Origin of the sequence: Paenibacillus lupini, from assembly GCF_011761355.1 — a bacterium.
In the GTDB taxonomy this organism is placed as follows: domain Bacteria; phylum Bacillota; class Bacilli; order Paenibacillales; family Paenibacillaceae; genus Pristimantibacillus; species Pristimantibacillus lupini.
Window position 1 is genome coordinate 230,685 of the sequence record NZ_JAASRW010000003.1, and the last position, 57,671, is coordinate 288,355.

Annotated in this window: 51 protein-coding genes and 1 pseudogene (2 of these 52 cut by a window edge); 45 read left to right on the forward strand and 7 right to left on the reverse strand. The window is 44.7% G+C overall.

The features are described from left to right. Window positions 1-933 carry the end of a glycoside hydrolase family 36 protein gene (locus FHS17_RS10645; RefSeq protein WP_208420324.1) on the forward strand. 1,167 nt of this gene lie to the left of the window's left edge, so the window shows 933 of its 2,100 coding nt (coding positions 1,168-2,100); the start codon falls outside the window, past its left edge; its stop codon occupies window positions 931-933. Between the two features lie 545 nt (window positions 934-1,478). Further along, entirely contained in the window at window positions 1,479-2,150 is a 672-nt protein-coding gene (locus FHS17_RS10650; protein WP_167278392.1) for a PDDEXK family nuclease, read from the forward strand. A 1,014-nt stretch (window positions 2,151-3,164) separates the two neighbouring features. Here FHS17_RS10650 and ytxJ read toward each other — a convergent pair. Continuing rightward, window positions 3,165-3,506, reverse strand: coding sequence for a bacillithiol system redox-active protein YtxJ (gene ytxJ, locus FHS17_RS10655; RefSeq protein ID WP_167278393.1), 342 nt, complete (start codon window positions 3,504-3,506; stop codon window positions 3,165-3,167). Between the two features lie 194 nt (window positions 3,507-3,700). On the opposite strand from ytxJ, the gene FHS17_RS10660 reads away from it, so the two are divergent. The 24 genes from FHS17_RS10660 to FHS17_RS10775 all read left to right on the forward strand — a co-directional run bounded on the left by FHS17_RS10660 (window position 3,701) and on the right by FHS17_RS10775 (window position 30,358). Beyond that, a complete protein-coding gene (locus FHS17_RS10660) occupies window positions 3,701-4,807 on the forward strand; it encodes an ABC transporter ATP-binding protein (RefSeq protein WP_167278394.1) in 1,107 nt (368 codons plus the stop codon). Beyond that, window positions 4,797-5,624, forward strand: coding sequence for an ABC transporter permease (locus tag FHS17_RS10665; protein ID WP_167278395.1), 828 nt, complete (start codon window positions 4,797-4,799; stop codon window positions 5,622-5,624). The genes FHS17_RS10660 and FHS17_RS10665 overlap by 11 nt, the downstream gene beginning before the upstream one ends. Then, window positions 5,602-6,405, forward strand: a complete 804-nt coding sequence (locus FHS17_RS10670; protein WP_167278396.1) for an ABC transporter permease — start codon at window positions 5,602-5,604, stop codon at window positions 6,403-6,405. The genes FHS17_RS10665 and FHS17_RS10670 overlap by 23 nt, the downstream gene beginning before the upstream one ends. Beyond that, a complete protein-coding gene (locus FHS17_RS10675) occupies window positions 6,402-7,472 on the forward strand; it encodes an ABC transporter substrate-binding protein (RefSeq protein WP_167278397.1) in 1,071 nt (356 codons plus the stop codon). Before FHS17_RS10670 ends, FHS17_RS10675 begins: the two co-directional genes overlap by 4 nt. Before the next feature lie 527 nt (window positions 7,473-7,999). After that, entirely contained in the window at window positions 8,000-10,168 is a 2,169-nt protein-coding gene (locus FHS17_RS10680; RefSeq protein ID WP_167278398.1) for an S-layer homology domain-containing protein, read from the forward strand. A 167-nt stretch (window positions 10,169-10,335) separates the two neighbouring features. Further along, window positions 10,336-11,106 carry a Wzz/FepE/Etk N-terminal domain-containing protein gene (locus tag FHS17_RS10685; RefSeq protein WP_167278399.1) on the forward strand — a complete coding sequence of 257 codons (771 nt, stop codon included), beginning with the start codon at window positions 10,336-10,338 and terminating at the stop codon, window positions 11,104-11,106. Continuing rightward, the gene (locus FHS17_RS10690; protein ID WP_167278400.1) at window positions 11,087-11,779 is read left to right on the forward strand and encodes a CpsD/CapB family tyrosine-protein kinase; all 693 of its coding nucleotides are present in this window, start codon (window positions 11,087-11,089) and stop codon (window positions 11,777-11,779) included. Before FHS17_RS10685 ends, FHS17_RS10690 begins: the two co-directional genes overlap by 20 nt. Before the next feature lie 273 nt (window positions 11,780-12,052). Beyond that, the gene (gene galU, locus FHS17_RS10695; protein ID WP_167278401.1) at window positions 12,053-12,940 is read left to right on the forward strand and encodes a UTP--glucose-1-phosphate uridylyltransferase GalU; all 888 of its coding nucleotides are present in this window, start codon (window positions 12,053-12,055) and stop codon (window positions 12,938-12,940) included. Window positions 12,941-12,958: 18 nt separating this feature from the next. Further along, window positions 12,959-13,660, forward strand: a complete 702-nt coding sequence (locus FHS17_RS10700; protein WP_208420325.1) for a sugar transferase — start codon at window positions 12,959-12,961, stop codon at window positions 13,658-13,660. Between the two features lie 20 nt (window positions 13,661-13,680). Then, on the forward strand, window positions 13,681-14,619 hold the full coding sequence (gene fcl / locus FHS17_RS10705) for a GDP-L-fucose synthase (RefSeq protein ID WP_167278402.1): 939 nt from the start codon (window positions 13,681-13,683) through the stop codon (window positions 14,617-14,619). 32 nt (window positions 14,620-14,651) lie between these two features. Continuing rightward, on the forward strand, window positions 14,652-15,746 hold the full coding sequence (gene gmd, locus FHS17_RS10710) for a GDP-mannose 4,6-dehydratase (RefSeq protein WP_167278403.1): 1,095 nt from the start codon (window positions 14,652-14,654) through the stop codon (window positions 15,744-15,746). A gap of 3 nt (window positions 15,747-15,749) precedes the next feature. Then, entirely contained in the window at window positions 15,750-17,015 is a 1,266-nt protein-coding gene (locus tag FHS17_RS10715) for a glycosyltransferase family 4 protein (RefSeq protein ID WP_167278404.1), read from the forward strand. Between the two features lie 12 nt (window positions 17,016-17,027). Beyond that, on the forward strand, window positions 17,028-18,245 hold the full coding sequence (locus FHS17_RS10720) for a glycosyltransferase (RefSeq protein ID WP_167278405.1): 1,218 nt from the start codon (window positions 17,028-17,030) through the stop codon (window positions 18,243-18,245). Then, window positions 18,238-19,185: a glycosyltransferase gene (locus FHS17_RS10725; RefSeq protein WP_167278406.1), complete on the forward strand. Its 948-nt coding sequence runs from the start codon at window positions 18,238-18,240 to the stop codon at window positions 19,183-19,185. Before FHS17_RS10720 ends, FHS17_RS10725 begins: the two co-directional genes overlap by 8 nt. A gap of 2 nt (window positions 19,186-19,187) precedes the next feature. After that, complete coding sequence (locus FHS17_RS10730; protein ID WP_167278407.1) at window positions 19,188-20,255, forward strand: EpsG family protein; 1,068 nt, start codon at window positions 19,188-19,190, stop codon at window positions 20,253-20,255. Between the two features lie 80 nt (window positions 20,256-20,335). After that, window positions 20,336-20,914 (forward strand): acyltransferase, encoded by a 579-nt coding sequence (locus FHS17_RS10735; RefSeq protein ID WP_167278408.1) that lies wholly within the window; start codon window positions 20,336-20,338, stop codon window positions 20,912-20,914. Window positions 20,915-21,002: 88 nt separating this feature from the next. Next, a complete protein-coding gene (locus tag FHS17_RS10740) occupies window positions 21,003-22,022 on the forward strand; it encodes a glycosyltransferase family 2 protein (protein ID WP_167278409.1) in 1,020 nt (339 codons plus the stop codon). Window positions 22,023-22,027: 5 nt separating this feature from the next. After that, complete coding sequence (locus FHS17_RS10745) at window positions 22,028-23,002, forward strand: phosphoribosyltransferase (RefSeq protein ID WP_167278410.1); 975 nt, start codon at window positions 22,028-22,030, stop codon at window positions 23,000-23,002. Between the two features lie 31 nt (window positions 23,003-23,033). Next, a complete protein-coding gene (locus FHS17_RS10750) occupies window positions 23,034-24,497 on the forward strand; it encodes a lipopolysaccharide biosynthesis protein (protein ID WP_167278411.1) in 1,464 nt (487 codons plus the stop codon). A 63-nt stretch (window positions 24,498-24,560) separates the two neighbouring features. Then, on the forward strand, window positions 24,561-25,937 hold the full coding sequence (locus tag FHS17_RS10755; RefSeq protein ID WP_167278412.1) for a sugar phosphate nucleotidyltransferase: 1,377 nt from the start codon (window positions 24,561-24,563) through the stop codon (window positions 25,935-25,937). Next, the gene (locus FHS17_RS10760; RefSeq protein WP_167278413.1) at window positions 25,937-27,025 is read left to right on the forward strand and encodes a hypothetical protein; all 1,089 of its coding nucleotides are present in this window, start codon (window positions 25,937-25,939) and stop codon (window positions 27,023-27,025) included. The genes FHS17_RS10755 and FHS17_RS10760 overlap by 1 nt, the downstream gene beginning before the upstream one ends. A 2-nt stretch (window positions 27,026-27,027) precedes the next feature. After that, complete coding sequence (locus FHS17_RS10765) at window positions 27,028-28,365, forward strand: UDP-glucose dehydrogenase family protein (protein WP_167278414.1); 1,338 nt, start codon at window positions 27,028-27,030, stop codon at window positions 28,363-28,365. Window positions 28,366-28,393: 28 nt separating this feature from the next. Next, entirely contained in the window at window positions 28,394-29,185 is a 792-nt protein-coding gene (locus tag FHS17_RS10770) for a hypothetical protein (RefSeq protein WP_167278415.1), read from the forward strand. Window positions 29,186-29,416: 231 nt separating this feature from the next. Further along, the gene (locus FHS17_RS10775; protein ID WP_167278416.1) at window positions 29,417-30,358 is read left to right on the forward strand and encodes a copper amine oxidase N-terminal domain-containing protein; all 942 of its coding nucleotides are present in this window, start codon (window positions 29,417-29,419) and stop codon (window positions 30,356-30,358) included. A 73-nt stretch (window positions 30,359-30,431) separates the two neighbouring features. Here FHS17_RS10775 and FHS17_RS30865 read toward each other — a convergent pair whose 3' ends face one another. Further along, complete coding sequence (locus FHS17_RS30865) at window positions 30,432-30,563, reverse strand: hypothetical protein (RefSeq protein ID WP_279590349.1); 132 nt, start codon at window positions 30,561-30,563, stop codon at window positions 30,432-30,434. 231 nt (window positions 30,564-30,794) lie between these two features. On the opposite strand from FHS17_RS30865, the gene FHS17_RS10780 reads away from it, so the two are divergent. Together FHS17_RS10780 and FHS17_RS10785 are read left to right on the forward strand one after the other, a co-directional pair. Next, a complete protein-coding gene (locus FHS17_RS10780) occupies window positions 30,795-31,334 on the forward strand; it encodes a VanZ family protein (RefSeq protein WP_167278417.1) in 540 nt (179 codons plus the stop codon). Between the two features lie 101 nt (window positions 31,335-31,435). Then, the gene (locus FHS17_RS10785; RefSeq protein WP_167278418.1) at window positions 31,436-32,881 is read left to right on the forward strand and encodes a nicotinate phosphoribosyltransferase; all 1,446 of its coding nucleotides are present in this window, start codon (window positions 31,436-31,438) and stop codon (window positions 32,879-32,881) included. Between the two features lie 30 nt (window positions 32,882-32,911). Here the strand turns inward: FHS17_RS10785 and FHS17_RS10790 are convergent, their stop codons facing one another. Further along, entirely contained in the window at window positions 32,912-33,793 is an 882-nt protein-coding gene (locus FHS17_RS10790; protein ID WP_167278419.1) for an AraC family transcriptional regulator, read from the reverse strand. Window positions 33,794-33,976: 183 nt separating this feature from the next. Here FHS17_RS10790 and FHS17_RS10795 point away from each other — a divergent pair, with 183 nt between their 5' ends. After that, window positions 33,977-35,371 carry an MATE family efflux transporter gene (locus FHS17_RS10795; RefSeq protein WP_167278420.1) on the forward strand — a complete coding sequence of 465 codons (1,395 nt, stop codon included), beginning with the start codon at window positions 33,977-33,979 and terminating at the stop codon, window positions 35,369-35,371. Between the two features lie 28 nt (window positions 35,372-35,399). Continuing rightward, entirely contained in the window at window positions 35,400-35,888 is a 489-nt protein-coding gene (gene infC, locus FHS17_RS10800) for a translation initiation factor IF-3 (RefSeq protein WP_208420326.1), read from the forward strand. Between the two features lie 466 nt (window positions 35,889-36,354). Here the strand turns inward: infC and FHS17_RS10805 are convergent, their stop codons facing one another. Together FHS17_RS10805 and FHS17_RS10810 are read right to left on the reverse strand one after the other, a co-directional pair. After that, window positions 36,355-36,627, reverse strand: coding sequence for an HU family DNA-binding protein (locus FHS17_RS10805; protein ID WP_091188432.1), 273 nt, complete (start codon window positions 36,625-36,627; stop codon window positions 36,355-36,357). 113 nt (window positions 36,628-36,740) lie between these two features. Beyond that, window positions 36,741-36,944: a cold-shock protein gene (locus FHS17_RS10810; RefSeq protein WP_091188431.1), complete on the reverse strand. Its 204-nt coding sequence runs from the start codon at window positions 36,942-36,944 to the stop codon at window positions 36,741-36,743. Window positions 36,945-37,113: 169 nt separating this feature from the next. Here FHS17_RS10810 and FHS17_RS10815 point away from each other — a divergent pair, with 169 nt between their 5' ends. From FHS17_RS10815 to FHS17_RS10860, 10 genes are all read left to right on the forward strand, one after another. Continuing rightward, window positions 37,114-38,031 carry a tyrosine-type recombinase/integrase gene (locus tag FHS17_RS10815; RefSeq protein ID WP_167278421.1) on the forward strand — a complete coding sequence of 306 codons (918 nt, stop codon included), beginning with the start codon at window positions 37,114-37,116 and terminating at the stop codon, window positions 38,029-38,031. 105 nt (window positions 38,032-38,136) lie between these two features. After that, window positions 38,137-39,855, forward strand: coding sequence for an ABC transporter ATP-binding protein (locus FHS17_RS10820; protein WP_167278422.1), 1,719 nt, complete (start codon window positions 38,137-38,139; stop codon window positions 39,853-39,855). 176 nt (window positions 39,856-40,031) lie between these two features. Next, window positions 40,032-41,777 (forward strand): cache domain-containing sensor histidine kinase, encoded by a 1,746-nt coding sequence (locus tag FHS17_RS10825; RefSeq protein ID WP_167278423.1) that lies wholly within the window; start codon window positions 40,032-40,034, stop codon window positions 41,775-41,777. Continuing rightward, entirely contained in the window at window positions 41,774-43,141 is a 1,368-nt protein-coding gene (locus FHS17_RS10830) for a response regulator (protein ID WP_167278424.1), read from the forward strand. Before FHS17_RS10825 ends, FHS17_RS10830 begins: the two co-directional genes overlap by 4 nt. Window positions 43,142-43,325: 184 nt before the next feature. Next, window positions 43,326-44,960, forward strand: a complete 1,635-nt coding sequence (locus FHS17_RS10835; RefSeq protein WP_167278425.1) for an extracellular solute-binding protein — start codon at window positions 43,326-43,328, stop codon at window positions 44,958-44,960. Between the two features lie 91 nt (window positions 44,961-45,051). Continuing rightward, window positions 45,052-45,942 carry an ABC transporter permease gene (locus FHS17_RS10840; RefSeq protein WP_243865297.1) on the forward strand — a complete coding sequence of 297 codons (891 nt, stop codon included), beginning with the start codon at window positions 45,052-45,054 and terminating at the stop codon, window positions 45,940-45,942. Window positions 45,943-45,993: 51 nt separating this feature from the next. After that, window positions 45,994-46,872, forward strand: coding sequence for a carbohydrate ABC transporter permease (locus tag FHS17_RS10845; RefSeq protein WP_091188424.1), 879 nt, complete (start codon window positions 45,994-45,996; stop codon window positions 46,870-46,872). A 24-nt stretch (window positions 46,873-46,896) separates the two neighbouring features. After that, entirely contained in the window at window positions 46,897-47,769 is an 873-nt protein-coding gene (locus tag FHS17_RS10850; protein WP_167278426.1) for a family 43 glycosylhydrolase, read from the forward strand. A 199-nt stretch (window positions 47,770-47,968) separates the two neighbouring features. Then, window positions 47,969-48,427 carry a cupin domain-containing protein gene (locus FHS17_RS10855; RefSeq protein WP_167278909.1) on the forward strand — a complete coding sequence of 153 codons (459 nt, stop codon included), beginning with the start codon at window positions 47,969-47,971 and terminating at the stop codon, window positions 48,425-48,427. After that, a complete protein-coding gene (locus FHS17_RS10860) occupies window positions 48,427-49,620 on the forward strand; it encodes an MFS transporter (protein ID WP_167278427.1) in 1,194 nt (397 codons plus the stop codon). The genes FHS17_RS10855 and FHS17_RS10860 overlap by 1 nt, the downstream gene beginning before the upstream one ends. Before the next feature lie 485 nt (window positions 49,621-50,105). Here FHS17_RS10860 and FHS17_RS10865 read toward each other — a convergent pair whose 3' ends face one another. After that, on the reverse strand, window positions 50,106-51,908 hold the full coding sequence (locus FHS17_RS10865; protein WP_167278428.1) for a 5'-nucleotidase C-terminal domain-containing protein: 1,803 nt from the start codon (window positions 51,906-51,908) through the stop codon (window positions 50,106-50,108). Window positions 51,909-52,249: 341 nt separating this feature from the next. Here FHS17_RS10865 and FHS17_RS10870 point away from each other — a divergent pair. The 3 genes and pseudogenes from FHS17_RS10870 (at window position 52,250) to FHS17_RS10880 (ending at window position 55,547) form a co-directional block, all read left to right on the forward strand. Then, window positions 52,250-53,211, forward strand: a pseudogene (locus FHS17_RS10870) (sugar-binding transcriptional regulator). Between the two features lie 37 nt (window positions 53,212-53,248). Beyond that, complete coding sequence (gene deoC, locus FHS17_RS10875) at window positions 53,249-53,938, forward strand: deoxyribose-phosphate aldolase (protein WP_167278429.1); 690 nt, start codon at window positions 53,249-53,251, stop codon at window positions 53,936-53,938. Between the two features lie 208 nt (window positions 53,939-54,146). Beyond that, on the forward strand, window positions 54,147-55,547 hold the full coding sequence (locus tag FHS17_RS10880; RefSeq protein WP_167278430.1) for a SulP family inorganic anion transporter: 1,401 nt from the start codon (window positions 54,147-54,149) through the stop codon (window positions 55,545-55,547). A gap of 67 nt (window positions 55,548-55,614) precedes the next feature. Here FHS17_RS10880 and FHS17_RS10885 read toward each other — a convergent pair whose 3' ends face one another. After that, a complete protein-coding gene (locus FHS17_RS10885) occupies window positions 55,615-56,316 on the reverse strand; it encodes a DUF7002 family protein (protein ID WP_167278431.1) in 702 nt (233 codons plus the stop codon). Between the two features lie 274 nt (window positions 56,317-56,590). Between FHS17_RS10885 and FHS17_RS10890 the strand changes: the two genes are divergently transcribed. Beyond that, window positions 56,591-57,298, forward strand: coding sequence for a GntR family transcriptional regulator (locus FHS17_RS10890; RefSeq protein WP_167278432.1), 708 nt, complete (start codon window positions 56,591-56,593; stop codon window positions 57,296-57,298). A 38-nt stretch (window positions 57,299-57,336) separates the two neighbouring features. Continuing rightward, on the forward strand, window positions 57,337-57,671 hold the 5' end (the start) of the coding sequence (locus FHS17_RS10895; RefSeq protein ID WP_167278433.1) for a glycerophosphodiester phosphodiesterase family protein. 652 nt of this gene lie beyond the right edge of the window; 335 of the gene's 987 nt are visible here — the first part of the coding sequence; its start codon is at window positions 57,337-57,339; its stop codon lies beyond the right edge, outside the window.

Genomic DNA, 57,671 nt, shown 5'->3' on the forward strand with positions numbered 1-57,671 from the left:
GAAGTGATGGGCATCAACTCACCGAAGCTGGCGGAGACCGATGACAGCTGGTTCTTTATGCGTCATGGGAAGCGGGTTAAAGATCGCAGCCGTTATCAGCTGGATTACCGTAACCCTAAGGTTATCGCGCATGCGGATGAAGTCATTCGCCGACTTGTCGAGGACTATGGCGTTGGTTACATCAAGATGGACTACAACATAAATGCAGGGATTGGCACCGAGACGGATGCAGACAGCATGGGTGATGGCCTGCTGCAGCATAACCGTGCTTATCTTGCTTGGCTCGACGGCGTGTTCGCTCGTTATCCGGAGCTGGTCATCGAAAACTGCTCAAGCGGCGGTATGCGCATGGACTATGCAATGCTGAGCCGTTACAGCATTCAGTCTACAAGTGACCAAGAGGATTACATCAAATACGCTGCAATTGCAGCTGGTTCGCCTGCCGTGCTGACACCAGAGCAAGCTGCTGTATGGTCCTATCCGCTTCGCGAAGGCGATGACGAGGAAGTCATCTTTAACATGGTTAATGCTCTGCTGCTTCGTGTTCACCAGTCCGGCCACCTAGCGGAGTTGAGTCCGCGCCGCCGCGAGCTGGTGAAAGAGGCGCTTGATTATTACAAAACGATCCGCGGCGACATCCGCGAAGCGCTGCCAGTCTGGCCGCTTGGCCTGCCGGCCCACGGCGACGACTGGATCAGCCTCGGCCTGCGCCGCGGCGACAAGCTCTATCTCGCCATATGGCGCATCGACGGCGAGTCGCCCGATCTTGCACTGCCGCTGCCGGAACTCGGCGGCAAGGTTGTATCCGTGCGCTGCGCTTACCCTGCAGCAGCAACCGATAGCAGCTGCAGCTGGGACACATCCGCAGGCGAGCTTCGCGTCACGCTGCCAAACTTGCGCACCGCGCGGCTGTTTGAGCTGACGGTTGGCTAGACGCCAACTGTAGTAAAGTAGGCCACGGGTTATCCCGGTGGCCTTTTGCTCGTTTCGCCGCGCACCTACGTTGCAAATGGAGAAGCAGATTGGAGCGTACGAGCCTAGTAATTAGCTAGTTGAAGTACCGCCGTGTGCCTACGTTGAAGATGGAGCAGCGGGTTGGAGAGTGTAATCCCAGTAATTAGTTGTTTCAAGTACCACGGCACGCCTACATTGGATTTCATACAGCAAAATTGATGCGCCGCGCCTAGTAACTGAAGCAACATTGGATATCATCCAGCAGAAACAGCGCATTGGGGCGGTAGAAGTTCATTCCCGCGAAAGTTACTGTATAAAATCCAACTTAGCCCACAGTAAGCAGTGATCATGGAATTTAGGTTGGATGAAATCCAACTTGTAGATAGATACTTCATCGGCTAATGATGAGAATATCTATTACGTCTAACTAAATTATGGTAAACTACTTCCAGACGAAGAACGTCCGAAGCCATTTGCATATGGCCTTGGGCGTTCTTTTTTTATTTTAAAGGAGGATTACTTAAATGGTTGGCTTTGAAGAGGCGCATAAACGATTTATAGAGAAGCATACGGAGTTACGTACAGGGGAGAGGAGAGGGCGGCTCGTTAGAGGCCATAATCATGCAGAAAAGCTGTTGCTGCAGAACATCTGGTGGCCGGTGTTTGGTAATCTCGAGCACCTGCATCCTGAATATGAAATCTATGACTGGAACCGCAAATCGCAGTTTCTCGACTTTGCCTTCCTGCCTCCGTATGGCCAATTTGGCATAGAGGTAGATGGTTTTCAGAGCCATGTGAAAGATATGGACCGCGAGAGGTTCAGTTATTCTCTCAACAGAGATACCTTCCTTACTGGGCTAGGTTGGACGATGATTCATTTTTCTTACGATGATGTGCTGAACCGTTCAGATATATGCAAAATGCTGCTTCAGAATGTGATCAGTCCCCGTATCATTCGAGGTGATGTTCCTAATTATTCGCTCCTTCTTCCTGAAAAAGAAGTACTGCGATACGCCTATCGGCTTGGTCGCTGGATCCGGCCAAAGGATGTAATTGATCATCTTCAAATAGATTTTCGGACTGCCCGTAAACAACTCCAGTCTTTAACGAACAAAGGAATGTTAAAGCCTGTCGAGAGAGGAGCTTCTATTCGCTATTATCAATTAACCGAGCGTGCTTTAGAGAACCTCTTGTAATCTTCAGTCGATTATTCACCCTACTACAGACTGGATTTCGTACAACGTAATGATGCCCCACACCAAGGTAACAAAAGCTACATTGGATATCATCCAGCAGAATGAGCTCATATAGGCGAGGGCAACTCGAATTGGCGAAAGCTACTGTATAGAATCCAACATAGCTCGCAGCAGTCTGCGATACTCCGCCTTAAGTTGGATGAAATCCAACATAGGGAGAATGGTGGGATAATAGTTGGATGAGATCCACCGCATGGTGGTTGAGGTGACTAATATTCAGGTAATAGAGGTTAGTAGGGTATATCTGCCCGCCGCAGATTGGATTTCGTACAACGTAATGATGCGCCACGCCAAGATAACAAAAGCTACATTGGATATCATACAGCAAAATGAGTTCATATAGGCGAGAGTAGCTCGATTTGGCGAAAGTTACTGTATAGAATCCAACGTAGCTTGCAACAGCTTGTGATGCGCCAACTAAAGTTGGATGAAATCCAACATAGGGAGAATGGTGGGATCCTAGTTGAGTGAAATCCACCGTGTGGTGGTTAAGGTGACTAATATTCAGGTAATAGAGGTTAGTAGGGGATATCTGCCCGCCGCAGATTGGATTTCGTACAACGTAATGATGCGCCACGCCAAGGTAACAAAAGCTACATTGGATATCATCCAGCAGAATCAGCTCATATAGGCGAAAGAAGCTCGAATTGGCGAAAGTTACTGTACAGAATCCAACATAGCTCGCAGCAGTCTGCGATACGCCGCCTTAAGTTGGATGAAATCCAACATAGGGTGTAAGTCGGAGCTTGGTTGGACGAAATCCAACGTAGGGTGAGCGGTGGACAGCGGTGAACAGTGGATATCTTAGTTGTATAGAATCCAACATAAGGGGCAGTCCATCAGGCCAAGTAGTCCAATTTAGCCTCATTAGAGGTAATTCCAACAACTGGGGCATACTAGTTGCACATAAATAAAAAATCGGCAAGCACATGTGCTTGCCGATCATACCAAAAGTTAGTCCAACACTGCTGCAATATGCTCTTTCGTGATGGACCAGTGGGAAGCGGACCATACTTTTGCTTTCTTGTCGATCATCATGATTTGCGGCGATTCATGTTTAACCGCTGTGTCATCTGCAATCTGCAGCGACACTGGGCGGGATTCGATAACTTTAACGAGTACATAATCAGCATCTTCACGCGGGCTGCCGTTCAAGTATTCATTGAACTCGCGGTACGCGTTTGCGCTTACTGGACAAGTTGTGCTGTGCTTGAAAATTACGACAGGACGCTCGCTCGAAGCTTCAAAAACCTCGTTCCAGCTGTCCATGGAATCAATCTCACGATATTGTGCCATTGGTAGGTACACTCCTTTTTATGGTAAATAAGATTTTGAAAGATACAAACTTATTCTTGTATTATATCCCCGGAAGCTCAAAAAGTCATGCGCGTATACGGATCCATCCTGTATAATCAATTGCTGATAGCAAACGTTAGGTAACTAAATCATTGACTATGTTTACCTCCGGGTAGTGAAGGGGTGCTGCAAATATGTCGGATCAAACGATCATCCGATTCGAGCAAGTGACGAAGCAATATGACGACCAGACGACGGTCCTCGCCGAAGTCAGCTTCGAGATTGAAAAGGGCAAGTTTTACACGCTGCTTGGCCCTTCGGGCTGCGGCAAAACAACGATCCTACGGCTGATCGCCGGGTTTATCGAACCATCCAAGGGTCAGATTTATTTTAACGGCAAGGTCATTAACCGCATTCCGCCGAATGAGCGCCAAGTGAACACGGTGTTCCAAGACTACGCGCTCTTCCCGCATCTGAATGTGTTCGAGAATGTGGCCTTTGGCCTCCGCATCAAGAAGCTCAAGAACACAGCCGTTACGGCAAAAGTAAAAGAAGCACTCCGCTTCGTCAACTTGGAAGGCTACGAGACACGTAATATTAGCGAAATGTCCGGCGGTCAGCGCCAGCGTGTGGCGATCGCACGGGCGATCGTCAACGAGCCGGAAGTGATCCTGCTGGACGAGCCGCTCTCCGCGCTGGACCTGAAGCTCCGCACCGAGATGCAATATGAACTCAGAGAACTGCAGCGCCGTCTTGGCATTACCTTTATCTTCGTTACCCATGACCAGGAAGAAGCACTTGCGATGTCCGATGAGATTTTCGTCCTGAACCAAGGCAAGATCGAGCAAAGCGGCACGCCTAACGATATTTACGATGAGCCGATTAACCGGTTCGTGGCTGATTTTATCGGGGAATCCAACATTGTCGCTGGTCGTATGAAGCAGGACTTCGAGGTTGAATTCGCGGGACGTACGTTCGAGTGCGTCGACCAAGGCCTTAATCCCAACGAACCTGTCGAGATCGTCATTCGTCCGGAGGATCTGGAAATCACGAAGTCGGAGCAGGGTAAACTGCAGGTACGTGTCGATTCGCAGCTGTTCCGTGGTGTCCATTACGAGATATCCTGCTACGACGAAGCGGGCAACGAATGGCTTGTCCACTCTACGAAGAAAGCAACAGTAGGCGAGCAGATCGGGCTGTACTTTGATCCGGAAGCGATTCACGTAATGCGCCTTGGCGAGACGGAGGAAGAGTTCGATAAGCGGCTGGACGCCTACAGCGAGGGTCAAGATGAGAACTAATACACGTAACTTTTATCTCGCCCCGTATCTGTTGTGGATTGTACTGTTCGTTATTGCGCCAATCGTGCTAGTTGTGTACTACTCCTTCTTCGATGTAGAGGGGAACTTTACGTTCGGAAATTACGAGAAATTTTTCACGCCTGTCTATCTGAAAATGACGCTAAGCTCGTTCTGGTACGCCTTTCTGATCACGGCATTTTCCCTGCTAGTCGCCTATCCGGCGGCCTACTTACTGACGAAGACGAAGCATAAGCAGCTATGGCTGCTGCTTATTATTTTGCCAAGCTGGATTAACCTGCTGCTGAAGGCATATGCCTTCCTTGGCCTGTTTGGTACATACGGCTTCGTGAACGGTGTCTTAAAATTCATCGGCATCGGTACCCAGCAAATCCTGTTTACCGACTTCAGCTTTATATTCGTATCGGTCTATATCTTTATCCCGTTCATGATCCTGCCGATCTTCAACTCGCTGGAGGAGCTTAATCCATCGCTCGTCTTCGCGGCGCGGGATCTCGGAGCATCACCATGGGGGGCGTTCCGCCGGGTCATTTTCCCACTTACGCTAAGCGGCGTGAAGTCCGGCTGCCAAGCGGTCTTTATTCCCGCTTTGTCGCTCTTTATGATTACGCGGCTTATTGCCGGCAACCGAGTCATAACACTTGGTACGGCGATTGAGCAGCATTTTCTCGTTACCCAGGACTGGGGAATGGGCGCCACAATTGCGGTGTTCCTGATTATCGCGATGGTGATCATTATGCTGTTAACAGGAAGCAGCAGAAAGAGAGGGCTGCAAAATGAAAACCGGAAAGCTGTCTAATGTGTATCTGATCGCGGTATTTATCATTTTGTACGCGCCGATCTTCTATCTGATCTTCTACTCGTTCAACAGCGGCGGAGCGATGCGCAACTTTGAAGGCTTTACCTTCGAGTGGTACCAAGAGGTGTTCGCGGATACCCGCCTGCTTATTATTGTGCTAAACACGTTCATCGTGGCGCTGCTGTCGTCAGCGATCTCGGTCCTGTTCGGCATTGCCGGCGCGCTTGCGATTCATTATGTAAAAAGACGCCAACCGAAGAACGCGCTGCTGTCCCTTAATAATGTGCTAATTGTTAGCCCGGATGTTATTGTGGGTGCTTCGTTCTTAATCCTGTTTACTATTATTGGCATTAAACTTGGCTTCGTGTCCGTGCTGCTGTCGCATATCGCGTTCAGTGTACCAATTGTCGTTATTATGGTGCTGCCGAAGCTGCAGGAGATGAGCCCAACGCTGATCGATGCGGCCCGCGACCTTGGTGCAAGCAGCTGGCATGTGCTGACGCGTGTTATTATTCCGTTTATCAAACCGGGCATCTTTGCCGGATTCTTTATGGCATTAACTTACTCGCTGGACGACTTTGCGGTAACCTTTTTCGTAACGGGCAACGGGTTCTCCACCTTATCGGTTGAGATCTATTCGCGGGCTCGCCAAGGGATTGCGCTGTCGATCAATGCCCTGTCTACGTTGATCTTCCTGTTCACGATAGTGCTAGTTATTGGCTACTACTTCATCAATCAGCGGAATAACCGGACTTCGGCTCGATCGGAGGGACGGAGATGAAATCATTAGTTCAGACGTTCATCGCGGTGCTGATCGTGTCTTTTGGACTCATGTACTTGACCTCCTACCTCAATAAGAGCGAAGGCTACACGGGTAAAGATACGCTCACGATCTACAACTGGGGCGATTATATCGACCCTGAGCTGCTGGATGAATTCCAGAAGGAGACGGGCATCAAGGTCATCTACCAGACGTTTGATTCCAACGAAGCGATGATGACGAAGATCGAGCAGGGCGGGACGACGTTCGACGTCAGCGTTCCTTCTGAATATGCGATTGATAAAATGAAACAAGAAAACCTGCTCCTTCCGCTCGATAAGAGCAAGCTGCCGAATCTCAAATACATTGATCCAAGCTTCATGAACCTTAGCTTTGATCCAGATAACAAATATTCTATTCCTTATTTCTGGGGAACGGTAGGGATTGTCTACAACCCAGATAAGACGGATCTCACCTTCAAGAGCTGGGCGGATCTGTGGAATCCAAGTCTCAAGAACCAGATTCTGCTGCTCGACGGTGCACGTGAAGTAATCGGAATGGGGCTGAACAGCCTGCATTACTCGCTTAACGATACGAATGAAGAGCATCTGCAGGAGGCGAAGGCGAAGCTGAGTACGCTGACGCCGAATGTGAAAGCGATCGTAGGTGATGAGATCAAGCTGCTGCTTGCGAATGAAGAGGCGGCGGTTGGTCTCGTATGGTCCGGTGACGCTTCGGAGATCATGAGCGAGAACGAGAAGCTGGATTACGTTGTACCGGAGGAAGGCTCGAACCTGTGGTTCGATAATATGGTTATTCCGAAGACAGCGAGGAATATTGAGGGTGCGCATGAGTTCATCAACTTCATGCTTGATCCGGAGCATGCAGCGCAGAATGCCGAATACGTCGGCTACTCAACTCCGAACGCCAAGGCGCTGGAATATTTGCCAGAGGAAATTTCCGGCGATAAACGGTTCTATCCGGACAAAGAGCTCACCGAGAAGCTTGAGGTCTACCAGAATCTCGGAAAAAGAATGCTCTCCCACTACAACGAACTATTCCTTGAATTTAAAATGCATCGCAAATAAATAAAGTTTTACATTTATTGGCATAACCGTGCTCGCGGCCGACCAGAAGTCCTTATTTTAGACAAATTAGGACCTCTAACGGCTGTGGGCACGGTTTTTAATTTGTCGAAAAATAGTAGGTAATATAATTTCCAGCATTAATTATCGACTGAAAACGCTGTCATTCAAGGAAAATTCAGGATGAATATAGTACAAATTGATCATTTTTTGTCGAATTATAAGAAAGATTGCGAAAGTGCTGATTCCATGGATCTATCGTGCTATACTGAGGGTCGAGTATTTACTAGGTACATTTTAGCAGTAAAGGATACAGATACATGTTCTATCGGCCGGAACCCATAGATGATCGTTCCCTTAATAGGGTGCAACTGTCAGAAATGGATAACGAATTGGAAATCAACAAGGAGCTGGACCTTAAGCTCTAGTAGGTTTGTCTCGTTATTTTGTGTCTGTAGATACCAGGTTATGGTATGAGAAGTATAAGAGTTACATAATGTAAAAACTATCAAACTATGAGGTGAACCGAATTGACGATCAAAAAGAAACTAATCGTATCAACTATCGCGGCAAGCTTGGCAGCAACTGCATTTGCAGGTATTCCACTGAGCAACAAAGGTTTGGCAGAAAAATTAGGTTTTAATGCAACGGCTTATGCGGCAAGCACAGCATTCCCGAGCACAGATATCGTGGCGTATGCAACTAAGCTACGTGCTGCACTTGTATCAACAGGTGGTCTTGATGAAGTGCAAGATTTGCGTGAAGCGATCCAAGAACTTGATAATGACGCTAATCATACTGATCTAAAATACGTTGCTCAGCCTATTACAAGCAAAGTGACAACTAAGCTTGGTGCAAACTTCGATGATACTGACAAGACTGCAGTAGCAAACCTAGTTCTTGATGTCATCTCGGTTACATATGATCCAAATCTGACTGAGCTGGAAAGAATTCGTAACACGGATTCATACCGCGGCGTTCTGGCTGAACTAGCTGTAGGTGCTGGTTTCTCTGAACAGGAAGTTGACGACCTGACGGTTGACGATGTTGCCGAGTACTTCTTCACTCTACAAGAGAAAGTGGCTGGTCTGCTTGACGGTTTGGCTGCTGATCCAGTCGCACTGCTGGCAGTACTGAATGATCCAGTTAAGAGAGCGAAACTGATTGAAGATGCATTTAATGCTTTAGCGGCAGAAAGCCTTGTTGTTCAAGATGTCTTTGAAGCTTATGGCATTACAACTGCAGATTTGAAAGATGTTGTTCTTCGTGCTCAAGAGAAAATTGACAGCAATATTGTTCTTAAAGCAGGTGCAGCTCTATACGGCGCTTACCTGAAAATGAACGAAACAAGCACCGGCGGCACTGGCGGTATCGGTGGCGGTACGGTTGACGAAGGTACTGTGGAAGTTCCAAAGGAAGTAACAGCCCTTATCGATGACATTAAGAAGAAGTTGGCTGCTGCAACAACGGATGCTGAGAAAGCTGCAATCATTGCACAAGCTGTTCAACAAGCGACAGCATTGGTTAATAAATTATCGAACTTCGATCTCTCCAGCAATGTAACCGTATCGAACGGTCAAGCTACTCTGCAAGTTAGCGGTTCGTCTATTCTGTCCGCAATCGCAGGTATCGGCGAGATTCTGAAGAACGTGAAAGCACTGGCACCAGGCGTAGCTTTACCTCCAGTAGTCCTGAACATTAGCCTGGGTAACGTTGCTCAGAACGATGTGAACATCGGCCTGAACAACGCGGTTATTCAAGAAGCGATCAAAGCAGGTCTTAGCGGCATTAACCTGACTGTAAACGGCCTGAGCGCAGTACTTCCGGTTGGTGGTCAATTCAATGGAGCAGTTGACTTCAAAATCAACAAATCCAAAGCAGATTCCACTACAACTGGTGGACTTCAAGCAGCTTCCGATGTATACAGCTTTGGCCTGTCGATTGGTGGTCAATCCGTAACATCGTTCACACAGCCTGTAATTGTCAGCGTTCCGCTTGGCAATGTAGATGGCGTTGATAAAGAATTGTTGTCCCTTGCGAAGATCGTTGACGGCAAACTTGTATTCCAAGGCGGTTCCGTACAAGGCAACAGCATTATCGAACACCGTGATACGTTCTCCCAATATGTTGTTGTAGAGAACAAAGTAACCTTCTCCGATATCGCATCTGTTCAAGCATGGGCAGGCCGCGCAATCGAAGTTATCGCAGCAAAAGGTGCAATCGAAGGCAAGAAAGCCGGCGTATTCGCTCCGAAAGATAACGTAACTCGTGCTGAGTTTGCGAAGATGCTGACTCGTGCACTTGATCTGGACAACAGCCTGGCGAAAGAAAGCTTCGCTGACGTTGCGGATTCCAACTGGGCGGCTCCTTACATCGGTGCAGCTTCGCAACTTGGTATTATCCAAGGCCGTTCGGCTTCGAAATTCGATCCGAATGCGCAAATCACTCGTGCTGAGATGGCAACAATGATCGCTCGTGCATTGAAAGTAACCAAAGGTGCTACTGACGTTGCTGACGTTAATGCAGCTCTTGCGAACTTCAAAGATGCAAGCTCGATTAGTACAGCACTCAAAGCAGGCGTAGCATTCGCTTCGGAACACGAAATCGTAATCGGTAATAACGGTAAATTCGCTCCTAATGCCTCGGCAACACGTGCTGAAGCTGCAGTTATGATCTACCGCGCAGTTAACTTCAAATAGTTTAATAGGACCATAGACCCTCTTCTCAGACTTGCTGTTGATGGGAAGAGGGTTTTTTATTGAAAAATATTAAGAATTAAGCACTATTAACAATTTTTACCTTTATAACTTAGGACTATAGTAGTAAAATTACATAAGACAACTAGGCTTACAGAAGGAGGTATATAGTGTCTGAGGAACTAGATTTACGCGAGTATTTTCTAATCGTGAGGAAGAGAATGGCACTGATTGTCATTTTTGTTCTGGTATGTACAGTAGCAGCAGGCGTTTATACCAAGTTGTTTAAGGATCCAATCTACGAGGCTTCGACTAAGATTGTTGTGAATCAGAACAGTCAGCAGCAGCTTTCTCTTGGTCAACTGGATCTGAATCAAATTAACTCTAACATTAAGATGATAGATACCTATAAAGAGGTCATCAAGACTCCTGCAATTCTGGGTAAGGTAGCTGAGCAGTATCCACAGCTTGGATTATCGGCTAAGGAACTTGCAGAGAAGATTCAAGTGAGTTCCGTGAACGATACTCAGGTTATGACACTAGCTGTTCAGGATGTGTCATATAAGCAAGCGGCGGAGATCGTTAACGCAATCTCAATTGTTTTCCAGAAGGAAATCCCGAATATCTTCAACATCGAGAACGTATCCATCCTGAATGAAGCGGTGGTAGATGATCAGCCTGCTCCTGTCGGACCAAACGTGGTGCTGAACGTCATCATCAGTTTCGTGGTATCCCTTATGGTAGCAGTTGGCTTAGCCTTCTTGCTCGAGTATATGGATGACACAATTAAGACGGAAGCCGATGTACTGCGTTACTTGGGTCAGCCAACATTAGCGATGGTTGCACGGGTAGATGCGAATGAATTTACCGGTACAAATAGTGGTCGTAGGGCAGACAGACAACAGGCGGGAGGGTTCGAGAATGTCACAATCGGAGAGTAGACGTCGGCTCATTACAGTAGTCAATCCACGTTCCCCAGTATCAGAGACGTACCGGACTCTTCGGACGAATATCGAATTCGCTTCGGTGGATGAAGCGCTGCAGGTCATTATGGTTTCATCCGCCGGTCCAGGTGAAGGGAAGTCTACCACCATCGCGAACCTGGCTGTAGCTTTCAGCCAATCTGACCGCAAGGTCTTACTGATCGATGCCGATATGCGAAAGCCTACAGCACATAAGTCGTTCCAAATTTCTAACCGCTTTGGCTTGTCCTCGGTGATCTCACAGCAATGCACCCTGCAAGAGGCTCTTCAATCCTCGGATATACCGAATCTGGATATCATGACGTCCGGTCCGATTCCTCCGAATCCGGCTGAGATGCTAGCGTCCAAGCGGATGACCGCTTTGCTCGATGAACTAAAAGGTATATACGATATTGTACTTATCGATACGCCGCCCCTGCTGGCAGTGACTGACGCACAGATTGCATCAGCTAAGAGTGATGGTGTTGTCCTGGTCGTTGATCAAGGCAGAGTAAAACGTCAATTCGCACAAAGAGCGATTCAGAATTTACAAAATGTAAATGCCCGCATTCTTGGGGTTGTACTAAACAATGTGAAGCGCCGTTCCAATGAAGAGGCTTATTACTATTACTACGGTGCTGACGGGAAGTAAAGTAAGCTGAATGGCTTAAGGTAATGCCTGCTGCACCTTTATCACTGCAGGTACTCGGTCACACTGTGGGTCTTATTAGACCTTAGGCATGATTGCCAAGGGTGTGATGTGAGGAGGGGTTTAATGCCCCGTTTATATGTAATAAATGTTCGAGCTATGTTTTCCTGCCGAAGGAAGGCATAGCTCGTATATTTATACCTCATGTTTATCCAATCAATACCAACATACATAGACAAATTAGAGAGAGAAGAAAGAAAAGAGAGGGAAAAAACAATGATGAAAGTTAAGAAGGCGATTATCCCAGCTGCAGGTTTAGGAACCCGGTTCCTGCCGGCAACTAAAGCAATGCCGAAGGAAATGCTTCCGATTGTCGACAAGCCTACCATTCAGTACATTGTGGAGGAAGCTGTTGCCTCTGGAATCGAAGACATTATTATCGTTACGGGTAAAGGTAAACGTGCGATCGAAGACCACTTCGATAACGCCTTCGAGCTTGAACAGAACCTGTTTGAGAAAGGCAAGTTCACTCTGCTAAATGAAGTGCAGAAATCTTCGAAGGTCGATATCCATTTCATCCGCCAGAAGGAAGCGAAGGGTCTTGGTCATGCGGTATGGTGTGCCCGCAATTTCATTGGAGATGAACCTTTTGCTGTTCTGCTTGGTGACGATATCGTCGATGCCAAAATTCCTTGTACAAGACAGCTGATGGATCAATTCGAGCAGACAGGAAGATCCGTTATCGGAGTGAAGCCTGTTCCGATGAACGAGACCGAGCGATATGGCATTGTGGAGTACAGCGAGAAGAATGGTTTGTTAAGCCTGGTTGATCGATTTATTGAAAAACCGACTCCTGGTACAACAAAGTCTAATCTTGCTATTATGGGCCGTTATGTTCTAACTCCGGAAATTTTTAAGTTTTTGCAGAAGCAAGAGAAAGGTGCCGGCGGCGAGATTCAGCTAACCGATGCTATTCAGAAGCTGAATGAATCCGAAGGCGTCTATGCTTATGAATTCGAAGGTAAACGTTATGATGTTGGCGAGAAGTTAGGTTTTATTACAACAACACTAGATTTTGCGCTGCGGAACGAATCGTTAAAAGGTCCATTGCTGGAAGCAATGAAAGAGATATTACAGAAAGAGCTTATCCATAAATCGAATTAATACGGGGGAGATTATTGTATGGCGTTATCGCCTCTTCGGAAAGAATCCGAGATGACATTTGACAGCCATGTATCTATTGCACATAAAGCTCAAGCTCAGACCAGAAGTGCCAAGCGGACTTATCTTATGGTTAAACGAATGATTGATCTTGTTGGTGCAGCATGTGGGCTAATGATATTATCACCATTATTACTTGTTATAGCTCTCTTGATTAAGCTGGAGAACCCGAAAGCACCTGTCTTCTTCTATCAGAATCGGGTTGGAATCAATGAAAAGAATTTCCGAATGTTTAAATTTCGCTCTATGGTTCCGAATGCAGAGGACTTATTAACAGAGCTCTTACATAAGAATGAGATAGAAGGTCACATGTTCAAGATGAAACATGACCCAAGAATTACAACTATTGGCAGGTTTATCCGTCGTACCAGCATCGATGAACTTCCGCAATTATGGAATGTGGTGCGAGGCAATATGTCGCTCGTAGGCCCTCGCCCGCCTCTTCCGCGAGAAGTGGCTGAATACAGCAGCTATGATAAACTCCGCCTTCGTGTGAAGCCAGGCTGTACCGGACTGTGGCAAGTAAGCGGACGGAATGAGCTTGGTTTCAAAGAAATGGTGGAGCTGGATCTTGAGTATATAGAGAAAAGAAATGTGTTGCTCGATCTGCAGATCATCATGAAGACGGCGAAAGCCATGGTCGGATCGGAAGACGCATACTAGAGAGAAGGAGTGGATAGAGAGTGGAATTACATTCTAAGATTTTTGTAGCAGGACACAGAGGATTGGTGGGTTCTGCCATTCTAAGAGCTCTTGAGGCTAAGGGCTATCACAATCTTGTCTATCGCACCCGTGCTGAACTCGATCTATTGAATAGAGATCGGGTTCTTTCTTTCTTCGAGGAAGAGGGAATCGAATATGTATTCCTAGCGGCTGCTAAGGTTGGTGGTATCGTAGCAAACAATGAGTATCCGGCAGACTTTATCCGTGACAATATCTTGATTCAGACGAATGTCATTGATGCCGCATATCGCAATAATGTGAAGAAGTTGCTGTTCCTAGGCTCGACTTGTATCTATCCGAAGTTTGCTCCACAGCCAATGAAGGAAGAATACTTGCTCACGGGTGTACTCGAACCTACGAATGAGCCTTACGCGATTGCAAAGATTGCAGGCATTACAATGTGCCAATCCTATAACCGTCAATATGGTACCCAGTACATCTCCGTTATGCCAACGAACATGTATGGACCTAATGATAACTTCGACCTCAAGACTTCGCATGTCCTTCCTGCACTTATCCGTAAGTTCCATGAAGCGAAAGTTAATCAATCACCAGAAGTAGAGGTATGGGGAACCGGAACACCTCGCAGAGAATTCCTGCACTCCGATGACTTGGCAGATGCTTGTCTCTTCCTGATGAATACGTACGAAGAGAATGAGATTGTCAATATTGGTGTAGGTGAAGATATCTCTATCAAAGAGTTAGCTTACCTCATCAAAGAGGTAGTTGGATATGAAGGAGAGATTGTATTTAATACATCTGCTCCTGACGGCACGCCAAGGAAATTGGTTGATGTCACTAAGATTAATGGGCTTGGCTGGAAGGCATCCATTCCTCTTGAGGACGGGATCAAGGCGGTTTACGAAACCTTTCAGAATGATTACCTTGTTAGACAATAAAATTAGAGATAGATAATAGAGGAGTGGAAACGATGACTAAGCGTGCGTTAATTACTGGTGTAACAGGACAAGATGGTTCCTATTTGGCAGAATTCCTTTTGGAGAAGGGTTATGAAGTACATGGCGTTATTCGCCGCAGCTCGTCCTATAACCAAGAACGTCTGGAAGATCTCCTTACGGAAGAGGAAGCTAAGAGCATTCTGAATAACCAAAACTTCCATCTCCATTATGGCGATGTAACAGATGGACTGAATATTACTCGCCTTATTAGTGAGATTCAACCAGATGAAATCTATAACCTGGCAGCACAATCGCATGTACGTGTATCCTTCGATATGCCTGGCTATACCTTAGATGTAGACGGCAAGGGTACTTTGAATATTCTTGAAGCGGTAAAGTTTTTGGGTCTAACAGAAAAAACCCGCGTCTATCAAGCTTCTACTTCTGAGCTTTACGGCAAAGTTCAAGAAGTTCCTCAGAAAGAAACAACTCCGTTCTATCCTCGCTCTCCGTATGGCGTTGCGAAGATTTATGGATTCTGGATTACGAAGAACTATCGTGAATCCTATAACATGTTCGCCGTTAACGGAATTCTATTCAATCATGAGTCGGAACGCCGCGGTGAAACGTTTGTTACTCGTAAAATCACCCTCGCTGCTGCTCGCATTGCACAAGGCAAACAACAGAAGCTGATGCTTGGCAACCTGGATTCCCTGCGCGATTGGGGCTATGCAAGGGATTATGTAGAATGTATGTGGTTGATTCTTCAGCATGACAAACCGGAAGATTTCGTTATTGCTACAGGTGAGATGCACTCTGTTCGTGAGTTTGTAGAGCTGGCATTCAAGCATGTGGGGGTCAATATCGAATGGCAGGGTAATGGGGTAGACGAGAAGGGTATCAACAAAAACACAGGCGAAGTGATTGTTGAAGTAGACCCAACTTTCTTCAGACCGGCAGAAGTAGAACAATTACTTGGCGACCCTACCAAAGCAAGAACATTGCTAGGCTGGAACCCAACGAAGACCTCTTTCGAGGAGCTTGTAAGCATCATGGTGAAATACGATATGGCCAAAGTAACCTCGGAAGAAGGAAGCAGAAAAATGTTCGATGGGGTGCTAGTGTAGACAATGGCTACCCTCGAATCAAAAGTAAAGAAAAAGCTGCTTATCTATGCTCATTATTATCATCCGGATGTAGCATCGACAGGCCAGATCCTGAAGGAACTGGCCGAAGGGATGCTGGATTCCTTCGATATTACAGTCATTTGTGTGGTTCCTTCGTATACAGGTACAGTTGCTGACGAATATAAAACTAAATTCTTCTATTTCGAAGAAATTAATGGCGTCAAAGTGATACGAATTCGTGTACCAGAATTCACAAAGAGCAGCAAAGTAAGCAGAATTAAGAACATTCTTGCGTACTTCGTGGGTGCAATGATGGCAACGTTCAAGGCTGGCAAGATGGATTATGTCTATTCGATCTCGCAACCGCCTGTACTTGGAGGCCTTATCGGGGTTTGGGGCAAATGGATGAAGCGTGCCAAGTATATTTACAACATTCAGGACTTCAACCCAGAGCAGACCATGGCTGTTGGCTATAGCAAGAACAAAATGATTCTAAATGCGATGTTATGGTTCGATAAATTTAGCTGTAAAGCTTCCGACAAAGTCATTGTTGTTGGCCGTGATATGGTAGAAACCGTGAAAGAAAGATTCAAAGGGAAGAAGGTTCCTAATCACTCCTTCATTAATAACTGGATTGATGAGAAGGAAATTTACCCATTGTCACCTGATCATGAGCAAGTACTAGCATTTAAGAAGAAACACGGATTAGAAAATAAGTTCGTTATTATGTATTCCGGTAATATTGGTCTCTACTACGATCTTGAGAATATGATGCATGTCATTAAGGAATTCAAGGATCGTGAAGACGTTGTATTTGCCTTTATTGGAGAAGGATCGGTGTTAAATAATCTTGTCTCTTACAAGGATGAGTACAATCTAACTAATGTAACCTTTATCCCTTATCAGAAGAAATCAGATCTGATCTATAGTCTTAATGCTGGTGATGTTCATTGGTGTATTAATGCCAAGGGAATTAAGGGAGTATCTGTTCCAAGTAAGCTGTACGGAATTATGGCAGCGGGCAAGCCAATATTAGGTGTGCTAGAAGAAGGATCAGAAGCACGCTTAATAATTGAAGAGACCGGATGTGGCTATGTAACTGAGCCAGGTAATTACGGTGAGGTCGAAGCGATTATTGAACAGTTTCTAAATGAAAAAGAAAATAATATTCATGCTGAGATGAGTAAACATGCAAGAGGTTATTTGACTAAAAATTTAACTAAAGATGTTTCTATAAGAAAATATATTAAGGAAATAACGTCCTGTTAAGGAAGATAAAAAATGAAAAGATTACTATGGATAGGTTGTCTTGAGAGTGATGAGGAGTTCAAAAGTAAAGCAGAGAAAGGTTACAGTTTAGCGTCAGCACAAGTCTCGCAACAGAATATACTATCAGGATTAGAAGAAGTAACAGGATTAGTGTTTGATTCTATTAATGGAAGTGTCCTTCCTCCATATCCAATTTATAAAGATAAAATAGTAAAAGAAGTGGTATGGTCGCATAAAGAAGGCGCCTATGATGTAAGTGTAGGATATAAAAACAGGAAGTACATAAATCGACTTACATGCAAGAAAGAAATGATTAAAGCAGCTAGAAAGTGGGTTGAAGAGCTATATCAAAATGAAGAATTAATTGTTTTTGTATATTCCATGAGGTCCTCAGTGATGGCTGCAGCTTGTGAAGTGAAAAAACTAATACCTTCTGCAAAGATATTTCTAATCGTAACTGATTTGCCGCAGTATATGGATTTAGGACAAAGCAAAGTGAAAGAATTTTTAAAGAAAATTGATTGGCTCCAAATAAAGAAAATGCAAAAGGACTTTAATGGCTTTATATTATATGCCTCTAAAATGGCTGAATATTTGAATATTGAAAATGAGAAATGGATTCTTATGGAGGGTTCGTTTGATACAAAAGAACTCTCTTTTTTAGAAAGAAGCAATTCAACAAGAGCATTACTATATTCTGGATTGATAGATAAAAAGTATGGTCTGGATCGGTTAATTAATTCATTTAGAACGATAAATGAACCAGACTTTGAATTATGGATTACTGGCGGAGGAAAAGATAGTGAATATATCAGAGAGCAAGCACAAGAGGATTCGAGAATAAAGTATTTTGGATTTCTTCCCTCAAGAGAGGATGTACTGCTAAAACAACAAGAAGCAACTATGTTAATTAATATGCGACTTCCAGATGAAGCAGCTTCGGCGTATTGTTTTCCTTCAAAACTATTTGAATACATGGCGTCTGGTACACCAGTATTAACTTACAAACTAGATGGGATACCGGATGAGTATTATCAGCATCTGAGTATTATAAAAAACAATGAATCTCTTACAGAATCTATATTAAATTTATTAAAAATGTCAGAAGTTGATCGAGATAGACTGGGAGCTGAAGCGAGAGATTTCATTAAAAATAATAAAAATAATATATCCCAAGCGCATAGAATATTGAAATTTGTTATGAGATCCGAGGAGTGGAGTTATGAGTAAACCGTTTACAATTGTTGTTTGTACTTATAACGGAAGTAGATTTATATCACTTGTTATTGAGGCTTTGTTGAAGCAAAATAATCTTCACGAATTAGTTCATGAAATTATGATAGTGGATAATAAGTCTACAGATAATACGAAAGATATTATTCTCGAACACTCACTAAAACACCCATTAATAAACTATTGTTTTGAGGAAAAACAAGGTCTTTCCAATGCACGAAGACACGCATCTAAGGCTCAGACTGATTGGGTTATCTTTGTTGATGATGATAATTTGTTGCAATGTGACTGGTTAATTGAGTTACAAAGAACAATAGAAGAGAATCCGAATGCTGGAGTAATAAATGGCGCTGTTATTGCATGCTGCATAGATGAATTAACTAATGAGGAACTTCACTGTCTTCATGCCATGTATCATAATCTTGCATGTACACATTTAAAAGAAGAAGATATTAAGGGTTCTAAACCTAATTTGATTCCAATGGGTGCAGGGATGTGTGTTAAAGTTGAGGCGCTAAAAGTTATTGATAAGGAAGGGTGGCTTGTATTAACTGGAAGGACTAAAAATAGTTTATCTTCTGGTGAAGATACAGAGTTAAGCAATAGAGTTTTTGCTCAAGGTTATAAATATGTTTGTAATTACAATATGCGCTTAAAACATATAATTCCTGCGAGTAGATTATCAAGCGAATATATGACGCGCTTAATAATTGGTTTAACTAATGGTAGATACGATTTTATTTCTAATAATAGAATGTTTATAATCTCAAGATTTCTGCGTTGTATTAAATATATAGCTATGATTGTTTATATGAAGCATATATTCAAAAAATCAAAGGTAGATTCAATTGAGGCATTCTCTGCTAAATATAACATTCTAAGCGCAAAAACATTTATCAGTAGAACAAAGAATGATCTTCTCATTGGAAGGAACTAATTATGATTTTTTATATTTGTTTATTTTTATTAACAGTGAGCATAGTTCTATTTTCAAAAAAAGAAGGATTTGTTGTAATTGCTTTTTTGTTATTAGGTTCAACTTATGCTTTTAGAGATTCTTTAGCTGTAGATGACGGTGTATACATTAATGCATTTGAATATATTAATAAGGGCTGGAAGTTCGATATTGAATTTACGTATATTTGGATTTCAAAATTAGTATATCAAATGGGAATGAGCTATAAAGCAGTATTCTTTATTTATGCTTTTTTGTCATTCATTTTCTTATATAACGGTGTAAAGAAGTATTGTAAAAGCAATTTTGAGAAAGCGCTATTCTTGTCAGCCTTTTACGGAGTTGTTTTTATAACATCAATGTCGGTAATGAGACAATTCTTAGCAGGTTGTATAGTGTTTTATGCATTAGCTTATTATATAGAGCAAAGAAAATCTAAGAGGTCTTTAGTACTTATTATTCTCGCTTCCTGTTTTCATTACGGGGCTAGTATAGCCATTCCAATTTTTTTGTTTTTAATTATGAAAAAGTCTATTCCAAATCGTATGAAAATTTTCATTACAGTTTTCTGTGTATTATTAGGTTCTGTGAATGTAGTTGGTCAATTAATAGGGCAGATAAATCAATATCTTCCAATATCATATCAGAACTATTCGACTACAACTGGAGGAAACTATAGTAATGCTGGTGGAGTTATGGATTATGTTCTACTACTAATATTTATCGTACAACTCCTTATATCTAAACGTGGTGCCGCTGAGAAGAATGAAATAATTGAAATATTACAAATCGGACAAATGCTGTATTTATGTTTAATTTTTATGCTTGCACATGCTGGGGTATCTAGTCGCTTAGCATTTACATTTATGCCTTTTATTACTACATTGCCATATACGTTTATAAAGAACTTTAATATTAGTGATCGAAGATTAATAGGGGTAATTTGCATTTATTGCATGTTAGGATTTTTCATTCTCTCATTAAGCCAGTTTACATCTAATGACTCTAACTATTTTATTCCGTATAAAGGGTCATTTAACTTTATAGAGTGAATTATGATATTTAATGTAAATATAGGAGATGAATTATTTGAATCAAAATTAAAATTATGATTCTTATGGAGAGTGTTGTAATGATTTCAAATTTTTATAAGCTTATTTTAAAAATATTAAGAATTAGATATGGGAATAAGTTGACCCTTCATGGATTTCCTCTTATTTTCAATAAACGTGGTGCTAATCTTACTATTGGTGATAATGTAATTATTAATTCATCGTTTTTATCAAACTTAGTGGGTCTTTATAGTCGTACAATAATTGTGACACGGACTCCACAGGCAGTAATAAAAGTTGGGAATAACGTCGGTATATCAGGTGCTACGATATATTCTAGAAAGGCTATTTATATAGGTGATAATACTTTAATCGGTGGGAATTGCAAAATTCTTGATAATGATTTTCATCCAATTGAGATTGAGGCACGAAATAAATTAATGACGAGTTATCAAGTAACAGAAGAGGATGATCTAATACCTTCCAAAGAAATACACATAGGTAAAAATTGTTTTATTGGTTGTAACAGTATAATTTTAAAAGGTACCGTGTTAGGAGACGGTTGTGTTGTTGGAGCTGGGGCAGTCGTGAGTGGTCATTTTGAAGAAAATAGTATTATTGTAGGAAATCCAGGTAGAGTGATAAAAAAGATCAAATAGCAAGTTCCATTAACTTTAATAATTATCCAGAAAATCGTAACGCCTTTTATTATAGTTCTTCATTCTGCTAGAAGTGGTGGGATATTAATTGAATCAGTTAGTTAGTGTTATAGTCCCAACCTATAGAGGGGCTGATAAGCTTTCACGTGCAATTGAAAGTATTATTAAGCAGACGTACAGTCCTATTGAGATTATTGTAGTAGATGATAATGATCCCCAGTCTAAAGACAGGCAAAAAACGCAGAAAATTATGAAAGAGTTTGACTTTAAAAATATTAAATACATTAAGCATGAATGTAATAAAAATGGTTCAGCTGCACGTAACACTGGAATTTCTCATTCATCAGGTGAGTATATTTGTTTTCTAGATGATGATGATTTTTATCTGCCTGATAGGGTTAAAAAGAGTGTCGAAGTTCTTGAACAAAATCACTTATATGACGCAGTATATTGTAATGTAATATTGACCAACTCTTTCCAGGAAATATCAGGTGTTATTCATGCTGACAAGGAGCTAGTGCAGAAAGATATTTTATTAAATGAAAATAGTATTGGTACAGGTAGTAATCTTTTCGTTGTAAAAAGTGCATTAGAAAGGTTAAACGGGTTTGATGAAAGTTTTAGAAGGCATCAAGACTTAGAGTTTTTATTAAGATATTTAGAGATTTTTAAAATTAAAAATATTGATGAACCTCTTATCGTTAAGGCAAAGAACGGAACCGACAATATTCCTGAATATAAAGGCTTTTTGGCTACTAAGCAGCATTACTGGTCGAAGTTTAATTATGTTCTAGATGCGCTTGATAAAAATGAAAAAAATATGTTTTACGGTTATCATTACGGAGTTTTACTCGATGTAGCTATTAAGTCAAAGAATAAAGAATATATAAATGAGGCTAAATATAATCTCGAGAAATTTAGAGGATTGACAAAAAAAGAAAAATTAATAATGTACTTAGAGTTTCACCCGTTTATAAAGTTAGTTTCTTTTAACAGCTTGAAAAAAGTTAATCGACTGTTCTCTTTGTTTAGAAAGAAGAGGTATTTTATCGAGCATGAAGTTAGAGAAAAAGTAAATGAAACATTTGGATTAGAAGTGGAGGTATAAATTTCATGGAATACAGAAGTTACTCTGATTTGAATCGTTTAATTCGAAAAAATGTTTCAAGATTTCAAACATCAAAATATGATCTAATTGTAGGTATACCGAGAAGTGGGATGTTACCTGCGTATATGATCTCACTAATACTAAATAAAAAGTGTTGTGATATTGACTCCTTAATTAATAATATTGCACTTAAAACTGGATCCACTAGAAATAGTAAAGACGAGATTATATACCCAAGTGATGCGAAAAAAATACTAATTATAGATGATAGCATTTGTAGTGGGAAATCTCTATCGAATGAAATATCAAAGATACCTTTTAATATTAGAGAAAAGATTACAACCTTAGCTGTTTATACCAGTGAAAAAGTGCGGGACGATGTAGATATTACTTTAGAATATGTCCCTACACCAAGAATTTTTGAATGGAATATATTCCATCATTCAATAGTTGGGAACTCTTGCTTTGATATTGATGGAGTATTATGTATTGATCCTACAGAGGAGGAAAATGATGATGGAGAGAAGTATAATAACTTCTTGCTTAATGCTTTGCCTTACATAATTCCAACGGGGAAGATAAATTCATTAGTAACAAGTAGACTAGAGAAATATAGACCAGAAACTGAAGTATGGTTAAAGAACAATGGGGTAGTTTACGAAAACCTACTAATGCTGGATCTTCCTACTAAAGAGGAGAGACAAAGGTTAGGTGCACATGCTTCGTTTAAAGCCGAGGTCTATAAAAAATCTGGTCAGGAGCTTTTTTATGAAAGTGATCGTAATCAAGCGATAAAAATTCATGAGCTAACAAAAAAACCGGTTTACTGTGTCGATTCAAATGAATTTTTTAACAAAAATTCAATTATATCTTCGTTTTATAATGCTTCTTTGAAAAAATCATACATTACCCGTATTGTTAAGAGACTACCCAAACCATTTTATAATTCAATTAAATACTTTTATCATTTAATTCGTTAATTATATGAAAAGTAAAAAAGGAAATGAATTAATGACAGAGATGTCCATTAAAAAAGCAGCTGTAATAAATTTAAGTTCAAGATATATTAGTGTGGCTATACAGATTCTATTTACTTCAATATTAGCCAGAATATTAACTCCTGATGATTTTGGAGTTGTGGCAGTAATAACTGTTTTCACAACGTTTTTTATGATGTTTGCAGATATGGGCTTAGGTGCAGCTATAATACAGAATAAATCACTTTCTAATCAAGATATAAATAATATATTTTCATTTACTGTATATTTGGCTATTGCCTTATCCATTTTGTTTTCATTGTTTTCAATACCTCTTTCTCATATTTATTCTAATCATGTATATATTAGCATAGGAGCTATTCTTTCGCTTTCATTGTTTTTCGATACTTTAAATATAGTTCCTAACGCTATCTTATTAAAAAACAAACGTTTCTTTTCCTTAGGAATTCGTACAATTGTAATATCAATTCTGGGAGCAGTTCTGACAATAATATTAGCATTTTTGGATTTTAGATATTATGCTATTGTTTACAATTCAGTATTTATTGCATTAATTACATTCATTTGGAATGTCATTAGTGTCCCATTGAAACCAAGTATAAAGTTTAACACCTCTAGTATTAAAAAAATAAAGGATTTCTCAATGTTTCAATTTTCATTTAATTTTGTTAATTATTTTTCAAGAAATTTAGATAATTTATTAATAGGTAGATATTTGGGTAGTGCGGCATTAGGATATTACGATAAAGGCTATAGGCTTATGTTATATCCGTTGAGTATGTTGACAGGAGTAATTAATCCAATATTACTTCCCATATTGTCAGATTTTCAAGATAACAAAAAGTATATTTTTAAACAATACATGAAAGTAGTGAAGCTTCTCTCTCTAGTTGGGGCTTTTATAACTATTTTTTGCTTTTTTAGTGCGAGGGAAATTATTCTAATAATGTTCGGTAAGGAATGGTTAAGTACTGTTACTGTTTTTAAATTTTTGGCACTATCAGTCTGGCCACAAATGATAACTTCTAGCACTGGAGCTGTTTTTCAAAGTTTAGGGTATACAAAATTATTATTTAAGACAGGATTAATAAATTCTTTAATTACAATAATAGCAATTACGATCGGAATTTTGTATAAGGATATTAGTGTAGTTGCTATGAATGTAACAATTGCATACATGCTACACTTTTTTATCGCTTACTATGTTCTCGTGAAATATGGGCTTGAAAATAATTACTTGGAATTTATAAAGAAGATGATACCAGATTTTATAGTTGTATTAATTACTTCTGTTGCTTTGTTTATAGCAACCTTAGTACAGATTGATGGTCTGATATTTTCTATCTTATATAAGGGTACAATATGTTTGACGGCATTTACTCTAGGTCTATTTGTAACTAAACAGCATACAATGGTGCTTCATTTAGTTAGAGGGAAAAAACTTCGGTCTGGAAAACAATTTGATATAGGGCTATGAGTGTTAGCAAAGAAAATTTATTAATATACTTTGGCGAAATAGCCTTCTTTTCGGGGGGATAAAATGAAGTTAGTACTTCTTTCGGGCGGCTCAGGCAAGCGTCTCTGGCCGTTATCTAACGATGCCCGGTCCAAACAGTTTCTGAAAGTATTAGAAAACGAAGAACAAATGCTCGTATCCATGGTACAGCGTGTATGGGAACAGATCAGTAAGAGCGGTTTTGCGGATTCGAGTTATATCGCAACCGGCAAAGCTCAAATTGAGATGATGCATAATCAGATCGGATCATCAGTACCGCTTATTATCGAGCCTGAACGTAGAGATACATTCCCGGCTATTGCTTTAACAGCTTCGTATTTATACTCAGTAGCCAATGTGGACTTGGATGAAGTCATAGCAATTTTACCAGTGGACCCTTATGTGGAGGGCCACTTTTTTTATGCCGTTAAACAGTTAGAAGAGACTATCCAGACAACAAAGGCTGATTTAGCACTTATTGGAGTAAAGCCAACGTACCCTTCTGCAAAGTACGGTTACATCATTCCTGAGAACGGATATTCTGCGACTAATGGTGTACTAAAAGTTAGTCATTTTCAAGAGAAGCCTTCAGAAGAAGCGGCTGTCGGATTAATTGAAAAACAAGCATTATGGAACTGCGGGGTTTTCTCCTTTAAACTGGGATATCTCATTAACATCCTGAAGGAAAAGGGATATCCATTGCAATACGAGCAGCTTGTAGAGCAATATCATGAGCTGCCTAAGATAAGCTTTGATTATGAGGTTGTTGAGAAGACAAAAAACATCGTAGTAGTACCTTATGATGGTTATTGGAAGGACCTTGGTACTTGGAATACGCTAACGGAAGAGATGGGACAGAATCAGATTGGGCGAGGGACAATCAGTGAGGATTGTATCAATACGCATCTGGTTAATGAACTCGAAATACCGGTTACTATTCTTGGGGTATCCAATGTAGTTGTTGCCGTGAGTCCCGATGGAATTCTTGTCACAGATAAGAGTTCCAGCCCACGGATTAAAGATTTCATTAATTACGATCAAGGACCGATGTTCGAAGAGAGAGAATGGGGTTGGGCGCGGATCCTGGATGACGAGCGTTATGAGGATGGCCGCACGGTTATTACGAAACGGATTGCTATTAAAGAAGGCAAAAACCTTAATTATCTCATGCATCTGTATCGAGAAGAGGTATGGACTGTTGTGAAGGGTGAAGGGGAATTCGTTCAGAACGGAGTTCCAATGAAGGTGAAGGCTGGTAACGTACTGCATATTCCTATTAAGACTCTGCATGGTCTGAAAGCCATTACGGACATGGAGATGATTGTTGTTCATAGCGGTTACTCGGAAGAGGATAAGGTAATGGAATTGTATTCGACATGGTCAGAAATGACCGAACATTGCCTTAATATATCGATGAGATAATGCAGACAATCGCCTATTATATCTCCGATTATGGGTATGGTCATGCCACTCGCAGTATCGCTGTTATTCGTACCTTACTTCGTCAAGCAAGCAGTAGTTATCGGATTATCGTTTGTTCCTCTGACAATGTGTTGTCTTTCTTGCGAACTTCGTTACACGAGCATCATGGGGTTATTGTCTATCGTAGTTGCATTTCAGATGTTGGCTATGTCCTAAAGGTCGGAACAATTGAACCAGATTTGCCGGCTTTTAGAACAAAGTACAACGAGTATATGATGGCCCTATCTCTAGAGGTTGCTCGGGAGGTGGATTTTCTACGCACAAACGAAGTGGATCTCGTTATCTCGGACATTTCTCCAATTGCATTTGTTGCAGCCAATAAGGCTGAGGTGACATCAGTTGGACTGTCTAATTTCACATGGTATACCGCTTATCAAGAAATGATTGAACGGTCTGCTTTATTACCTCTATACAAAGCATACTCTATGATGGATTACTTCATTTGCTTGGAAGGAGCAGATGAACCTGAATGGGGTAGAAGAGGTTCATTGCAAGTGGGTTTCTTCAGCAGAGAAATAGATCAGCGAGAAGTTATTAGAATCCAACAGACGATTAACCCTGGTAACAGGAAGAGAATCGTCTATTTCGGCATTGGAATGAGTATAAATGTACAGGACCTTGCCGAGATGAAGCTTTGGAAGAACAAAGATTATCTCTTTATTGTATCGAGCAATATGAAGGTCACTCATGAGAACGTCATATCTATTCCGGCTTCTTATACAGAGTCGCAGAATTACGTAGCTGCATCAGATTTTGTTATAAGTAAGCCTGGATGGAGTACGGTTGGTGAAGCCGTTGTACTTCAGAAACCGCTGATCCTGCTGCATCGAAGTTCGATGAGGGAAGATGAGAATACGATTCGAGTTCTTCAGTCTATTCACCCCTACCAAATGGCAGAGTGGGAGCAGTTAATAGGGGGTAATATGCAAGACCTTATAAATAGAGAGTACTCATTTGCAGATAAGCAGCTAAGGAATGAAATCACTCAGATTGTTGCTTATCTCAATCAAATTGTAAGGAGTGGATGAGGATGAAGCTAGCTGTTATTGGTACTGGTTATGTTGGCTTAGTCTCGGGGGTATGTTTCTCAGAGCTTGGCAATGAGGTCATCTGCGTAGATAATGCCGCATCAAAAATTGAATTATTGAATAATGGTGAAGTCCCAATTCACGAACCAGGTCTTAAGGAGCTCATTGCTAGTAATACTGCCGCGGGGCGCTTGTCTTTTACGACAGATTTGGCTGCTGCGGTCAGCAGCTCAGAAATTATTATTATCGCGGTAGGAACGCCTTCATTGCCGGATGGAAAGGCAAACCTAGCATACATCGAACAGGCTGCAGAAGAGATCGGGCGAGCTATTGATGATTATAAAGTGGTAGTTGTAAAGAGTACGGTGCCAGTAGGGACGAATGAGAAGGTTGCCGACATTATTAGAAATCACTCAGTAGCTTCATTCGATTTCGCCTCAGTTCCGGAATTCTTACGAGAAGGAACGGCTGTGCGGGATACGCTTAATCCTGACCGCATTATTATCGGGACGGCAAGTGATCGAGCGGCGGAGCTGCTTACTGAGCTACACAGACCACTAACCGATCAAATCACAATTACAGATGTACGTAGCTCGGAAATGATTAAATATGCTTCAAATGCATTCCTTGCAACTAAGATCTCCTTCATTAATGAGATCGCCAATATCTGTGAAAAGGTAGGGGCAGACGTAGAGGAAGTTGCGAAAGGTATGGGGATGGATCGGAGGATTGGTTCTTCTTTCTTGAAGGCGGGCATTGGATACGGTGGATCCTGCTTCCCGAAAGATACGCAAGCTCTTATTCAAATTGCTGGGCAGATGGATTATGACTTTAAGCTGCTGAAGTCCGTAGTGGAGGTCAATCGTGATCAACGGTTTAATGTGATTCGTAAGCTAGATGATCTATTAGGGGATGTTGCTGGGCGGACCATTGGTATCTGGGGATTGGCATTCAAGCCGGAAACCGATGATGTGCGAGATGCACCAGCCTTTGAGATTATTGAAGCGTTATTGGAGCGGGGAGCACAAATAAAAGCTTATGACCCGATTGCTTCTAATAACTTCGAGAAGATCTTTAAACGTTCCGAAGTACAATACTGCGAGTCTGCTCAGGAAGCTGCTCAAGATGCAGATGCACTTTGTATTCTTACAGAGTGGAAAGAGTTTATTGATATTCCATTGACAGATATTCAAAAATGGCTAAAGACACCTAATCTGATTGATGGTAGAAATATTTATAAGGAAGAGGATCTGGAAGCAACGCCTTTCGCTTACTACTCGATTGGTCGTCCGAAGATGAACAATGGTGTGAAAGAAACGAATCCGATCTTATCCTTCTAAAATTATGAATAGGCAGGTCATTAAGGATATGTCTCAGAAAAAAACAAAAAAGAAAAAGCTAAAACCGTGGATGAAGTGGGTGATAGGTACCGCTTCATTTTTTGTTATTTTGGCTTTGATCTTCACAGGAATAGCCTACTATTATATCAAGAGCATTGATATTGAGGATATTGCCTCACGTCACAGTAGCGAAACTGCTGATTCTGGTGAGAAGCCAGTGACTAAGTTGCCGGCTATTATTGAAAAGCCCGTTGAGAAGGCGAGTCAGCTAATAGGTGGGCAAAAGATCGATAGTGCAGATGCCCTTGATGTTGTAGCTATTCTTATGAATTCTGGATTAAGTCTAAAACAGATCTCTTACCTTCAAGGTAATGCCACGACAGATTTATCAATTGAAGAGAAAACAAAAATTCGCGAGTTGTTATTATCTAAGCTCTCGGAAGAAGAAATTCAATTGTTAAAATCCATCACCACTGAATATGGTATTGCACTTAATATTCTTAATCCCGATTTTCCAATCGAATGGGTTGGTGAAAGAGATCCTGAGAAGATCAAGGAACATAATGCAGAGTGGAAAAAAATGAGCCAGCAGTCTTCTAATGGTTCAACGAAACCTACTGACTCCAGTGTTAAGCAGGAAGAAAAGCCAGCAGAGCCAGACAAGAAGCCAGCAGTAGAGCTCGCCTCCGATCAAAAGAAAACGAAGCAAGCAATTGACTCACAAACTGAGTCTAAGCTGACTATCCAGCTCTTGCAAAGCCAAGAGCAACACCATTCTGAATCAAATTGTCGGAAGTGCAGATGGCGTATCTTTAGCTGATCTACAGAGTAAGTTTCTAGGGAAAGTAATGGATGCCGAGGGCTCATGTGATACACAGTTCCAGAGCATCATGAGCCAAGCGGCCTCTAGTTATGCTGACGCAGGTATTGATAGCTCCGCGATGCCGGATTGGAATGCCAAGTATGAAGCAAATAAGCAAAGTGTACGGGCATCCGCAATCAGTGCTATTGCTAAAGCTATTAAATCATAAATAAGAGGAGAATCAATTTAATGAAAAATCTACGCCATTACACATTAATGCTCTTAATTGTAGCATTATGTACCGTCCTGCCGCTTACGGCAGGTGCTGCAAGTGCAAGTACCTCAGTCAATATCAAGACACAAGCCGTTAGCCTGCAGTTTGACGGACAATCACTCTTACTGCCAGACGGACAATATGCTTTCATTTATCAGAACCGCACTTATATTCCGATTCGGTTCATCTCTTACGCGCTGCAGAAATCAGTGAAATGGGATCAGAAGACATCTAAAGTAACTGTATCTGAGCCAACAGCTGCGGAGAAGGAATCTCTTGCGAAGCTGCTTGCGGGTGCGGCAGCTGGCGGTAAGCAGCCGGAAGCTGGTAAGAGCTTAACGATTAAGCCGGTTCAAGCAACACTCGTGTTCGATGGACAGTCGAAAGCTCTTCCTACTGGTCAGTCGCTCTATTCGTATAACAATAGCATCTATGTTCCTCTGCGCTTCATGTCTGAAGCGGTAGGCACAGATATTAAGTGGGATCAGAAGACAAACAGCATCACTGGTGAATCCGCGGCATACAAAGCGGCGCAAGCTGGTGGCGGTACAACTGGTGGCAATACCGGTGGCGGTACAGGCGGCACTGATCCAGTAGATAATACGAAGCCTACTAAAGAGTCAATCGAAGCGGCAGGATCTGCTAAACTTACTTCGCTAGAGAATAGTTGCATAGTTTCACTGGGCAGCCTGCTTACGCAATATCAAGCGGCGACAGATCAAACGGTGAAGGATAGTCTGAAAGCCCAAGGGCAGCAAGAAATCGCCAAGTGTAACGTTGATTTCAATAAGCTTAAAGCCGACGTTACAGCCGAATTGACGAAGTATGGTTATAGCTTGGAAATCATTGCGGCATATGATAAGAAATATGCAGATGATATGGCCTATGTTAATCTGGTTGCTGCATCGTTGAAGTAATAATAGAAACTCCCCCGACAATCGTCGGGGGAGTTTTTTTGCTATGTATATGACTGTATAAGTCCATGATGAGTTATCTGAATAGCCGTGAGCGCTTGTTGTTTCTGTATTTGTACCAATAGGCGCCGTTCTCGTCTTTAAATACTCGGATGCCTACCATCTTGAATGGTGTCCAAACCTCGGAGAACATTAAATAACCAGCCATTCTCTAACCTCCTCTAGCATTTTTCTAATGTTTTTTCTTATATAATAATAACAAAGAATGGATGATGAAAACAAGAGTTTATAGGACTATTAGATCATTTTAATAATACCAAAGTATTGAATTTCCACTATTTCTCTATGGATTTCCATTTCCTTCATAGATCTGCTACAATAACAGACCAGAGAAAGAATAAGGGTGGATCGGATAGTGTCGAAGGAGTGTTGAAGATTAATGTTGAAAAAAGATAAAAAAAATACTATTTTATGGTTTTTTGTCGTAATATGTTGGATATTTTTTATATTTACATTATCTTCAGAATCGTATAATCAACAAAGCATCAAACCAACCTTGAATAAGTGGGTAGCGAAAGAGCAGTTAGCAGAGTCCCTTCCTAACACTTCAATAACATATCGGGGAGTTACAGTCGTAGCCAAAGAAGATCCTTACGGATTCGTAGAGTTCTTATTCCGCAAAGGAGCTCATGTGTTTATGTACGCTGTGCTGGCTGCTGCCCTCTATATGCTGATTCGTGCGTTAATGGGCCGCAGACAGATGGTGCTGCCGGTCATCATGTCGCTCATCCTCACCGCAGGAACCGCAGCGCTGGATGAACGGAATCAGCTCAGCTCGGTTGGACGGACCGGGAATCCAACGGATGTGATCGTAGATTCGACAGGTGCGTGTATTGGCATTATCGTTTGTATCACCATTAGCTATTTCTTAGATCGCAGACGGCGCCGGTCGGAATACCGATTCGTCAGAAAGTTCTAAAGGCAGCAGCCTTTCGCTGATTGAAGCGGGAGGCTGTTGTTTTTGCTGGAAATGGATATGCTGTGAATAGAGATTTTACTTGGGGAGTGTGTACACGAGCAGTGAATAGTGCGAATAACTTAACGCTTCATACCGATAAATATCAGATTAATATGATGTATGCGCATTGGAAGAGTGGGACGGATGGTGAGGGGGCGGTTTTCGAGGCATTCTTCCGCAAGCTGCCGTTCGGGAATGGGTATGCGGTCTTTGCCGGGCTGGAGAGAATTGTGGATTTCATCCGTCATCTACAGTTTGGGGTAGAGGAGCTCTCGTATCTCGCGAAGCAGGAGGAGAATTATGATCCGGCTTTCCTCGAGCTGCTGCGCCGGTTCCAGTTCAAGGGTACGATTCATGCGGTGGAGGAAGGCTCGCTTGTCTTCCCGAATGAGCCGATTATACGGGTAGAGGGAACGATTTTCGAGACGCAGCTTATTGAGACAGCTCTGCTTAACTTCATGAACTACCAGACGCTGATCGCGACCAAAGCCTCCCGGATTAAGCAGGTAGCAGCAGGTGATATCTTATTGGAGTTCGGCACGCGGCGTGCGCAGGAAGCGGATGCAGCAGTATGGGGCGCAAGGGCAGCTTATATTGCGGGCTTCCATGCGACATCGAATATGCATGCCGGAATGATGTTTGGAATCCCGACGAAGGGTACACATGCCCACTCGTGGGTGCAGGGGCATGAATCAGAGGAGGAAGCTTTCCTTGCGTATGCCCAGGCGCTGCCTGACGGGGTAACACTTCTCGTTGATACATACGATACGCTGAGGAGCGGGGTGCCAAATGCGATTAAGACGGCACATTGGCTCGAGAGTGTAGGCAAACGGCTGGCTGGTATACGGCTCGACAGCGGCGACCTTGCATACCTTTCCAAGGAAGCGCGTAAGCTGCTTGATGCAGCGGGGCTGCAGGATGCGAAGATCGTTGCTTCGAATGATCTGGATGAGACACTCATCTTTAACCTGAAAGCACAAGGAGCCAAGATTGATACTTGGGGTGTTGGCACGCAGCTCATTACAGCGGCTGATCAGCCATCGCTTGGCGGTGTGTACAAGCTGACCGCCCGTGAGCGGAACGGGGAATACATACCGGTTATCAAAATCTCAGCTAATCCCGAGAAAGTATCCGCTCCCGGCAAGAAGAATGTGTACCGGATTATGAACCGCAGTACAGGTCTTGCGGAAGCGGACTACATCTCTCTTTCCAATGAAACAGATATGCAGCAAGGCGGGCGAATCAAGCTGTTTGACCCGATTCATCCGTATATCCACCGCTATGTGAACGATTATGAAGCGGTGCCGCTCCTGAAGCCAATTGTGGTACAAGGTGAGATTGTGTACAAGCTGCCTCCGCTGGAGCAAATTCGCAGCTATCATGAGCAGCAGCTTAGTTTGTTCCGACCGGAGATTTTGCGTAAGCTGAACCCGGATCTCTATCCGGTCCATCTCAGCGAGCAGGCTTGGCAGGTCAAGATGGAGCTTATTAAGTCGCATCAGCAGTAGCAATAGCGATCTCAGAGATCGAATATACCGTCAGCCGTGTGAGAAGCGCTGGCGGTATTTGCGCGGGCTGATGCCCTCGTATTTGGCAAAACAAGACGTGAAGTAAGCCGCTGAGTTAAAGCCGACCTCTTCGGCAATACGCGCGATGGTGTAATTCGTCTGCAGAAGCACCAGCTTCGACTGCTGGATCCGGAAGCGGAGCAGGAAGTCGAATGGAGAGCAGCCAAATTCCTTCTGCATACATCTAGCGATGTAGACCGGATGGAAGTTGATGCTCTCGCCAAGCTGCTGAGCGGTAATATCCTCGCGGTAATTCTTCCTTAAGTAAGAAGCGGCAAGCTCTGCACATTGTAAGGTAGGCGTCGAGCCTTGCATCTCAATAGAAGCCGACAATTGCTCCATAATCTCCTGGAAAATGATCTGCTGCTTCCAGCTTACGCTGCTCAGATGGTTGCCATGACCAAGCTCCATCAGCTGCTGGATTTGTTCAATCACTTTGGCCGGCTGCAGCAGCTTGGTGTATTGCGGAACCTGCTTGATGAAAGTTTGTGTAGTGAAAATTTGGGGATTTAAACCATGGGGCTCCCTGCCCTGGATTATCCTTGGCGCATATTCCTCCGAAGCGGCCCAGTATCCTGTTGTCTGGAAGTGAAGCCAGTAATAGGCGGAGGCCTCTTCGCATTCTTTTGTCGCGTAATGATGATTGTCCGGAGCTAGAATTAAAGCCTCTCCTGCCCGTACCTCAAACGATGATTCGCCTTCCCCCATAAAGAGACAGCCCTCCGTCACAACAAGCAGATCGAACACTTGAATCCGATGCCGGCTTGGATGCTTGAACCCTGCAGACGTCTCGGTGTAGCCAGATGCAATATAGTGCGGAAGGGGTGGAACGGTAAAGTGAAATAGTGTCATAGTGGCACCTTTTTATAAGCCTCATGGAGGTTTGAATTTTGAAAGTTTCGGTTGTAAAACTAATACAATATCCGAAGTATAGCATCTATAATATGAAAAGACATTCGAATTTACTATTATAGTGGCGTATCTGGTTGCCGTTACCTTTTTTTATCGGCTGCAGCGCTCGGGAGGATTTGTATCATGCAAAAGCGTGAACGGAATAAGTTTTCGCTATGGATGCTGGCTTGGCCGATTTTTATTGAGTTATTCTTACAATTTCTATTAGGGGCAGCCGATACCCTGCAGGTCAGCAAGATCTCAGACAATGCGGTTGCAGTTGTTGGTTTCTCCACCCAGCTGTTCAGCGCTTTAATGACATTGTTCATGACGGTAGCGAGTGGGGCAGGTATTCTGATTGCGCAGCGGCTTGGTTCACGGCAAAATGAAGATGCCAGAACAATCGCGATTATGTCCGTAAAAGTCAGCGCCATTATTGGTGTTGGGATCAGCTTGCTGCTGTACCTGATGCCGGGGCAGATTGCTTCATTGCTGCAGCTTCCGGATGAATTGCTGCCACTTGCGAAAACGTACATTTCGATCGTTGGCGGCGGGATGTTCCTGGTTGCGATTATGGCAGCCCTCAGTAATGCGATTCGTAATACGGGCAATACGAAAGGCCCGATGTATACAGCCATTGGCATGAACATCATTCATGTCGGCATGAACTATGCGTTTATTTTCGGCAAATTCGGGTTTCCGGAGTGGGGACTCAAAGGGGTAGCTCTATCGACAGACATCAGCCGTTTGCTTGCGATTATTGTACTGCTGATCATGTTCCTTAGTGCCTTCGAACGCCAGATTACATTAAGAGACTTCAAGCTGTTCGATCGCAAGCTGTTTAAGGAGATACTGAAGATTGGCTGGCCGCTAGGCATTAACATGTCGTGCTGGGTGTTCTCTCAATTATTGATCTATACGTATATCGCGCAGCTTGGGGCTAATGAGCTGTCGGCACGTACTTATATGAATACATTAGAGTCGTTCTGCTTCATGCTGGGCTACTCCCTTGCGCTGGCGCTCCAGATTATGATCGCACATCTATTCGGTGCAGGTAAGGTGCAGGATGCTTATAAGACCTCGTACCGTGCATTATGGATTGGTCTTGCTATCGTGACGGTGAATGCGCTGGTATTGTATCTGATCGGGGGCAAGCTGCTCGAGATCTTCACGAAGGATCCGGAGATTATCGCGCTAGGGGGAACGCTCCTCGGTATGAATCTCTTGCTGCAGCCTGGTAAAATGCTCAACATGGGCATTGGCAATGCGCTGAACGCGGTAGGTGATACTCGGTATGTCATGTGGACATCGGTCACTTCCATGACGCTGATTGCGACTGTTCTTTCCTATATTTTTGGTATTACACTTGGCTGGGGGCTCGTTGGCATCTATGCTTGTATGATATTGGACGAATATCTTCGCGGGTTATGGGTGCTTAAGCGGTGGAGACAGAAGAAGTTTATGGAGAAAGCGACCGTTAAGGCGAGTGCGAGCTCATCAAGCGGATCAAACAGTTCGACAGCAACAGTAGAGATCTAACAGATAATAGACGGGGGTAACAAGTACAATGATGATTATGAATGAGAAAATAAAAGCAGCCGAGGTGCGTCTCACCGGTCTTGACGGTGAAGACCTTGGGATCGTGTCGCGGGATGAGGCGCTTGCTATGGCGAAGCAGCTGAAGGTGGATCTCGTATGCGAATCGCTGATGAGCAGCCCGCCGCCATGTAAGCTGATTATTCGCGGTGGTGCGAAGCAGCAAGCGAGTCAGCAGAAGCGCGAAGAGAGATTGAAGGATCAGCCGACGAAAGTGAAGGAGCTTCGGCTTAGCGTAGATATCGAGCAGCATGATTATGAGACGAAGCAGCGGCAGGCCGTGAAGCTGCTGGAATCCGGCAACGCGGTTCAGCTCGTTATTCGGATTCAAGGCAAAGAGGGAGCGAAGGCGAAGGAGCTGCTGGAACAGCTGCTAACTGACCTCAAGTCCTATGGCACCAAACAGTCAGGAATTCAGCTGAGCGGCAAGCAGGCAACGGTACAGGTAAACCCTGTATAATTGTTTACTGAAACAGGCAATGAAATAAGGCAGATCGTAAGAAACTACGATCTGCCTTTTGTTTATCCTTTGAGACCCCGAAACCCTAAACTCACCAAGTGGCTTCTGACCTTTCGATTCGAAAAGGCCAAGTAAAGGAGGCAACCAAACAAAAGGCATCCCCCCCAAACAGTGAAGAAAAATGAAGAAAAAACGCAGGAAATCATTATCAACCACGAACTCTTCTTAATTGTCCTTACTGGTCGGTTGTAAATAATGATAAATCATCCCTTTCCTTGCTTGTATCATTCTTTAAATTGCTCAGATTGGCTGCTTTTCTCTGCAAACTCTGTTTGGTGTAAAAATTAATAATGTCATCCATGGTAGAAAATACGACACTAACGTTCGAATCATGTGTACTTATAAAAAACCGCTTTTCTGATGTTGTAACATCTTTATTTTATATTAGCATTTGGTGATATTAAGCTTAATTTAAAGCTTTTTTCAGAGTGATTCCTGCCGTAAATACAGGAACTTTACCTGCCGGAAGTTCCACCTCTTCACCGGTTATGCGGCTTCTTCCCAGGCGCGCTTCACGATTACGGACATTAAATTTTCCGAAGCCAACTAGCTGAACTTCTTTGCCTTGCTTTAGTGCTTCAAAAATCGAGTCCAGCACATGTGTTACTGCTTTTTCAGCATTCTTTTTTGAAAATCCACTAGATTTAGCCACATCTTCGATCAATTGTTCTTTGTTCATTTAGGATACCTCCGCTTATATTGTTTTAATTATTTAAATGACAGTCCTCGTGCATGGATGTAAAAGCAGGAATAAACAAAAAGCTACCCCACGTTTAGGGCAGCTCTAAAGATTTAATAAAGTTTAGAAACATTTTCAGCCTGTGGTCCACGATTGCCTTGGGCTACATTGAACTGGACGCGTTGACCTTCATCCAACGACTTGTAACCATCACCCTCAATCGCGCTGAAATGAACGAATACATCGTTTCCGTCTTCAATCTCGATAAAACCGAAGCCTTTTTCAGCATTAAACCATTTAACTGTACCTGTTTGCATAGGATTCCTCCAAAAATTAAATTATTAAACACAATCATATCAATGGCCACTAATTAAGATTAGCGGTTATTAGGCATATTCAGAATTCGTACTTGATGTCCGCTAATGTATTGATTAATATAAGAGTACCATGTCCGCTAATGTAAGTCAATATTTGGAGGTCTCACTAATGAGTGGAACGACCGGGATTTCTAAACAGGGGGAGCAGACGATTCACGACTTCATTCACGCTCTCACTACCAACGAAGATTTGAATCCCAAAACGCTAAAGGAATACGCAAGCGATCTGAAACACTTCATCGGTTGGTTTGAGACATCCGGCGACCAAGAGGATGAAGTGATATTTCGAATTGAAGAAGTCACTACTCCAACACTAACAAGATACCGGGAAGCCACTCAAAAGGTAATGGAATTGAAACCGGCGACCATTAACCGGCGGCTAATAACCCTGAAACGTTTTTTCGAATGGGCCTTGTTGGAATCAAAGATTCGCCGCGACCCTGCGAAGCCGGTCAAATTGCTTCCGGAAGAAAAGGTAAGTCCCAGGCAGATGACAGACAAAGAAGAAGCTGCATTGATCGCTGCGGCAGAGCACGGCGGTTCCATTCGGGATCAGACGATTATTATCGTGATGCTTCACACGGGCTTACGAACAATGGAAGTATGCGATCTGGCTCTCGAAGATATTCAACTCGGTAAACAAGACGGTCAGTTAACGGTTCGATCTGGAAAACGGAATAAACAGCGGGAAGTACCTTTGAACGCTACCTGCAGAGCTGCTTTAGAAAAATATCTCACAGTCCTTCCTTCGGATAGTCCTTATCTGTTTCCATCGGAGAAAACTGGCGATCGATTAACCGAACGAGCTTTACGCCATGCGATTCAAAAATACATGAAATCGGCGCAGCTCGAAGGTTTGAGCGCTCACGATCTACGGCACCGGTTCGGTTACGTGATGGCAGCAAACACCCCGTTGCACCGCCTGGCGCAAATTATGGGACACGATAGACTGGACACAACGATGAATTACGCAAAGACGACTCGTTCGGATCTGCAATCGGAAGTAGAAAAAACAGCTTTGCAATAAGGGGATGAGAACGATGTACGCGAGATAGGTAAACCCTGTATAATTGACAGTCTTGTGCATCCTGTATATGATAATGGTTATCAATTAGTTAAAAGGGAGTACTAAATGCTTAAGAAGTTTTTTGCTTATTATAGGCCTTATCGCAAGTTATTCTTACTCGATTTCTGCTGTGCGGTTATTCTTGCTGTATTGGAATTATGCTTCCCGCTGGCTGTCAGCCATGTTATTGATACACTTCTTCCGGAAGGGAACCTGAAGTATATCATTGGCGCATGTGCGATTCTGCTTGCAGTCTACGTGCTGAATACGTTCTTGTCCTTTGTTGTCACCTATTGGGGGCATATGCTTGGGATCAATATTGAGACGGATATGCGTAAGAAGCTGTTCGATCATGTGCAGAAGCTGAGCTTCCGTTTCTTCGATAATACGAAGACTGGCCATCTGATCTCCCGTATGACGAACGACTTGTTCGAGATCGGGGAAGTAGCCCATCATGGTCCCGAGGATATGTTTATTGCGGTGATGACACTGGTTGGTGCGTTTGGCATTATGGCGTTTATTAATTTGCCACTGACGATTATGACCTTCATTGTTGTGCCGATCATTATTTTGCTCGTTCTCTATTTCAATGGAAAAATGACTAAAGCTGCTGATCGCCTCTTCGGCGATATGGCGGACTTTAATGCCCGCGTTGAAGATACCGTTGGTGGTATCCGCGTTGTGCAGGCGTTCTCGAACGAGAAGCATGAGAGCAAGCTGTTCGAAGGGAATAACAGCCGATTCCGTATGGCGAAGCTGATCTCGTACAAAATCATCGGGTTTAACTCGTCCATTACGTACATGCTGATGAGACTCGTGACGCTGTTCGTGCTGCTGGCTGGTACTTGGTATGTTATTGAAGGCGATCTGCTGTATGGCGAATTCGTAGCCTTCGTCCTGATGACGAACATCTTCTTTAAGCCAATTGAGAAGATTAATGCCGTTATCGAAAGCTATCCGCGTGGTATCGCAGGCTTCCGCCGTTATGTGGAGCTGCTTGAGACCGAGCCGGATGTAGCAGATTCACCTAATGCGAAGGAAGTTGATCGTCTGCATGGTGATATTGAGTACCGTAATGTGTCGTTTGGCTATGAAGGCGAAGCGAAGGTGCTCGATAATATTAGCCTGTCGATTAAAGCAGGGGAGACGGTTGCTTTCGTAGGACCATCCGGTGCGGGTAAAACAACACTCTGCAGCCTGCTTCCTCGCTTCTATGAAATTAGCGGAGGCAGCATCTCCGTTGATGGCAATGATCTTCGTGATCTGAAGCTGGAATCGCTTCGTAAGCAGATCGGTATTGTTCAGCAGGATGTGTTCCTGTTCGCTGGTACCATCCGAGACAATATCTCGTACGGTAAGCTTGGCGCTTCCGAAGCCGACATTATGCAGGCAGCACGCCGTGCTAGATTAGAAGAGTTCATTGCTTCCCAGCCTGACGGTCTGGATACGGTTGTTGGAGAGCGGGGAGTTAAGCTGTCCGGCGGTCAAAAACAGCGTATGGCGATTGCCCGGATGTTCCTGAAGAACCCGCCAATCCTGATCCTTGATGAAGCAACTTCGGCGCTTGATACCGAGACGGAGCAAGCGATTCAGCAGTCACTCGCTGAGCTGTCCGTTGGCCGGACAACACTAGTTATCGCGCATCGTCTTGCTACGATTAAGAATGCCGACCGCATCGTGGTGGTGACCGAGAACGGTATATCCGAGCAAGGCCTCCATGAAGAGCTTGTGGCAACAGGTGGTATTTACAGCCGTCTGCACCAAGCGCAGTTTGGTAAGATTTAATGGCATAAAGGTAATCCCCCGTGAATCATTCATGGGGGATTTTTTGTTGCAAATGAAAGAATGAATAACACTGGTTTCCACCTGTGCGCCTTTTTGTGCAGTCCATGTTGAACATTTCTGTTTGGGCAAATTGTGATATAGTGTGGTTGTTCAAAATATATCACGAGCAGGTGGAAATGATGGATGAGAGAGATGGTTCATACATAAAGCGGTTCTTCGGCTGGGATACGCTGCGTGGTCAGCTTTACTGGACACTGCTGGTCAGCTCCGTTATCCCGCTGGTCCTAGTTGGTATTCTGACGGTGTATTCGATTTACAATATTTTAACTAACAAAATCGAAAAGGGCATCGAGCAAAATTTACAGCGGGTAAGCGGTTCTTTGGAGGAGACGTTACAAAACCTCTATGATGTGTCTCAGCAAATGTCTTACCAGGGCTTTGTGGGTCAGGATGTGGAAGCGCTGCAAGCGAGTGAGGACAATTATGAGAAGTCACAGCTGGTAGCGGCTATTCAAAGTGATATGGGTATTCTTAATGCATCGAATCCAACGATAGGATTAGTTTTTTATTATGATACGATCACTGGAGAAATCCAATATAACAATTATATAACCCGAGATTTGCACCCCGATTTCGACCGATTGCCGAAACTCTCCGTCAAATCCGACCATGTCTTCAATGGCCCGCACTTAACTCTTTATAAATATAATGACATTTCTGTATTCTCCATTGTGCGAAGCGTAGGCGGCATCACAGATCCCAATAACCCTCTGATCGTGTATGCGGAAACGAATGTGAAGGTCATTCAAAATATACTGAACAAAGAGCAATACGGGATGAATGTATCTCATTTGCTTATGAATAATGACGGCACCATTCTCTATAGCGACAAACCTGAGCTGACTCCGATCGGCAGCACTTATGATGCAAAACCGATGGAGCGATACTATTTTCACGAGGTGACGGGCAGTCAAGGGTGGAGACTTGGTGTGTTTGTTGAGAAGGGCGAATACCAGAAGGAGATTCGTGATTGGTTCGTCAAATATGCCTACATCGTTGTGCTGGGGCTGCTGATCAGCATCTGGGCTGCCTTTCGGACATGGAAGGTCGTTATCGCACCGCTGCACCGCATCCGCAAGGGTATATCTGCCGTCATCAGTCAGGAACCCAATGACAATTTTCAAATGACGGGATTACGGGAGTTTGATTTTCTCATTCAAAACTTTAGTGATATGCAATTTAAGATTCAGAGATTGATTAAAGAAGTGGCGAAGGAAGCGAGTGAGAAGCAGGAAATTGAGATGGAGAAGCTGATGGCTCAGATCAACCCGCATTTCTTGTACAACACCCTTAATACAGCCCAATGGCTTGCACGACTGAAGGGTCAGCATGAGATCGACCGGTTTCTGTCGCTATTCACCAAGGTGTTGAAATACAATTTGGCGAAAGACGGCACCATCGTTTCGCTGAAGGATGAGATAGACTCCTTGAACGATTATGTTGAGCTGCAAAAAATTAGATACGACTTCGAGTTTGATGTACGATACTTCATCCCAGAGCCGTTTCTGGAGACGCCGCTACCGCGCTTTATTTTACAGCCGATCGTGGAAAATGCCTTATATCACGGAATGATGGACGAGAAGGGGATCATCGAGGTCACTGCACAGGAGCAGGGAGGAATGCTGGTTCTAATGGTTAAGGATAACGGGAACGGAATCAGTCCGGAGAAAATCAAGGAGCTTCTGGAGTCGGATACGCGGAAAAATAACCTTTCGGGTCTGGGAATCGGCCTTAATTATGTCGTGCGGACATTGAGTAACTTTACGGGTGGTGCCAGCGATTTGAAAATAAACAGCCAAATAGGCGAAGGTACGACTGTATCTATTCACATGCCAATGCATAAGGAGGCGACGGAGCAATGAAGGTCATTATAGTAGACGATGAGAAGCTGGTCAGGCGTGGATTGATCTCAATTATGCCATGGGCAAAATATCATATGGAGGTCGTCGGCGAAGCGGGGAACGGAAGAAAAGCGTTAGAACTGCTCGAGACGCTCGAGGTTGATCTTGTTTTTACGGATTTAATGATGCCGGAGATGTCAGGCTTTGAGCTGATCGAGGAAATCAATGAAAAATACCCGGCCAAATCGGTAGTTGTGTTATCCTGCCACGAGGAATTTTCGTTCGCGCAGAAGGCCATTAGGCTCGGAGCTATTGATTATATCGTCAAAAACGATCTGGAAACCGACGTGATGGATGATGTGCTGGAACGCATTGCACACAGCTATGAGGATAAGGTGAAAATACGAATCTCGCATGAGGCGAAGGTATTCGACCGGGTTATGGTTGTTCTTGAACTTAAAGACGAAGAGAAAGCAGGCCAATTGGTCCAAAAGCTTTCTGCAAGCCATGTTATTCACTATTTAGAGAGACGTTGCTGGTTTCTCTCGCTGGACGGTCTTGGAGAATTAGAGGAACAATCATTGATTAACGATATTAAACAGGCCAACTGCCTTCCGGTGCTGGTGCACGGCTTAGGCCATGTATCGTTAAGTGTTACGGTGGACAAGCTGCATGGCTATCTGGCTACAGGCTTATTATATGATTATACGAAAATGCTGAACTTTTGGGAGTGGAAGGCGGACGAAGAGAAAGAATCTCTGAACCCGGAGAAGGCTCAGCTTAGTTCTCGATGGAACAGTCCGGAATGGATCTATAGTAATGAGGCATACGAGAATTTGCTACAGGATACTGCAGCGATGAGATTGCCGATGAGTGAGCTGAAGAGCTTGCTGTTCCCGGCTTTTCTTGAGAATGGCCGCTGGCTGCTCATGCTTGAATGGTCGATGCAGCTAATCTTTCGTTTGGAGCCGCTTCGCATGTGGGAGGAATGGAGGGCAGTGCTTGAGGAGGAGAGAGATAAGCTCCGCAGCATGGTATGCAAGACCAAATATAGCGACGATATCCTGCGGGTTATTTATAAAGCGATTCGTTACATGCATGAACAGGAAGAGATGGATTTCAGTCAAAGTGAGATCGCGGGCATTGCCAATATGAGCCGGACGTATTTCAGCCAATGCTTCAAGAATGTAACAGGGAAGTCATTTAATGATTACGTCACTGACATTCGGATGTCCAAAGCGAAGAAGTTGCTTGTGCACACGAATACACCTATCTATCAAATTGCTCAGCACGTCGGCTTCAAGGATGAGAAATATTTCAGTAAGCTGTTTTTACAGGAAATTGGAGTACTGCCCTCAGACTTCCGGAAGCAATGGGAGAAGTAATGAAGTGCTCGGGGTAAGAAGTTTGTTAGCCAGAACGTAGACTAATGTTGTTAGCGGCAAATATCCCTGATGAGAGCGGATACAAAATCACACCTAGTTGTGAACTTCGGTCCGACCCTTACATCCGCAAAACAGGCTTATACTGGGGATGTAACAATAAACGATATGCAGGGGGAAAGCAGAAATGAAAAAGACATTAAGCATATTAATCGTTTGTGCACTGATGGTGCTGACTGCATGCTCAGGCAATAACGGTAATGCAAATAACAGTAGCAATAACACAGGCGGGAATAATTCTGCTGGAGGGACAACTGAACCTGCTGATCCTTACGCGCCAATGTCAGAGACAGTAACGATCAGCATCGGCAAGGAAGCAGCGGTTGATCCGAAGCTGCCAAGCGGTTCGACGATTGAAGATAATGAGCTCACCCGCTATTTCGCAGACAAGCTGAACGTGAAGTATACGAATGAATGGGAGGCAACGGGTGACTCCTACATGCAGAAGGTTGGACTAACGCTGTCGACCGGCGATATTCCGGATGTCATGGTTGTAGACAAGCAGCAGCTTGTTCAATTGGTAAATGCAGACCTGATTGAGGATCTGACCTCTACTTACGAGAACTTCGTATCGCCGGCGCTCAAAGCGGCTTATGATTCCACGGATGGCTACAGTCTTGCATCTTCAACATTTGATGGCAAGCTTATGGCCTTCCCTAACGTCAGCCCCGGTGCAGATGCGCAAAACATGCTGTGGATTCGTCAAGACTGGCTGGACGAACTTCAGCTGGAAGCTCCGCAAACGATGGATGACATCATTAACGTAACGAAAACCTTTATGGATAAAAAAGGGTCCGTTGGTCTCTTGGGAAATCAAGTGATCGTTAACATCGGTACAAGCGTATTTGGCTTCGATTCCATCTTCAGCGCTTATAACGCATACCCACAGCTATGGACCGAGGATGCAAGCGGCAATGCCGTTTATGGCTCGATTCAGCCTGAGGTGAAGGATGCTTTGGCCAAAATCAGAGGTTGGGTGCAAGAAGGTGTAATTGACAAGGAATTCGCCGTGAAGAAAAACGAGCAGGTCAATGAGCTTGTCGTCAGTGGCAAAGCAGGTATTTTCTTCGGACCATGGTGGCTGCCGTTTGGCATGTTGGCCGATTCCGTTGCACAGGATTCCAAAGCGGAATGGGTATCGTACCTGTCGCCGCTCAGTCAAGAGGGGAAAATGAATACGCATATGGCCTCTCCGACAACAAGATATCTGGTCGTGAAGAAAGGCTTCAAGCATCCAGAGGCGGTATTGAAAACGTTAAACATGCAATTTGATGCCGATCAGCTGCAAGGCGAAGGTATCGTAGAGAAGGATGGCTACAACTGGATGAACATGCCGTTCTCCTTGCTTCTAAGCAACTATGACGATAAAGAGAAGAAGGCAAAGCTCGTTCAAGACGTTATCGACGGTAAAGCTAATGCAGATACCCTGCAAGGCGAGGCGAAGCAAATTTATAATTCTTACTTGAAGGATAAAGAAAATCCGAAAAAAGATTTAGCTGCTTGGTCGCAAAGACATGCGTTCCTGACAGGCGCTCTTCCTCTGATTCAAGACGATAAAATCAATCGCAAGGTTGGCATCTATTACGATCAGACCGATACGATGCGCACCAAATGGGCGAACCTTCGCAAGCTGGAGGATGAAACCTTCCTCAAGATCATTATGGGCAATGAGCCGGTGGAATCATTTGATTCGTTCGTAGACAAATGGAAGTCGCAAGGCGGCGATCAAATTACGAAAGAAATCGCTGAAGCAGCGAAGTAATAAATGCAGGGCATCGGAGCCTAAGCGAAAGCCAGGCAGACTTGCTTAGGTTCCGGTGAAATTAGAGTTGCTTAAGGATGGAGTGGGAGCTTTGCGAGATTCCAAAAATTCGTTACATTATCATCTGATGCTGGCGCCGGGCATGATCCTCCTTATTATTTTCGGAATAGTTCCGCTATTTGGAATGGCGATTGCATTTCAAGACTTTATTCCCGTCAAAGGAATATTCGGCTCCAAATGGATTGGCTTGGAAAATTTTAAGTACATGTTTGAGCTTGATGACAGCAAAACCATTTTCTTCAACACCATCTTTATTTCTGTAATGAAAATGCTCATGAACGTACTCATTCCGGTGTTCACCGCTTTGCTGCTTCATGAAATCGTCTTTAGCCGACTGAAAAGATGGATGCAGACCATTATTTATTTGCCGCATTTTCTCTCGTGGGTTATTCTGGCTGGTATTTTGACCGATATGCTTTCGCAGAACGGCATTGTCAATCAAGTGGTAACCGCCATTACGGGCGAACCGATCTTTTTCATGGGAAGCAATAAATGGTTTCCGGTAGTTGTAGTATTGAGTGATGTATGGAAAGAATTTGGCTTTAACACGATCATTTTCATAGCGGCTTTAACGGCGATTAACCCGTCGCTCTATGAAGCAGCCTCCATTGACGGGGCTGGACGGATCCGCAAAATCTGGAGCGTCACGCTTCCGGGGATTTTGCCGACGATCATTCTCGTGTCCACGCTTAACATCGGTAACATTCTTAACGCGGGCTTTGATCAGATCTATAACCTATACAATCCCTTGGTCTATGAGTCGGGAGACATTATCGACACCTATGTATACCGCATCGGACTCGTCCAATATCAATATGGTTTAGCTACTGCGGTTGGAGCGCTGAAGTCGGTTGTCGGATTCATTCTTATATTTGTCTCCTACAAGTTGGCCTCCAGGTTTGCGGGTTATCGCATTTTCTAAGCATGGCAGCACCGAGAGAACGCATTATTGTAATTAGAAGGGAAGTGTCCCATGCCGCTCACAGGTAAACGCGGAATCAGGACTACTGATATTATTTTGACGCTCGTTATGTTGCTCATTACACTGCTTTGCTTGCTGCCGTTGATTAATGTTGTATCATTGTCTTTCAGCGGCAAGTCTGCGGCAGCATCCGGCGCAGTTACCTTGTTTCCTGTTGATTTCACCTTTTATTCCTATGAATATATGTTTAAGGACAGCCGGTTCTTTGATGCCTTCGGCGTATCGGTTAAGCGGGTGCTGCTTGGCGGGGCAATCAATTTCGTATTAACGATTATGATGGCTTACCCTCTTGCGAGGGAACGGCAAGAGTTCCGGGGAAGAGATATCTATATGTGGGTCATCGTATTCACGATGATGTTCACGGGCGGGTTAATACCATGGTATATGGTTGTGAAGAGCCTTCATCTGACGGATACGATCTGGGCGCTTGTGCTCCCGACGGCCGTTCCCATCTTTAATGTGATATTGCTGATGAACTTCTTCCGAGGCTTGCCGAAGGAAATTAATGAGTCGGCCAAAATGGACGGTGCGGGTCCATGGCGCACGCTCATTACGATCGCCGTTCCTCTTGCAATGCCGGCTATCGCAACAGTCACTTTATTTAGTATCGTGAGTCACTGGAACGCGTTTTTTGACGGGTTGATTCTAATGAACAAGCAGCATAATATTCCATTGCAAACGTATATCCAGCAACTGGTGGTTGCTCCATCGATTACGTCTTCCACGAGACCGGAGGATTTGATCAACTTCTCCCAGCGGACATTTAACGCAGCCAAAATCGTCGTAACGATGCTGCCGATCCTGATCATCTATCCATTCCTGCAACGTTATTTCGTTCACGGCATTACTCTTGGCTCCGTAAAGGAATAAGCATTCACAAAAAGGAGATGCAGCATGCAAATCAACAATCCGATATTGCCGGGCTTCTGGGCAGATCCCTTTATCCTGCGCGATGGCGACGACTATTATTTATACCCGACTAAGGACAGTGCCGGCTGGATGTATGAGAAGTTTCATGTGTTCCATAGCAAGGATCTCGTTAACTGGGACGGGCCTTATCTGGCGCTTGACCTAAACGATGTCAGCTGGGCTGACAAGCAGGCATGGGCTCCCGGCATCGCCAAATATAAGGGGAAATATTATATGTATTTCTCTGCGGAGGCGCAGATTGGCGTTGCCGTTGCGGACTCTCCTCTTGGACCGTTCAAGGATATGCTGGACCGTCCGCTTATTACCCGTAATCAATATGACTGCCAATCGATTGATGCGGACTTATTCGTCGATGACGATGGACAGCCCTATCTGCTGTGGGGGCAAGGGAAGTGCTGGATTGTTCCGATGGAGGACGATATGACGACGTTCAAATCTGAACCGGTGCAATTGTCCGTGCAGATCCATAACGCCAAAGGCAGCGATGCCATTGCGGGCGACATTGCGGTATATAATGAAGGACCGCATATGCAAAAGCGTGATGGCCGTTATTGGCTCACATGGAGCAATTATGATACGCGTGATCCAAGATACCAGATTGCTTATGCATTCAGCGATCATATTCTGGGTCCTTACGAGGTGCATGAGAATAACCGGATGACGCTTGAATCAGTCAACGCGGTAGGTACAGGACATGCTTCACTTACAGAATATGAGAACGAATGGTACCTGATCTATCATCGGCTCGCGGAGCCGGAAACCAGCGTGCTTCGTGAAACCTGCATCGGATTAGTACGCTTCAAGGACGGTCAGCCTTACGTAGACGTGAATCAATAATAACGTATTTCAATATCGATCATAGATCAGGGGCTGTTCCAAATTGGAACAGCCCCTGATCTTTATGCAGGCGGCTTGGGAGAAAGAGGGCGTTTGTCCATCGGTCATTCATTGACGGAAAGGGTATTGCATAGTACATTTGACTCAATATGTCGAGAAATGTAATAGAGAGGAGAGGACTGTATTGTCAGCAACAACAATGGTGAAAGAACTGTCTCCGCTTGTAGCGGCACTAGATTTGAAACCTCATGTGGAGGGCGGCTGGTACAAGGAGATTTGGAAAGCGAATTTTGAAATTCCACAGGCTGTGCTGGGTGAACCGTATTCCGGTCCACGTTTTGCGGCATCTTCGATTTATTTCCTGCTTCATCCGGGAGAAGCCTCGAATTGGCATACGGTTTATTCCGATGAGCTGTGGCTGTGGCATTCGGGCAGCCCGCTGCTTCTGACTCTAGGCGGCACGGAAGATGAGCCAGAGACACGCAAAGAAATTATTGTTGGTGGAGATGTGGCGAATGGTCAGCATCCGCAGGCTCTTGTTCCAGCGACAGAATGGCAAAAAGCTCGCCCGCTTGGCGATGAGCCAGTTCTTGTATCGTGCATCGTAGCACCGGGCTTCCATTACGATGACTTCAAATTGATTGAACGTAAATTTTAATGCTGCAGAAGGATAAACTGTGGACGAAAAATTTCGTTCTGCTGACATTCTCTAATCTATTCTTATTCCTAGCTATTGAGATGCTGCTGCCTACGCTTCCGCTCTTCGCAGATGAGCAAGGGGGAAGCGGGTCGCAGATCGGTCTGTTGCTTGGTGTGTTTACCTTCTCGGCCGTCGTATCGAGGCTCCTGATAGGGATCGGACTTAGACGGTTTGGTAAGCGGAAAATGCTTCTGATCGGCGTCGTCATCTGCCTTCTCGGCATGGCCGGCTATTATGCGGCAGCATCGCTGTCTGCCTTGATGGCGCTTCGCGTTGTGCATGGTTTTGGCTTTGGTATTGCAACGGCCTTGTACGGCACGTTAGTATCCGACGCGATTCCAGCAACACGCCGGGGCGAAGGGATGGGCTACTTTGCAATGGGCAATGCCGTCTCCTTCTCGGTTGGACCAATGATGGGGTTATGGCTCCTGGAGCAATATGATTATCTCGGCTTATTCGGAGCCGGAGTAATCTTCTTGTTCATTACCTTGGTCCTCACGCTGCTCGTTCGGCAGCCTCGCACTCATGTGGGAGTGGCAGCTGTTTCTGAAGCAGCTGCTGGGTTAGAGCAGAAGGCTTCTCCACTGTCGGAGGTGCTGGAAGTTAAGGCACTTGTGCCGTCTATTCTAGGGTCGCTTGTTGGCTTTGCATTCGGCGGAATGCTTAGCTTCGTGACTCTGTTTAGTAAGGATATCGGTATTGAACATACCGGTTACTTCTTCCTTGTGGTTGCGATCAGCGAAGTGCTGATCCGGTTCGTGAGTGGTCCATTATTCGACCGTAAGGGTCCGTTCTGGGTATTGTTCCCCACGGCTGTATTATGTATGATCGCCAGTGTCCTGTTGTACTTCACTGACTCGATGGGGATGCTGCTCTTATCCGGCGTGTTCTATGGCGCAGGCTTTGGCGCCTTGTTCCCGGCACTTCAGGCTTGGGTCATTAACCTAGTGAAGCCGGAGCGCCGCGGTGTGGCAACGGCCACGTATTATAATTTCTTCGACATCGGAATCGGGCTGGGCTCGATTCTGCTCGGAGTAGTCGTTACGATGACGAGCTATACAACGATGTTCCTGCTGTCAGGCATCTTGTACGTGGTGTTTTTGGTCGTATACTTCGCTTACTTGCGCAGGAGCGCAAAAGCGGAGGGATAAGGGGAGACGGTGCATGCGGGCACCGTCTTTTTGTTATCTAGGCGCCATCGAGCGGCATCACCTAGGCGCTGCGTTGGATTGCATCCAACGTAATAGTGAGCTGGACGTTCACATGCTCGCCTATGTTGGATTTCGTACAGTAGAATGAGCTCCCACTGCCCAGTAACCATGATTTAGGTCTGATTCTGTTGGATGAAATCCAACATAGGATCGTTGTAGTAACTCAAAGGCAGATTACATTGGATGAAATCCAACCTGCGAGCGTGAGGAGGCTTGAGGAGCAAGGTGGGTTGGAGCAATCTACTGGAGGAAATCCAACCTGCAGAGCGATGGTGTGCAAGTATAGGCGCAAGGAGCCAGCAGCGAACTAGTATACTGGTGAAATCCACCTGCAAAGCGGGGGACACCGAGTGGGAGCGGGGATAGGCTGACCCCTCGAGCGGACAATACAAAAGGGCTGTTCCCACGTGGGAACAGCCCTTTTGTTACGCTGCGGGCAGCTTGATTTTTTGCCCTGGATAAATGAGGTTCGCGTTCTTGATATGGTTCAGGTCGCGAAGCTTCTGCCAGGTTGTGTTGTACTTCTTGGCGATTGCCCATAAGGTGTCGCCACTCTTCACGACATAAACAGTAGGCTTAGCCGGTTCAGGTTTTACTGGAGGCTTAGGCTCCGGTTTTGGTTCTGGCTTTGGTTCTGGTTTTGGCTCTGGCTTTGGTTCCGGTTGTACCACAACAGGAGTTGCTTCTGCTGTAATACGGCCTTCAACCTTCGGATTAGCAGTGCCCAGCTTGGCGATATAGTTGATGAGTGCTTCATCCAGCGAGCCGTACATGCCGGCTTGCGGGTATTTGCTGAACATCGTGTATTCGTCGCCACCTGCAGCCATGAAGTCGTTTGTCGCGAGCAAATAGTCTGCCTTCTCGTTGAGTGGTTTGCCGCCAACGGTAACGGAATGCACGCGTTCGCCTTTTGGCTTAGCTACATCAATCTTGAACGTGATGCCGGATACTTGAGGGAAGCCGCCTTTCGAATTTGGATAATCCGAAACGCCATTCTCGAGTGCAGCTTTAATGTCGGCACCTTTTACTTTGAGCGTGATGATCTGGTTGCCAAATGGCAGCACCGTAATGATCTCGCCCTTCGTAATTGTTCCTTCATCAATGGAGGCACGAATGCCGCCGCCGTTCGTGATGGCTACATCAGCACCAGAAGCGTCGCGGAAGGCATCGGCAACGAGATTGCCGAGGTTCGTCTCGCTGGTACGCACCTGATCGCGTTCGCCATCAAGCTTCACGCTGACGTTACCTACTTCTTGAGCGAGGAGCACTTCCTGGCTTTTCTGGATTGATGCGACGAAGTCTGCGATTTCAGCGTTTGGCGCGATAGCCGCTGCCGTGTCTTTATTTTCGAGCTTCGCTTCCTTCTTGATGACCTTGCCGCCATCCACCCACAGATCAACAACGCCGAGGTACTTCGTGTACTCACCGGCACTTGCAATTAAGGTGTTATGGTCGGCGGTCAGACCATGCTCGAGCACCGTGTGGCTGTGACCGTCGATGAAGACATCAATGCCATCAACGGCTTTGACGATCTTCAGGCTCGTATCCACACTCGAAGCATCCTGGCCGATATGGCCGAGAGCGACGATAACATCTGTCTTGTCTTCGAGCTCATCAACAATAGCTTGGGCTTCTTTTGTTGGATCGGCAAAGGTCAGTCCTTCTACATTTTTCGGATGCGTCTTATAGGCAGTCTCCGGAGTCGTCAGGCCAAAAATCCCGACCTTCACGCCATCAACTTCTTTAATGATATAAGGCTTGAATAAGTCCGATCCGTCCTTGGTGACCTTCACGTTAGCGCTGATGACTGGGAATTTCATCTGAGATTCCAGTTCCAGCAGCCGTTCATATCCGTAGTTGAAATCATGATTGCCTGGAGCCATTACATCGTAACCCATTTTGTTCATCACCTGAACAACGCTGTCTCCGTTCACCAGCGTGGCGAAGGTGGTGCCATGTACAGCATCCCCGGCATCAAGAAGCAGTGTGTTTGGATTAGCAGTACGGTAGCTGTCGATAATGCCCGCAAGCTTGGCATAGCCCATTTCTCCTGAAGTTCCCTCCACGGCGCGAGCGTGCGTGTCGTTCGTATGCAGAAGCGTGATGTGCTTGGCGGAAGCGGGCAAAGCCGGCTCTTCTGCAGCGGCCGCACTAACGGAAGCGCTAAGAAGAGAGGCAGCAAGCAGGGCTGCTGTCGCCCACTTCGTTTTTCTAAGCTTGGTAAGCATCGAATCCCTCCACAATATATTTTTCGTTTTTCGAGTGTAGGTATTCGGTGCTTTGCCATAGATCTCCTTTCAATTTTGTGTAAATTATCTGAAAATTTAGCAAATTAGTCCTGAAGTCCTTTTTGATCGTCTTAATCCCCGACTTTTCGACATCGAATTTTTGTGCTTGTGCACAATCGTTATCGGGTCTTGTTGAACAGATGTCCAAACTTGGCGCTATATCTCATGTCATGTTGCCCTTGGTTAGCGCAAACACGTATAATAATCCTGAAATATTGTCACATTAACATGAACATATTCTCATACTAAACAACAGCGCGACTCTGGAGAGGGGAATACGGATGGAGGAGCTCAGCGATAAGCGGTTAAAAATGATTGAAGCAGCCCGTATGTATTACGAGCTCGATTATAATCAACAGGAAATTGCGAAGAAATTGGGCGTTTCGCGTCCAACGGTATCGCGATTCTTGCAGCAAGCGAAGGAAGACGGCATCGTGCAAATTCGCATTATGGACCCGTCCTCCGATAACCAGGAACGAGCTCGATTATTGAAGGAGCGGTTTGGCCTGAAGGAAGCGATTATTGCTTCTGTTCCGAAGTATGAGGACGCGATGGTCAAAAAGGTCATTGGTGAAGCCGCGGCTAACTTCCTGCACGAAACCGTACAAGATGGCGATACGATCGCGGTCACTTGGGGAACAACCCTGTATGAAGTGGCCATTCGTCTGCCTAACAAGCACGCGAAGAAGATTAAGGTTGTACAGCTGAACGGCGGCGTGAGTCATTCTGAGACGAATACGTATGCGTATGAGTTGCGCAGCTATTCGCGAAGGCTTACCAGACGTCACCGTATTTGATTCCATTGCCAGCTATCGTTGACCATGCGGTTGTGAAGCATGCGATCGAAGCGGACAGGCATATTCGCAAAATCCTCGATATGGGCAAAAAGGCTAATATCGCGGTTGTTACGGTAGGAGCGCCGACGGAAGATTCGGTTCTGATCCGGGCGAATTATTTTTCTGACGAGGATTTGGGCATTATTTTATCACGGGGTGTTGGTGATATTTGTTCCCGAATTATCGATATTAATGGACAATTATGCAGCGAGGAGCTGGATCTCCGGACAATTGGCATAGACTTGAACGAGCTGAAAAAGAAAGAATGGTCCGTTCTTGTAGCCGGAGGCCCAAGCAAGGTCGAAGCGATATATGGCGCATTAAGTGGTCAGTATACGAATACGCTAATTACCGACCAGATTACGGCGCAGCATTTGCTTGATTTTAAAGCAGAGCAAAGTAGATAAATATTTACGTGATTTATTTAGGAGGACTGGATTGGATATGAGTAATCATAAAAATTTGTCGGCGGGCGAGATTGCTGCTTACATTGACCATACTGTATTAAAGGCGGAAGCCACTAGAGAAGAGATTATCAAACTGTGTGAGGAAGCAAAGCAGTACCATTTTGCAACGGTATGTGTGAACCCGGGCTATGTCGCTCTTGCGGCGAAGGAGCTTGCAGGCTCTGGCGTTGGAATTACGACGGTAGCAGGCTTCCCGCTTGGCGCAACGACAACATTCACGAAAGCAGCGGAAGCGAAGGACGCGATTGCGAACGGAGCGACTGAAGTAGATATGGTCATCAACGTTGGCCTGATCAAGTCGGGTGACTTTGAAGCCGTAAAGCGTGATGTTGAAGGCGTAGTTGAGGCGTGCAAAGGGAAAGCAGTTATGAAGGTTATCCTGGAGACAGGCCTGCTGACGGATGAAGAGAAAGTTCGCGCTTGTGAGATTTGTAAAGAAGCAGGAGCAGACTTCGTGAAGACTTCGACGGGCTTTGGTAAAGGCGGCGCAACAGCAGAAGATATCGCTTTGATGCGTCGTACGGTTGGTCCCGACATGGGTGTAAAAGCTTCCGGCGGCGTTCGTGATCTGGAAACAGCGCTCAAAATGATCGAAGCAGGCGCGACTCGTATTGGTGCGAGCTCAAGTGTTGCGATTGTAACTGGCGGGACTGGCGAAGGGTACTAATAAGTTAGATCTAGGAGGGGCAGCCGATTGCGGCTGTCCCTTCATTTGGGATTGACCCTTTGCGGAGAGGCAGGGTACACTTAAGAAAGTTAGTTGAACGGCCGGCTCGGTGAAGCTGGTTTTTTTATTGCAATGATTTAGGGTGAAGATGAGGTGCCGGATCGGGAGAGCCTGATCGGACGTTATCATAGATTATTTGAGGTGAAACATGAGCATTAAAACTTCTTGGCGGGAGCAGTGGACGAGTAACGTAAGTGTGAACGTACTGGCTGGTATTACAGCAACGCTGGCCCTTGTACCGGACTCGCTTGCATTCTCGTTTATGGCTGGAGTTCCGCCGGTCGTAGGCATTTATGCTTCGATTTGTATTCTGTTAGTTATTACGTTCTTAGGCGGCAGACCGGGGATGATCTCGGCAGCAGCGGGTTCGATGGCTGTACTGATGCTGACGCTGGTGAAGGAGCACGGGATCGAGTACTTATTCGCAGCAACAGTGCTGACGGGTGTGATCCAATATTTCATGGGCGTCTTCAAGCTTGGTAAGCTGATGCGATTTGTACCCTCTGGTGTACTGACCGGCTTCATTAATGCGCTCGCGATTATGATTTTCTTATCGCAGCTTCGTTATTTCAAAGGCGAGTCTTGGGTGATGTACGCGCTTGTAGCCGTCACTCTTGGTATCATCTATCTGGTACCGCGGTTCTTCAAGGCCATTCCATCACCGCTTATTGCAGTAGTTGTCCTGACGCTGGCGGTTTGGGCATTTGGTATGGGGGATGTGACACGGATCGGCGATATTGCCGAGATTGATGCATCGCTGCCATCCTTTTTGCTGCCGGATATCCCGTTTAGCTGGGATACACTCTGGATTATTCTCCCTTACTCCTTGTCGCTTGCTGTTGTTGGTTATACCGAGACGATGCTGACACATAACCTGCTCGATGAGATGACTGGAGAGAGGACGGATAAGAACCGCGAGATGAGAGGGCAGGGGATCGCCAATATCGTAGCTGGATTTTTCGGCGGAATGGCGGGTTGTGCGCTTGTTGCGGAATCGGTTCTTAATGTGAAAATGGGCGGGAAAAATCGTTTGTCCACCCTTGTTGCTGCACTATTCCTACTGCTGCTCGTTGTGCTGCTTGGCGATTTGCTGTCGCTGGTGCCGATGGCTGCGCTGGTTGGGATCATGCTAATGGTATGTATCGCAATCTTCGATTGGAACTCCGTATTCCGCATGAACCGTTTGCCGATGGGCGAGACGGGAGTGATGGTCGTGACGGTTGGTGCCGTACTGTTGACGCATGACCTCGCGATTGGTGTACTGGCAGGTGTACTTGTGAGCATTATCTGGTTCGCGGTCAAAGCCTCCAAAGTGCATGTACACAGCGAGTGGGAAGGCTCAACGAGAACGTACCGTGTTCAAGGGCAGCTGTTCTTCGCATCCGCCTCCGAGCTGGAGGAGAGAATCGAGCATGACTGCGACGCCGAACAGGTCCACATCGACCTGACGGGCACGAAAGTATGGGATCATACCGCCAACCTCGCTGTCCGCAAGACAGTCGAACGTTTGCAAAAGAACGGTAAACAAGTTACCGTTGCTGGCGTGTAATAAGGTTAGTGAAGAAAGCTGAAAGGCTGCCCCTTGGGGCAGCCTTTTTTGTATGGGCAGGGGTAGATCAATCTTCCAGAAGGTTATCCAGCGGTTTGTAATGCTTCAGCCATTCCGAAGGTACGTCATCCGAATTCTTCACATATACCGACTTCAACAGCCGCGTAATGGAGCGTGCTTGTTCTTCAATGAGGATCTCCTTGATCTCAGAAGGCTTAACGGGTACAGCATGATCGGTTCTGCGGCCAAACTCAGCAAGAGAAACAAACATGCTAGGGCTTTTCTTATAGGTGCAGTTTTTCGGGAAGCGGGGAGAGCTGCCGGAATCATACTTGGAGAAGCGGACGGCCTTTTCATGCACCCGGAGCAGCTCGCTCGCATCCAGCTCTAGTACGGCAAATCGCTCGGAAGGCTCTCGCTTCATGTAGGTGGTCAGCATCTTGAGACATTCCCGCCTTGTTGGCCAGAAGAAGACATGTCGGTCAATAAAGGCTCTGAACTCTTCAACGGTACAATTCGCCTCCATCATAGACGCAGGAATGCGAAGATGCGAATTGACCGTAATGGATGCTCCTTCATGCCTTACTTCTTCAGCGGAAGTTCGGCGTTCGCCCATCGAATCCGGCAGCAAATGCTGGCTGGACCATAAAGAGTCAAAGTGAGCGATCGCCTGCAAGTTGCTCGCCCGCGTAAAGTGAAAGGCCAACTTTCGGCCTGCGGATTTCGTGATTAAGGCTATATTGGAATCAATAGTCGTCAAGGGAATCACCTTCGGAATCTGCCTCCTTCGCTTCAGGATGATCTAGACAATATTTTATAAGTGTACTAATCATACCTCTTGATAGGAGCGGATTTCGCCTGAAATACAGGGAAGGTTATCCAATTTGGCTTAATTATCGATAAATTAGACTAGACAATCCCCTGTTATTCCCTCGTTTATTTAACACTATTTATTATTCGTTTAATAAACCCCAAACAATTCCCTTATAAACTTAAGTCATCAGATGGTAAGAGAAATGCTTATCGGGGAGGAGGTCTCAGATATGTTGAACAAATATGTAGAGATCAGCAAAGTGATCTCCGATGAAATCGATCAGAATCTGTTCGCCGAAAGCAACAAGCTGCCTACTGAAAAATCATTAGCAACCCGCTTTGAGGTCAGCCGTGAGACGATCCGCAAAGCGCTCAAGCATCTTATAGAGCAAGGCAAGATTTATAACGTAAAAAGCTCTGGTTATTACTTGCGGCGAAATGGCCTTCATATGGCCAGCACGTTAAACAAATTTTCCAGCATTACGGATCTGATCCGCAATGCCAATCTGTCCGAGGGCGATATCGAGGTTCAGATTTTCAAAAGAAAACCGAATGAAGAGGAAATGAACCTGTTGAACATTAACAAGCAGGATTCCATGTTCATCCTCGAAAGAATTCGGACCGCAAACGGAGAATCGATTGTCTATTCGAGGAACATTCTGCCCCAGAGCATTGTTGGAAAAGATTTTGCGGAACTTTACGAACCAGGTTCCCTGTCCAAGCATCTCAAGCAGAAATGCGGAGTTCACATTATCGAATCACTTATGGAGATTCAAGCAGTGCGCGAAGACGACGTACTCCCTTACCGGTTGAAGCAAAGCGACCCGCCTTTGCTAAAAACGATTCAAGTGCATTACGACGACAAAGCGAAGCCGATTTACATTTCCTACGATTTCATGCGGAACGATTTGATCCGGTTTTACATCCGGAGAACCTAACGGAAAATATGACAATTCATAGATGGAGGATGATGGATATGAATTCACATTCGCACAATCATTTCGACACCATTTATTCCGATTATTCCAATGCGAATGGAAGTGTGATGTTCGCCGCGCATCGGGGAAATTGGAGACGCGCCTCCGAGAATTCGCTCCGATCCATTCAATCGGCTATCGATCTTGGCATGGATATCGTAGAGCTAGACATTTGGAAAACGAAGGACGGAGCGTTAGTGCTCATGCACGACGATACGGTTGATCGGATGACCAACGGTTCCGGGAAAATCTCTGAGCTCACGTTTCAAGAAATTCGTTCGCTTCGCCTGAAACAGGGAAGAGGCGGCCCAGGCGCCTCCGTTACCGACGAGCT

Bases quoted from the DNA above. Each gene is read 5' to 3' on its own strand.
- FHS17_RS10650 (WP_167278392.1), top strand. From the start codon at position 1,479: ATGGTTGGCTTTGAAGAGGCGCATAAACGATTTATAGAGAAGCATACG.
- ytxJ (WP_167278393.1), bottom strand. From the start codon at position 3,506: ATGGCACAATATCGTGAGATTGATTCCATGGACAGCTGGAACGAGGTT.
- FHS17_RS10660 (WP_167278394.1), top strand. From the start codon at position 3,701: ATGTCGGATCAAACGATCATCCGATTCGAGCAAGTGACGAAGCAATAT.
- FHS17_RS10665 (WP_167278395.1), top strand. From the start codon at position 4,797: ATGAGAACTAATACACGTAACTTTTATCTCGCCCCGTATCTGTTGTGG.
- FHS17_RS10670 (WP_167278396.1), top strand. From the start codon at position 5,602: ATGAAAACCGGAAAGCTGTCTAATGTGTATCTGATCGCGGTATTTATC.
- FHS17_RS10675 (WP_167278397.1), top strand. From the start codon at position 6,402: ATGAAATCATTAGTTCAGACGTTCATCGCGGTGCTGATCGTGTCTTTT.
- FHS17_RS10690 (WP_167278400.1), top strand. From the start codon at position 11,087: ATGTCACAATCGGAGAGTAGACGTCGGCTCATTACAGTAGTCAATCCA.
- galU (WP_167278401.1), top strand. From the start codon at position 12,053: ATGATGAAAGTTAAGAAGGCGATTATCCCAGCTGCAGGTTTAGGAACC.
- FHS17_RS10700 (WP_208420325.1), top strand. From the start codon at position 12,959: ATGGCGTTATCGCCTCTTCGGAAAGAATCCGAGATGACATTTGACAGC.
- gmd (WP_167278403.1), top strand. From the start codon at position 14,652: ATGACTAAGCGTGCGTTAATTACTGGTGTAACAGGACAAGATGGTTCC.
- FHS17_RS10715 (WP_167278404.1), top strand. From the start codon at position 15,750: ATGGCTACCCTCGAATCAAAAGTAAAGAAAAAGCTGCTTATCTATGCT.
- FHS17_RS10720 (WP_167278405.1), top strand. From the start codon at position 17,028: ATGAAAAGATTACTATGGATAGGTTGTCTTGAGAGTGATGAGGAGTTC.
- FHS17_RS10725 (WP_167278406.1), top strand. From the start codon at position 18,238: ATGAGTAAACCGTTTACAATTGTTGTTTGTACTTATAACGGAAGTAGA.
- FHS17_RS10730 (WP_167278407.1), top strand. From the start codon at position 19,188: ATGATTTTTTATATTTGTTTATTTTTATTAACAGTGAGCATAGTTCTA.
- FHS17_RS10735 (WP_167278408.1), top strand. From the start codon at position 20,336: ATGATTTCAAATTTTTATAAGCTTATTTTAAAAATATTAAGAATTAGA.
- FHS17_RS10745 (WP_167278410.1), top strand. From the start codon at position 22,028: ATGGAATACAGAAGTTACTCTGATTTGAATCGTTTAATTCGAAAAAAT.
- FHS17_RS10750 (WP_167278411.1), top strand. From the start codon at position 23,034: ATGACAGAGATGTCCATTAAAAAAGCAGCTGTAATAAATTTAAGTTCA.
- FHS17_RS10755 (WP_167278412.1), top strand. From the start codon at position 24,561: ATGAAGTTAGTACTTCTTTCGGGCGGCTCAGGCAAGCGTCTCTGGCCG.
- FHS17_RS10760 (WP_167278413.1), top strand. From the start codon at position 25,937: ATGCAGACAATCGCCTATTATATCTCCGATTATGGGTATGGTCATGCC.
- FHS17_RS10765 (WP_167278414.1), top strand. From the start codon at position 27,028: ATGAAGCTAGCTGTTATTGGTACTGGTTATGTTGGCTTAGTCTCGGGG.
- FHS17_RS10770 (WP_167278415.1), top strand. From the start codon at position 28,394: ATGTCTCAGAAAAAAACAAAAAAGAAAAAGCTAAAACCGTGGATGAAG.
- FHS17_RS10775 (WP_167278416.1), top strand. From the start codon at position 29,417: ATGAAAAATCTACGCCATTACACATTAATGCTCTTAATTGTAGCATTA.
- FHS17_RS30865 (WP_279590349.1), bottom strand. From the start codon at position 30,563: ATGGCTGGTTATTTAATGTTCTCCGAGGTTTGGACACCATTCAAGATG.
- FHS17_RS10780 (WP_167278417.1), top strand. From the start codon at position 30,795: ATGTTGAAAAAAGATAAAAAAAATACTATTTTATGGTTTTTTGTCGTA.
- FHS17_RS10790 (WP_167278419.1), bottom strand. From the start codon at position 33,793: ATGACACTATTTCACTTTACCGTTCCACCCCTTCCGCACTATATTGCA.
- FHS17_RS10795 (WP_167278420.1), top strand. From the start codon at position 33,977: ATGCAAAAGCGTGAACGGAATAAGTTTTCGCTATGGATGCTGGCTTGG.
- infC (WP_208420326.1), top strand. From the start codon at position 35,400: ATGATGATTATGAATGAGAAAATAAAAGCAGCCGAGGTGCGTCTCACC.
- FHS17_RS10805 (WP_091188432.1), bottom strand. From the start codon at position 36,627: ATGAACAAAGAACAATTGATCGAAGATGTGGCTAAATCTAGTGGATTT.
- FHS17_RS10810 (WP_091188431.1), bottom strand. From the start codon at position 36,944: ATGCAAACAGGTACAGTTAAATGGTTTAATGCTGAAAAAGGCTTCGGT.
- FHS17_RS10815 (WP_167278421.1), top strand. From the start codon at position 37,114: ATGAGTGGAACGACCGGGATTTCTAAACAGGGGGAGCAGACGATTCAC.
- FHS17_RS10820 (WP_167278422.1), top strand. From the start codon at position 38,137: ATGCTTAAGAAGTTTTTTGCTTATTATAGGCCTTATCGCAAGTTATTC.
- FHS17_RS10825 (WP_167278423.1), top strand. From the start codon at position 40,032: ATGATGGATGAGAGAGATGGTTCATACATAAAGCGGTTCTTCGGCTGG.
- FHS17_RS10830 (WP_167278424.1), top strand. From the start codon at position 41,774: ATGAAGGTCATTATAGTAGACGATGAGAAGCTGGTCAGGCGTGGATTG.
- FHS17_RS10835 (WP_167278425.1), top strand. From the start codon at position 43,326: ATGAAAAAGACATTAAGCATATTAATCGTTTGTGCACTGATGGTGCTG.
- FHS17_RS10845 (WP_091188424.1), top strand. From the start codon at position 45,994: ATGCCGCTCACAGGTAAACGCGGAATCAGGACTACTGATATTATTTTG.
- FHS17_RS10850 (WP_167278426.1), top strand. From the start codon at position 46,897: ATGCAAATCAACAATCCGATATTGCCGGGCTTCTGGGCAGATCCCTTT.
- FHS17_RS10855 (WP_167278909.1), top strand. From the start codon at position 47,969: ATGGTGAAAGAACTGTCTCCGCTTGTAGCGGCACTAGATTTGAAACCT.
- FHS17_RS10860 (WP_167278427.1), top strand. From the start codon at position 48,427: ATGCTGCAGAAGGATAAACTGTGGACGAAAAATTTCGTTCTGCTGACA.
- FHS17_RS10865 (WP_167278428.1), bottom strand. From the start codon at position 51,908: ATGCTTACCAAGCTTAGAAAAACGAAGTGGGCGACAGCAGCCCTGCTT.
- deoC (WP_167278429.1), top strand. From the start codon at position 53,249: ATGAGTAATCATAAAAATTTGTCGGCGGGCGAGATTGCTGCTTACATT.
- FHS17_RS10880 (WP_167278430.1), top strand. From the start codon at position 54,147: ATGAGCATTAAAACTTCTTGGCGGGAGCAGTGGACGAGTAACGTAAGT.
- FHS17_RS10890 (WP_167278432.1), top strand. From the start codon at position 56,591: ATGTTGAACAAATATGTAGAGATCAGCAAAGTGATCTCCGATGAAATC.